Origin of the sequence: uncultured Parasphingorhabdus sp. (assembly GCF_963677535.2) — a bacterium.
Classification (GTDB): Bacteria; Pseudomonadota; Alphaproteobacteria; order Sphingomonadales; family Sphingomonadaceae; genus Parasphingorhabdus.
Map to the genome: position 1 here is coordinate 1,691,815 of NZ_CAXXUT010000003.1, position 57,671 is coordinate 1,749,485.

At 56.4% G+C, this 57,671-nt stretch carries 49 protein-coding genes, 1 tRNA gene and 2 pseudogenes (2 of these 52 only partly in view); 23 read left to right on the forward strand and 29 right to left on the reverse strand.

Annotation, left to right across the window (positions count from 1 at the left end):
• On the reverse strand, positions 1-780 hold the 5' portion of the coding sequence (locus ACHZCJ_RS15245) for an asparagine synthase-related protein (RefSeq protein WP_321327378.1). Its footprint begins 1,014 nt before the window's first position; 780 of the gene's 1,794 nt are visible here — the first part of the coding sequence; its start codon is at positions 778-780; the stop codon falls past the left edge of the window.
• On the opposite strand from ACHZCJ_RS15245, the gene ACHZCJ_RS15250 reads away from it, so the two are divergent.
• Positions 740-1,780 (forward strand): sulfotransferase, encoded by a 1,041-nt coding sequence (locus ACHZCJ_RS15250; RefSeq protein ID WP_394700142.1) that lies wholly within the window; start codon positions 740-742, stop codon positions 1,778-1,780. The genes ACHZCJ_RS15245 and ACHZCJ_RS15250 overlap by 41 nt on opposite strands.
• Before the next feature lie 360 nt (positions 1,781-2,140).
• Here the strand turns inward: ACHZCJ_RS15250 and ACHZCJ_RS15255 are convergent, their stop codons facing one another.
• The 17 genes and pseudogenes from ACHZCJ_RS15255 to ACHZCJ_RS15335 all read right to left on the reverse strand — a co-directional run bounded on the left by ACHZCJ_RS15255 (position 2,141) and on the right by ACHZCJ_RS15335 (position 19,968).
• Positions 2,141-2,455 carry a PqqD family protein gene (locus ACHZCJ_RS15255; RefSeq protein ID WP_394700143.1) on the reverse strand — a complete coding sequence of 105 codons (315 nt, stop codon included), beginning with the start codon at positions 2,453-2,455 and terminating at the stop codon, positions 2,141-2,143.
• The gene (locus ACHZCJ_RS15260) at positions 2,452-3,315 is read right to left on the reverse strand and encodes a sulfotransferase domain-containing protein (RefSeq protein ID WP_321327382.1); all 864 of its coding nucleotides are present in this window, start codon (positions 3,313-3,315) and stop codon (positions 2,452-2,454) included. The genes ACHZCJ_RS15255 and ACHZCJ_RS15260 overlap by 4 nt, the downstream gene beginning before the upstream one ends.
• Entirely contained in the window at positions 3,312-4,217 is a 906-nt protein-coding gene (locus ACHZCJ_RS15265) for a hypothetical protein (RefSeq protein ID WP_159645318.1), read from the reverse strand. The genes ACHZCJ_RS15260 and ACHZCJ_RS15265 overlap by 4 nt, the downstream gene beginning before the upstream one ends.
• Before the next feature lies 1 nt (position 4,218).
• Positions 4,219-4,866 (reverse strand): aspartyl/asparaginyl beta-hydroxylase domain-containing protein, encoded by a 648-nt coding sequence (locus ACHZCJ_RS15270; protein ID WP_321327383.1) that lies wholly within the window; start codon positions 4,864-4,866, stop codon positions 4,219-4,221.
• Entirely contained in the window at positions 4,866-6,407 is a 1,542-nt protein-coding gene (locus ACHZCJ_RS15275; RefSeq protein WP_321327384.1) for a tryptophan 7-halogenase, read from the reverse strand. Before ACHZCJ_RS15275 ends, ACHZCJ_RS15270 begins: the two co-directional genes overlap by 1 nt.
• Positions 6,408-6,498: 91 nt before the next feature.
• Positions 6,499-7,185: a DUF6445 family protein gene (locus tag ACHZCJ_RS15280; RefSeq protein WP_321327385.1), complete on the reverse strand. Its 687-nt coding sequence runs from the start codon at positions 7,183-7,185 to the stop codon at positions 6,499-6,501.
• Positions 7,182-7,370 (reverse strand): hypothetical protein, encoded by a 189-nt coding sequence (locus tag ACHZCJ_RS15285; protein WP_321327386.1) that lies wholly within the window; start codon positions 7,368-7,370, stop codon positions 7,182-7,184. Before ACHZCJ_RS15285 ends, ACHZCJ_RS15280 begins: the two co-directional genes overlap by 4 nt.
• A gap of 367 nt (positions 7,371-7,737) precedes the next feature.
• Positions 7,738-7,992: pseudogene (locus ACHZCJ_RS15290) on the reverse strand (hypothetical protein); the annotation flags it as partial.
• Between the two features lie 19 nt (positions 7,993-8,011).
• Positions 8,012-8,125, reverse strand: a pseudogene (locus ACHZCJ_RS15295) (ParB N-terminal domain-containing protein); the annotation flags it as partial.
• A 90-nt stretch (positions 8,126-8,215) separates the two neighbouring features.
• Entirely contained in the window at positions 8,216-10,666 is a 2,451-nt protein-coding gene (locus tag ACHZCJ_RS15300; protein ID WP_321327387.1) for a TonB-dependent receptor, read from the reverse strand.
• Between the two features lies 1 nt (position 10,667).
• Positions 10,668-11,588 carry a FecR domain-containing protein gene (locus tag ACHZCJ_RS15305; RefSeq protein ID WP_159645301.1) on the reverse strand — a complete coding sequence of 307 codons (921 nt, stop codon included), beginning with the start codon at positions 11,586-11,588 and terminating at the stop codon, positions 10,668-10,670.
• Entirely contained in the window at positions 11,578-12,102 is a 525-nt protein-coding gene (locus ACHZCJ_RS15310) for an RNA polymerase sigma factor (protein ID WP_159647990.1), read from the reverse strand. Before ACHZCJ_RS15310 ends, ACHZCJ_RS15305 begins: the two co-directional genes overlap by 11 nt.
• Positions 12,103-12,350: 248 nt before the next feature.
• Positions 12,351-15,557, reverse strand: coding sequence for an autotransporter domain-containing protein (locus tag ACHZCJ_RS15315; protein ID WP_321327391.1), 3,207 nt, complete (start codon positions 15,555-15,557; stop codon positions 12,351-12,353).
• Positions 15,558-15,724: 167 nt separating this feature from the next.
• The gene (locus tag ACHZCJ_RS15320) at positions 15,725-17,665 is read right to left on the reverse strand and encodes an AsmA family protein (protein WP_321327392.1); all 1,941 of its coding nucleotides are present in this window, start codon (positions 17,663-17,665) and stop codon (positions 15,725-15,727) included.
• 369 nt (positions 17,666-18,034) lie between these two features.
• Positions 18,035-18,631: an SDR family oxidoreductase gene (locus ACHZCJ_RS15325; protein WP_321327393.1), complete on the reverse strand. Its 597-nt coding sequence runs from the start codon at positions 18,629-18,631 to the stop codon at positions 18,035-18,037.
• A gap of 32 nt (positions 18,632-18,663) precedes the next feature.
• Positions 18,664-19,338: a type 1 glutamine amidotransferase domain-containing protein gene (locus ACHZCJ_RS15330; protein ID WP_321327394.1), complete on the reverse strand. Its 675-nt coding sequence runs from the start codon at positions 19,336-19,338 to the stop codon at positions 18,664-18,666.
• 132 nt (positions 19,339-19,470) lie between these two features.
• A complete protein-coding gene (locus tag ACHZCJ_RS15335; protein WP_159645286.1) occupies positions 19,471-19,968 on the reverse strand; it encodes a lactoylglutathione lyase family protein in 498 nt (165 codons plus the stop codon).
• Positions 19,969-20,070: 102 nt separating this feature from the next.
• On the opposite strand from ACHZCJ_RS15335, the gene ACHZCJ_RS15340 reads away from it, so the two are divergent.
• The 3 genes from ACHZCJ_RS15340 to ACHZCJ_RS15350 all read left to right on the forward strand — a co-directional run bounded on the left by ACHZCJ_RS15340 (position 20,071) and on the right by ACHZCJ_RS15350 (position 24,041).
• Positions 20,071-20,967: a LysR family transcriptional regulator gene (locus ACHZCJ_RS15340; RefSeq protein ID WP_321327397.1), complete on the forward strand. Its 897-nt coding sequence runs from the start codon at positions 20,071-20,073 to the stop codon at positions 20,965-20,967.
• A 55-nt stretch (positions 20,968-21,022) separates the two neighbouring features.
• On the forward strand, positions 21,023-22,105 hold the full coding sequence (locus ACHZCJ_RS15345) for a nucleotidyltransferase family protein (protein WP_321327399.1): 1,083 nt from the start codon (positions 21,023-21,025) through the stop codon (positions 22,103-22,105).
• A gap of 196 nt (positions 22,106-22,301) precedes the next feature.
• Positions 22,302-24,041 (forward strand): ABC transporter ATP-binding protein, encoded by a 1,740-nt coding sequence (locus ACHZCJ_RS15350; RefSeq protein ID WP_321327401.1) that lies wholly within the window; start codon positions 22,302-22,304, stop codon positions 24,039-24,041.
• A 44-nt stretch (positions 24,042-24,085) separates the two neighbouring features.
• Here ACHZCJ_RS15350 and ACHZCJ_RS15355 read toward each other — a convergent pair whose 3' ends face one another.
• The gene (locus ACHZCJ_RS15355) at positions 24,086-25,627 is read right to left on the reverse strand and encodes a carbon-nitrogen hydrolase family protein (RefSeq protein ID WP_159645274.1); all 1,542 of its coding nucleotides are present in this window, start codon (positions 25,625-25,627) and stop codon (positions 24,086-24,088) included.
• Between the two features lie 200 nt (positions 25,628-25,827).
• On the opposite strand from ACHZCJ_RS15355, the gene ACHZCJ_RS15360 reads away from it, so the two are divergent.
• Together ACHZCJ_RS15360 and ACHZCJ_RS15365 are read left to right on the forward strand one after the other, a co-directional pair.
• A complete protein-coding gene (locus tag ACHZCJ_RS15360; RefSeq protein WP_321327403.1) occupies positions 25,828-27,015 on the forward strand; it encodes a DUF3667 domain-containing protein in 1,188 nt (395 codons plus the stop codon).
• Between the two features lie 4 nt (positions 27,016-27,019).
• Positions 27,020-28,654: an alkaline phosphatase D family protein gene (locus tag ACHZCJ_RS15365; protein ID WP_321327405.1), complete on the forward strand. Its 1,635-nt coding sequence runs from the start codon at positions 27,020-27,022 to the stop codon at positions 28,652-28,654.
• Between the two features lie 51 nt (positions 28,655-28,705).
• On the opposite strand, the gene ACHZCJ_RS15370 is transcribed toward ACHZCJ_RS15365, so the two are convergent.
• The gene (locus ACHZCJ_RS15370; protein WP_321327407.1) at positions 28,706-30,670 is read right to left on the reverse strand and encodes a prolyl oligopeptidase family serine peptidase; all 1,965 of its coding nucleotides are present in this window, start codon (positions 30,668-30,670) and stop codon (positions 28,706-28,708) included.
• 287 nt (positions 30,671-30,957) lie between these two features.
• Between ACHZCJ_RS15370 and ACHZCJ_RS15375 the strand changes: the two genes are divergently transcribed.
• From ACHZCJ_RS15375 to ACHZCJ_RS15390, 4 genes are all read left to right on the forward strand, one after another.
• Positions 30,958-32,169, forward strand: a complete 1,212-nt coding sequence (locus ACHZCJ_RS15375; protein ID WP_159645263.1) for an LL-diaminopimelate aminotransferase — start codon at positions 30,958-30,960, stop codon at positions 32,167-32,169.
• A 43-nt stretch (positions 32,170-32,212) separates the two neighbouring features.
• A complete protein-coding gene (locus ACHZCJ_RS15380) occupies positions 32,213-32,902 on the forward strand; it encodes a glutathione binding-like protein (protein WP_321327410.1) in 690 nt (229 codons plus the stop codon).
• Between the two features lie 44 nt (positions 32,903-32,946).
• On the forward strand, positions 32,947-33,570 hold the full coding sequence (locus ACHZCJ_RS15385) for a 2-hydroxychromene-2-carboxylate isomerase (protein WP_321327412.1): 624 nt from the start codon (positions 32,947-32,949) through the stop codon (positions 33,568-33,570).
• A gap of 106 nt (positions 33,571-33,676) precedes the next feature.
• Positions 33,677-34,501: a crotonase/enoyl-CoA hydratase family protein gene (locus ACHZCJ_RS15390; RefSeq protein ID WP_321327415.1), complete on the forward strand. Its 825-nt coding sequence runs from the start codon at positions 33,677-33,679 to the stop codon at positions 34,499-34,501.
• A 109-nt stretch (positions 34,502-34,610) separates the two neighbouring features.
• Here ACHZCJ_RS15390 and ACHZCJ_RS15395 read toward each other — a convergent pair whose 3' ends face one another.
• Together ACHZCJ_RS15395 and ACHZCJ_RS15400 are read right to left on the reverse strand one after the other, a co-directional pair.
• On the reverse strand, positions 34,611-35,045 hold the full coding sequence (locus tag ACHZCJ_RS15395) for an acyl-CoA thioesterase (RefSeq protein ID WP_321327416.1): 435 nt from the start codon (positions 35,043-35,045) through the stop codon (positions 34,611-34,613).
• Positions 35,046-35,051: 6 nt separating this feature from the next.
• Positions 35,052-36,473, reverse strand: coding sequence for an MFS transporter (locus ACHZCJ_RS15400; RefSeq protein ID WP_321327418.1), 1,422 nt, complete (start codon positions 36,471-36,473; stop codon positions 35,052-35,054).
• A 320-nt stretch (positions 36,474-36,793) separates the two neighbouring features.
• Between ACHZCJ_RS15400 and ACHZCJ_RS15405 the strand changes: the two genes are divergently transcribed.
• Entirely contained in the window at positions 36,794-37,330 is a 537-nt protein-coding gene (locus ACHZCJ_RS15405) for a helix-turn-helix transcriptional regulator (protein ID WP_321327420.1), read from the forward strand.
• Positions 37,331-37,374: 44 nt separating this feature from the next.
• Positions 37,375-37,779, forward strand: a complete 405-nt coding sequence (locus tag ACHZCJ_RS15410; RefSeq protein ID WP_321327421.1) for a hypothetical protein — start codon at positions 37,375-37,377, stop codon at positions 37,777-37,779.
• A 94-nt stretch (positions 37,780-37,873) separates the two neighbouring features.
• Here ACHZCJ_RS15410 and ACHZCJ_RS15415 read toward each other — a convergent pair whose 3' ends face one another.
• Positions 37,874-38,107, reverse strand: coding sequence for a hypothetical protein (locus ACHZCJ_RS15415; RefSeq protein WP_159645243.1), 234 nt, complete (start codon positions 38,105-38,107; stop codon positions 37,874-37,876).
• 43 nt (positions 38,108-38,150) lie between these two features.
• On the opposite strand from ACHZCJ_RS15415, the gene ACHZCJ_RS15420 reads away from it, so the two are divergent.
• The 7 genes from ACHZCJ_RS15420 (at position 38,151) to ACHZCJ_RS15450 (ending at position 45,096) form a co-directional block, all read left to right on the forward strand.
• Positions 38,151-38,285 (forward strand): hypothetical protein, encoded by a 135-nt coding sequence (locus tag ACHZCJ_RS15420; RefSeq protein ID WP_321327423.1) that lies wholly within the window; start codon positions 38,151-38,153, stop codon positions 38,283-38,285.
• Positions 38,286-38,374: 89 nt separating this feature from the next.
• Positions 38,375-39,802 (forward strand): glycosyl transferase family protein, encoded by a 1,428-nt coding sequence (locus ACHZCJ_RS15425; protein WP_321327424.1) that lies wholly within the window; start codon positions 38,375-38,377, stop codon positions 39,800-39,802.
• Between the two features lie 7 nt (positions 39,803-39,809).
• Entirely contained in the window at positions 39,810-40,928 is a 1,119-nt protein-coding gene (locus ACHZCJ_RS15430) for a hypothetical protein (protein WP_394700144.1), read from the forward strand.
• 103 nt (positions 40,929-41,031) lie between these two features.
• Positions 41,032-41,946, forward strand: a complete 915-nt coding sequence (locus ACHZCJ_RS15435; RefSeq protein WP_321327427.1) for a sulfite exporter TauE/SafE family protein — start codon at positions 41,032-41,034, stop codon at positions 41,944-41,946.
• Between the two features lie 35 nt (positions 41,947-41,981).
• A complete protein-coding gene (locus ACHZCJ_RS15440) occupies positions 41,982-42,716 on the forward strand; it encodes a TIGR02186 family protein (RefSeq protein WP_394700170.1) in 735 nt (244 codons plus the stop codon).
• 112 nt (positions 42,717-42,828) lie between these two features.
• Entirely contained in the window at positions 42,829-44,532 is a 1,704-nt protein-coding gene (locus tag ACHZCJ_RS15445) for an ATP-binding protein (RefSeq protein ID WP_394700145.1), read from the forward strand.
• Between the two features lie 129 nt (positions 44,533-44,661).
• Positions 44,662-45,096 (forward strand): hypothetical protein, encoded by a 435-nt coding sequence (locus tag ACHZCJ_RS15450; RefSeq protein WP_321327429.1) that lies wholly within the window; start codon positions 44,662-44,664, stop codon positions 45,094-45,096.
• A gap of 82 nt (positions 45,097-45,178) precedes the next feature.
• Here ACHZCJ_RS15450 and ACHZCJ_RS15455 read toward each other — a convergent pair whose 3' ends face one another.
• The 6 genes from ACHZCJ_RS15455 to ACHZCJ_RS15480 all read right to left on the reverse strand — a co-directional run bounded on the left by ACHZCJ_RS15455 (position 45,179) and on the right by ACHZCJ_RS15480 (position 53,529).
• Positions 45,179-47,899: a valine--tRNA ligase gene (locus ACHZCJ_RS15455; RefSeq protein ID WP_321327431.1), complete on the reverse strand. Its 2,721-nt coding sequence runs from the start codon at positions 47,897-47,899 to the stop codon at positions 45,179-45,181.
• 135 nt (positions 47,900-48,034) lie between these two features.
• A complete protein-coding gene (locus ACHZCJ_RS15460) occupies positions 48,035-48,706 on the reverse strand; it encodes an enoyl-CoA hydratase/isomerase family protein (protein WP_321327433.1) in 672 nt (223 codons plus the stop codon).
• Entirely contained in the window at positions 48,703-50,796 is a 2,094-nt protein-coding gene (locus ACHZCJ_RS15465) for a S9 family peptidase (protein ID WP_321327434.1), read from the reverse strand. Before ACHZCJ_RS15465 ends, ACHZCJ_RS15460 begins: the two co-directional genes overlap by 4 nt.
• A gap of 55 nt (positions 50,797-50,851) precedes the next feature.
• Positions 50,852-51,337 (reverse strand): DUF2497 domain-containing protein, encoded by a 486-nt coding sequence (locus ACHZCJ_RS15470; protein WP_159645194.1) that lies wholly within the window; start codon positions 51,335-51,337, stop codon positions 50,852-50,854.
• 53 nt (positions 51,338-51,390) lie between these two features.
• The gene (locus tag ACHZCJ_RS15475; protein ID WP_159645185.1) at positions 51,391-52,854 is read right to left on the reverse strand and encodes a TolC family outer membrane protein; all 1,464 of its coding nucleotides are present in this window, start codon (positions 52,852-52,854) and stop codon (positions 51,391-51,393) included.
• Positions 52,855-52,875: 21 nt separating this feature from the next.
• On the reverse strand, positions 52,876-53,529 hold the full coding sequence (locus ACHZCJ_RS15480) for a protein-L-isoaspartate O-methyltransferase (RefSeq protein ID WP_321327438.1): 654 nt from the start codon (positions 53,527-53,529) through the stop codon (positions 52,876-52,878).
• A 251-nt stretch (positions 53,530-53,780) separates the two neighbouring features.
• Here ACHZCJ_RS15480 and ACHZCJ_RS15485 point away from each other — a divergent pair.
• The 4 genes from ACHZCJ_RS15485 to ACHZCJ_RS15500 form a co-directional block, all read left to right on the forward strand.
• Positions 53,781-53,854 (forward strand) — tRNA-Cys (locus ACHZCJ_RS15485).
• A gap of 234 nt (positions 53,855-54,088) precedes the next feature.
• Entirely contained in the window at positions 54,089-54,469 is a 381-nt protein-coding gene (locus tag ACHZCJ_RS15490) for a hypothetical protein (RefSeq protein ID WP_321327439.1), read from the forward strand.
• Positions 54,470-54,781: 312 nt separating this feature from the next.
• Positions 54,782-56,311: a hypothetical protein gene (locus ACHZCJ_RS15495; RefSeq protein WP_236553955.1), complete on the forward strand. Its 1,530-nt coding sequence runs from the start codon at positions 54,782-54,784 to the stop codon at positions 56,309-56,311.
• Between the two features lie 71 nt (positions 56,312-56,382).
• On the forward strand, positions 56,383-57,671 hold the beginning of the coding sequence (locus tag ACHZCJ_RS15500; RefSeq protein ID WP_321327440.1) for a TonB-dependent receptor domain-containing protein. 1,438 nt of this gene lie beyond the right edge of the window; 1,289 of the gene's 2,727 nt are visible here — the first part of the coding sequence; the start codon lies at positions 56,383-56,385; its stop codon lies beyond the right edge, outside the window.

A 57,671-nucleotide genomic window follows, 5' to 3' on the forward strand; every position in this document is an offset into this window, starting at 1 on the left:
CCTGCATTGCTCGGTCAGAATCGCGGTCACGGCTGACGAATCAAGGCCGCCGGTAACATGCGTGGCTACCGAGCCTTGGGCTGGCAACCGGTTCTTCACCGCGCGAGCAAGAATGGAATCGAGCGCTTCGACATAATCCCCGTCAGAATCAAAACGAACCTTGGGAATCCGTTCGAACCTCCACCAGCGCTCTTCCTTCAATCCGCTTTCCGAAAATTCGAGCCGGTGTCCCGGACGCAATCGTGATACTGACTTGAGCATTGTCCGGCCCGGCGGGAACAGCAGTTCCGTATCCAGAAAATCTGCAACCAGTCTGCTATCGATTTCCCCGGATATGTCCGGCGCCCCTGCGACCGCGGCAAGGTCGTTGCCAAATACCAATATGTCGCCGGCCCGTGCAAAATAAAATGGCACAATGCCGACATGGTCCCGTGCGCACAGTGCGCGGTGCCGGTTGGCATCCCACAGGGCAAAGGCAAAGTCGCCGTACAGACGCGCAATACAGTCAGCACCCCAGCGCCGATAGGCCGCTATAACAAGCGCCAGATCCTGTTCGCGGGTGACGTCACTACCCGACATTCCCAGTATTTCGGAGAGTTCGCGGCGATTGTCGATTCTCACGGATCCCGCGCAACTGATGCCTCCCGGCTGGTCGATCAGAGAATAGGTCGAGACATCCACCGGGCTATCGGCGGTCAGCCGCTTGGCAGCTGCTTGAAAGCCCCTTGCGGCGAAAGTCGTGATCGGGCCCACGCCTTTCTCCGTCAAGGAATGTGCCATATCGGATATCATTTCTGATTCCGAGAGAGGGGTGGCAGTAAGTTTGATCCTGCCACAAAACAGAGACATGTCGGTCCATTCCCAAGATCAGGCAGCGGCGTGCATTGTCGGCGTGCCGTATGTGCATATGATATCAACGCTTTATTCCGGCGGCGTTATCATGCAAAGCGCGCGCATGGCAAGCTTGCTCAAATTCGGTGCACAGCATGATCCGGCGCAAACGATCCGGACACATTTGTTCGTCATCAGCCCGAACAATTCCGGATCAACCTTTCTGCGACGCTCGTTCGAATTCAGTGACAAAGTCTGGTGGCTGCCGCGCGAGGGTCAACATGTCCCAGGCTATGTCGGGCCATTCACGCGTGATTCCCACGATTCCTTGACCTGGAACGCCTCTGCTGACAGTCGTGCACGCTATTGTGATCCGTCTGTCTATGACTGGCAGCGGACGAGGAAGGCATGGTATTTTCTGGCTCGATCATATGGGGTCGACGCCTCTGTATTCGTTACCTCGTCACCGCCTTTTCTGCTTAATATGGATGTTCTGGACCAGCAGTTCGACGATGCTCGGTTCATCCTTTTGACGCGAGATCCTTATGCGGTTGCCGAAGGTATATTGCGCAGGCCGATTGAACAGCGGCTGGCAGTGGGCGACAACAAATATCAATTGGTCGCCAGACATATCGGTCACTGCTTCCGCTGGCAGTTGCGGAACAGGGCTAATCGCCAAGTAAACTCTATTTGGCTGACATATGAAAGCATGACCGATGATCCCGTCGGCACGGCGGCTCGCATTCGGCAATTCATGCCAATGATCGACGATTATGCACTGGATCAACCGATTCCGGTAAAAAATCGCTATTTCGAAACAGCGCGGAATATGAATGGTGACGCTTTTTCAAGATTGCAACCCCATGCAATCGACGACCTGCGTGCCGGATTTGCTGATTTTTCTGACGAGATCGAGGCGCTGGGTTATGCTTGGCGCGGGCTGTTCTAGTTTTTACCTACAATATGGGTCAAAAATGAAACATTAGTCGGCACGAATAATCAGCCTATGGACGGCAGAACCAGTCAGAATATGGAAAACAGATTCAACTGGCATACCAGGCGTCATCGCCTGAACTCCTTGTACTCCAAGCGCCGCCTTCTGTTGCCCGTATCACATCGAACGTAAGGACGGTCGGCCGATCCCAAGCCAGACGTTCACAAGAATCTTGCTCGGACCCAGTTTCTTTTACCACTTTTTCAGCCATTATCGATTCCTCAAATTACCGTAATCCATGATCACGCGAGCAGCATTTCGTTTTTCATGCAGAAGTTTCTCGTTTGAATCAACAGATTTACGCATGATCACGGATTAATTTCCAGTCTGTTCTTTTCCGACCACGACCATCTGCAACGCAGACAGTTCCGTCAGAAAATCCGACATCTCGCTCAGACATTGCTCGGGTGATACATCGTAGCGGTTACAAAGCCTGTCCCGAAGCAAGTCGATCTGAACCGGCTGTTCAATTTCACGCCATATCGCTGAACCGATAGAATTGAGTTCGTGATAATTCCCGGTTTCAATGTTCATTGTCATTGTCTTGTCACCCAGTTCGGTGAACATTATTTCAGGGTTCCGGCAAATGGTGGTTGCGGGGTCCATAACGCTACTCTCGATCAAAGTCATTTTTGAAGTTTCCTAATTGGCAGTGGATCGTCCGTCAAGTAGCCCAGCAGGCGCATTCCTGCCTCCTGATCGCGCTCGATCTGACGCTGTTGTTCGGTGGTTAGCACCTCCCGCCATTCATCGCTTGTCCCGTTTCGGAAAAATCGATCTGTCGCGGTGGAACGCTGGTTGAACCCTTCCTCGCGTTCCAGATTCTGCAATCGGTCAAATCGCGTGGCCGCAATGGCGCTTTCGATGGTGTCGGCACAAAAATCAACACCGACAAAATCCAGAATTTTCCTGACCGCACGGTATGGATCGGCCTTGAGCGCTTCATATTGCACCACAAGGACCGGAATATGGTTTTGGCCTATCCAGCCGGTCACATGGTCGGTCCAGCGGCCTACACTTTCATGTATTTCTGGGTCGCCTAGAGAGGTCCGCCTGTTTGGATCGTTCATGATCTCCGCGGATTCTGCGATACCCGTTCCAAAGAAATGTGCGTGGGAAATGACGACCTGCCGCGGATCGCGGGCAATATAGACCGCGACCGCCCCCTCCCGACCATCAAACACAGGTCTCCCCGAAGGACTCCACTTAAACTCCATATGGGTCTTGTGATACTCTATCCCTCGAACGCCGCGTGCCAGTTCGGCCGTAAACTCGGGCAAAAGATCCTGCCGTTCGCGAATGCTTAGCTCGCTCCAGCACACGCCCATGATATCTTCAAACTCATTCGGACTGACCGGACCGCCTCGGCCCACCATTGCGTTGATATCGAACATATCTGCCGAATCGACGGACAACGCGGACAGGATCGCACGCACCCAGGTATTGCCTGACTTGGGATAGGAGGCCAGCCAGACCAACCGATTGGTCACGATTGCATATTCGCGAGATCCGACCGAACCCGGTTGACGATAGCGTCTGCCAGTTCCGTAAAGCGCGCGCCTTCGCGAGGACGGATCAGGCGATAGGACTGCACTTGCCGGGCGGTTGCGGCCAGGGACAGAAAAAATCCGGGCAGTGCGCCTTGCGCCAAAGCAGCCCGCTTGCGATGAATGTTCGCATTCAGCAGTTGATGAAGCTCTGACAGGTCAAGCGCCGTCAGCTCGAAATCGCCTTCGATGTGCGGCTCTATCTTGAAAAGATGCGACAATTGCACGGGTGAGGAGTGAAATTGCTTTGGCGTAACTAGATATTTTTCAACGCCGTTCATCCGCTGGTCGTCAGGGGTTACCGTCAGGTCCAGGGCAGTGGTTGCGCTGCGCCATAGCCCGATCTTGGGGAACGCGGGCACCGCCAACACGGTGTCGCCCTGCTCGATTTGCAATCCCAGAACATCATCGGCAACCAAGGGAAAACCGCGTTCGGCCAGCACAGCAGCGGTTGTCGACTTACCGGCACCGGAATTACCAAAAAAACCTACTGCATTGCCGTCAATCAACACGGCACTGGCGTGAAGTGGGACAATATTGCGTTGTTGCAAGAGGGCGGTCAAGGCAGATCCGGTCAGCAGCAATCTGACCATATCGGGTTCGGTGCCGCCGACAATCATTTCCCGTCCATCCCGAACCAACACGCCGCTGCCGTCACCATGGTGGATCAGGAAGCAACCCGGCTTTGCCCACCACAGCCCGCGACCACGTGTGCCTTCGCCCAGATCCTGCGGTATTTCGCCACGCACGACAGTCACATCCACTGCTGCCTCGTCAACCGGCTCGAACGGCAAGGCAATTTCCGACGCGAAAATCAGTCCATAAGCGCGATAATAGAGGGGCACTTCAGGAATTCATCTTTGTGGCTGCAGCGGCATCGAAGACTTCGAAAATCAGATGGACGCGGTGCTCGTCCCCGTCATTGTATCCGCCGTGCCGGGTTATATTATTGACTTCATAAGCTTCGCCGACATGAAGCTGGAATTGCGCATTGGCGAACTGGAATCGAACGGCGTCGTTTGTCTGTAGTGGCACGTGGATTTTATGGGTATGAAGATTGGCCCCCGCGCCGTCCCGGTGCAGATCAATATGCCGCTTGGCAAGTAGCCGGGCCAGCATGACCTTTGGAAAAACCGGCCGGGTAAAATTATACGGAACAATTGCCGACTGCATCACAGGAAGCAGCAGGGGCGCCCAAAGCGGCCAGCTGGGATAGGAAACGAAATTTGCTGCATTCCGGTTGTCCGGGATGAATCGAAACAGGATATGCTGGGTGTGATGGAAACAGGGAAACCTGTTGGGCTTTCCTTCATCCTCTTTGGCCCAAGCCATCTCCGACAGGCGGCTTACCTTGGCCTGCAGCAAATTAATATCGACCGGCGCAAGATGCCGAACCATCTCCGGTTTCGTCACCCGCGGCAACACGCCAAGCGTGCCCGGATCGGACCGTTCAAGTATGAGCCGTGTTACCGGGCTGGTGGAGGGGGCTTTCATCACGAGCTTGCCATGCCAGAATTGATTGCCGCGTTCTGCGGCTGTCTAGCCTGCGGTGCCCAGGCTTCGATCTGTGTCACAGCGGGGTCGCTCCCGCGTTCTGCCAGATTGGCGTTAACTTTTCGCACAAAAGCCATTCTTGCGGCTTCCTCGGCTGGCAGAGCCCGATTCCGGGCATAGGGCACTCCGCAGCCAAGCAGGATGGCGAGCCAGCCATCCACACCGAACAAGCAATGTTCGGCTAACATCATCCGCATTCCGGTTGGGTCGGGGCCGGCCTCGCGGTAATAATCAACGGCCGCCTCCGCCGTGTGCAAGGGGGTTGCGTCGCGCGCGTGCTGCCAGAAAGGCGTGTCCAGCAACGTGTTAAACTTGTAATGGCCAGCGAGAAAATCGCGCACCGAATGCCAGCTTCTTTCAGTATAGATATTAAACGCCTCAACCTGTGAGGGCACTATTCTCCGGCTGACGCTCAGAGCGATCGCCAATCGCAGTGCATAGTTGCATATAAGCTGGATATTCGTGGCTTCCAACGGCTCGACAAAACCGTTGGCATTGCCGATAGCGACAGTGTTGCCAACCCACGAGCGACGGATTCTGCGCGTTTCAAAAGGGACCGTTCGGGTTTCGACGACCTTCGGGTTCTTGCTTCTGAATTCGGCCTCGGCGGTCTCGTCATCTATGAAGGCGCTGCAGTAGACATATCCGCGATTTACGATATCGCGGTGCTCGATCTGCCAGCACCAGCCGGCGTTCATCGTTTCTGCAGTTGTATAGGGGCGCAACGGTTCGTCCGTGCGCGTCCATCCGCCGACGACAGCCTTGTCGCAAAAAAGGGAATCTCTCATGCTGAGATAGGGTTCGCCCAAGGCACCATGAATGAGCGCGCCGGAGAAGCCGGAACAATCAACGAACAGATCAGCGGCAAACGCGCGCCCATCTTTGGTCAGGACGTGTTTTACGCCCGATTCGTCCGTTTCGATGTTGGAGACTTCTGCGTCTACAAGCGAAATATTGCGCTGGGAGCATGTTTCCGAGAGGAAATCGACGAACAGCTGATTTTCCATATGATAGGCAGCCGGTGGCCGACCAACCGAAGCCATTGACTGCAGCGCCGCATCCGGAATCTTTCCGGCCTCCATGAACGCAGAACTTATGCAATATCCGGTAAACGGGCTATCAGGAGGGAAGCTATAGCCAAGCGGCAACTTGTGAAATTCATTGCCGCCTGTGCTTAGCGGTGCTTCAAACGTGTAATCAAAATTGCCATTTTTTCCCCAAAGAAATCGCGCTCCGAACTTAGGGGTAGGTTTTACTGCGGCGTAAAATGCACGCCGATCTAACCCCATGCTGTCATGAAGCAGGGCCGGGGTAGTGGCAAAAGTTCCTTCGCCGATCATGATATGCCCAATGCGAGCGGAATAGAGGACAGTAATCGGCAGGTCAGGATTCATCTGACGGATCATCAGTGCCGAAACCAGACCGGCAGTACCCGCTCCAACCACCAATACAGAATCTACCCGGCCATCCTTTGATTGCATGCTTCAGACCCCAATTTCACGGTGCTTAGGCTCATCCTCCAACCCTATGACTACCCAATCGTCAAGCACTATTCACCGGCAGGCCATCACTTTATAAAGCGGGCGTAAGAAAAGCGTTTATGGTAAGGCGGCCGTTTCGGGCATCAAGCGGAATTGGGGCAGTCCTGTCGATATCACCGCTATGCAGGATCGCTCCGGGATAGACGACCATGCTGTTGAAGACAGGCTTCGCAGTGGCGATCCTGGTATAACAGGGGTGATGCAAATCCGGCGCAATAGACGTTGAACGAACGAGCTGAGCCTGTTCTAACTTCACAACCGTATCATAGAATGGTTTGCGGTCATCAGTGATCCGTTCAAAGCCGGTGCCCCGATGACGAAAAAAGCCGGTGCCGCCATGCGGGCCACGATTGAGATATAGCACTGCAGCCATAAGGGCTCCTGTCGAGCCATCGGTATGCGGCATCCGCGCTATACCCCGTCTGTCGAACGGGGGTTGGGTCACTATCGAATAATGTAGACCGCCGGCCAGCTCCGAAATCTCGGCCGCCAACAATGCCCGTACCGCCGCCAAAATCGCTGATTTGACCAACATGGCGACGTCCTTATCCACCGGAGCGCGAACGCCGGGATAGGCTTTGCTCGCCGCCGCATATTTTGCCGCAGAGGCCAGAGCAATCACCCTCTCAGGCTCTTCAAACACGTCGCGTACGAATGCGATGCGGTTTTGCTCACGCCCTATGGTTTTAATTAAAATGCGATCTTCAATTGCCGTCATGCTTGTTTTTCTGCGCCGGTAAAGGCGAAGTTTGTCCCGTCACTGAAGCCTGCATTATCGGGGAACCAGTTATCCTTGCCTGGCAAATTCCCGTGGCCGGATACGATCCAAATATGCGCGCCAATCATGTCGATCGCCTCTCTGCTTTTAGACGACGCCAAGCCGAGACGTAGCGCGTAAGCCATGCGCAGAAGCCCCGCGAACCGCATCGCAGCCGGTGCCGGCAGATAGCATTCGGGCCGATACCGTGTAAATCTTGGCACGATCCCGAGGGTGGAATTGAAAGCCTTGGCGCAACGGTAGCTTGTCATACGGCTGCGGGTGGCAACGATACCAGGACCGACCAAGGGGGGCGACAGCTGTCCGGTGTTTCAGCCAAGGGGTTTGCACGTAAAGACCGACTGCTGAGTGGACTTGCATGGCTTTTATGGTCCTGTGTTCCTTGCGGAAACCGCGTGAATTAGGCGCTATCAAGACTGTCCGTCGTCAGAACATTTTGCACTGAAGGCTTCGTAATATAACGGGGCATTGGCTCGATCTGGTTGGTTGATATTAAGCGGCAGGCTTGCAGTGTTGCAAGCACGGATGTTCGATGTCGTGTTTTTTGGTTCTTTCTCGCTGCCTTGTGATCGCGGATGCTCAGCTGAAGTAGGCATCGGCAGGCGTTACATTGTTCGGGTTTGCGTGATAGCGCTGGTGGCTCGGCATCAGGCAGCGCTCCCGGCACTGCCGTCGCCTGCGCTAATGTTCGACGAACGTCTCGAACTGTGTTTCCAGATCGCCTGGCGGGAAGTAGTTTTCCAGTAGCTCCGGCCTTCATAGCTATCAGCTTTGCTGCCTCTACTCGCCCGTGCCCGGCGTTGATTTCGCCATCATCCGATACCAACACCGGATTGGGAAAGCCGAACCGCTGGATGCTGTCAGCAATTTGCCTCACTCTTTGTTGTCGCCGGACTTGTTATTTGCAGCAGCTTTGCCTGTTTGTGCAGCCGTGCGCCCCTCTGGCTAGTGTATAGGGCCTCCCGCAATCTTAATAGGCGACGTCGACGGCGATCCGGAGCGTTCGTGGACGAAGCGGGGTCAGATAGCCCTCGCTGCCTGGAACGAACGGCGTTCCCAGAGCAAAGCGATTGCCACGCGAATCCAGAAGATTGGTTATGGAAAGAGTGATCCCTCGTGAATCATCGCCGATCCGCGCGGCCAGGCCGCTGTCCAGATAGTCTCCTTGCCCTTCGCCCAGAAGCGGGCCGATACCGACACGGGAAGGACCGATATAGCTGGCCCATCCCTGCAGGTGGAAATCCTCGTCACCGATGGCCGTTTCAAAATTGGCCGAGCCGCGCACGGCGTGGCTGGCGACATTGGGTATGCGGCCAAGCCGCCCGGTAGCGGACACCGGGACCGACGAGAGGAAATCGGTGGGGGGACCGGCTAAGGTCGCCCCGGCCAGTTGCAGCCCGGTCGACAACTGGATCACGCGACTCTTGTTATAAACTGCTCCCATTTCCAGCGACAGTCCGGTGACAGGTCTGACGGCAATTGAACCCGATATGCTGGTGATTTTTCCATCGCCGATATTGGCGGTGGTCGGGAAGCCATTGGTGTCGATATAATCCGCCTGAATATCCCGCCAGCGGCTGTGCGAGATGGAAATCGTGGCGTCGAAGGGAGTCACGCCCTTGCGACCAAAGCGCATACCCGCGTCATAGGTGGACACATGGTCATTGCGAAAGCGCTGGACGAAGCTGCCGTCTATCGACAGCCCGCCGGGGCGAAATCCTTCCTGATAGCGGGCGTAAAATGTTACATTTTTCCCCAGATTCGCGAGCAGCGATGCTGATGGCAGCAGGTCCTGTTCATTGCGCTTTGCGGTTATGGCACGGCCGATTTGCGTCAGCGCGACGAGGGCATCGATATCCTCGCCATTACCGCCGAGACGGGCATGGGTATAGCGCAGGCCGCCGGTAGCGACGATATCGGGCAGCAGTTCAAGCGACATTTCGCCATAGGCCGTATATTCGGTGATCCGGTTGGTGACGCCGACAATCGCCGCACGCATGTTTTCTCCGCCAAAGTCCCTTGTTTGGCGTGTCCGATTGTCAAGGAAGCTGGCGCCGATCACCCAGCCCAGCCCGTCGCTATAGGGGCGGGACAGGCGCGTCTCGCTGGTCAGCATCCGGGTCGCATTCCGCTGTTCGAAAATACGGGGCGTGTCTCCGACCAGACTGGCGTCGAACCGTTCGTAGAGATTGTGGTCGACGTAGGCATTGGAGGACTGGAAATGGAGATTGTCCCAGTCCTTCATGATCACCACCATCGTGGAACCGTAGCGCGCCTTTGCACCCTGCTCGACAAGACTGCTGCGGGTTAAGGGTGGGGCATTTTTGTCAGCATATTGGGCGTCATCGGCCTTTATGGTCTGGTAGATGCCGCCGAAATCTATTGCCCAATTGTCACCAAGGTCGAGGTGCAGCGTGCCGCGTCCACCACGGATATCGGTACGGTTTACGTCATTCAGTCCGAGCAGCGGATTGTCGATATAGCCACCGTCGCTGATGGAATAGCCGACCAGCCGCAGCGCATGCCCCCTGGCACCGACAGGGATATTCGCTGTGGCTGAAACATCGCCACCCGGCGCGCCATGCTGCACCAGAGAAACGCCCGCTGAGGCGACCAGAGTCGTCTCGTCCGGGTCGGGTGCCTTGGGGATCATCCGGATAATGCCCCCCAGCGATCCCGCGCCATATAATGTGCCTTGCGGTCCTTCGAGAATTTCCACCCGGTCGATATCGTAAAGTCGCAAGTCGGGATCGGGCGCGTTATAGCTGAGACGGATATCGCCGAGATATTGCCCGACCGTCGCCTGCGTCGGTCCAGTAAAGCTTGAATCGGCGATGCCTCTTATGAACAGCTTGTTTCGGCCGCTGCCAAGATGAGTGGAGGATATGGTCGCCATGCGCGACAATATCGAATCCATGCCCCGCTCTCCGCCAAACTGCAGATCGGCACCATCCAATATGGTGACGGCGCCGGCATAGTTGACATAAGGCATGTCGATCTTGCTGGCGTTGACGACAATTTCTTCAACCGGACGTTGCTCCTCCGCTGATGGCGTCGCTTGCACGCTGACCTGGCGTGATTTGCGGGTTGATCCGGCCTGACGAGTGGCGTGTTGAGAGCGGGACGCCCGCCGTTCAATGCGCCAGCTGGTCGCACCGACCTTCACCGCATGCGCATCAGTACCGGAAAGCATGCGATCAAGGGCCTTTTGCACGCTCATCCGACCGCGAACCGGTTTTACCATCCTTCGCCAGAGTTTTGCATCGGCCACGCTGATGCTGATGCCCGCCTGTCGCCCGAGTAGCGGGAGGCTTTGCAACAATGTTCCGCTTGGCAATTCGATCAAGCGCGATTCATCACGTGCCGCGACGGGGGTCGCGCACAAAAGCAACAACAGGGCGGAGAACAGGCGGGTGTTCATTTCAGCGGGTCAGCAACCATCCTTCATTCTGTTTTTCTCCTCTAATGCCTGCCAGTGCCGTCAGGTCATCGATCACTCGCTGTTGGTCATCGCTGATCAAAAGGGCGCCGCGAAACGGCAGCGATGCAACGTCGGGCGAGACACTGATCTTCAGACCGGCCGTTCTGCCAAGATCTTCGGCGACCTGCGCAATGGACGTCCCATTATAGACAAGCTGGCCCTTCCGCCAGCTACCGACGCTGAGGGGGTCAATGGCCTGCACCCGGGGCGGTCCCAACGCATCCGAAGCCTCAATTCCGAATCCAGCATCCAGCGAGATATTCTCGCGTTCCGGATTGTACAGCACCAGGCCCTCCGACACGGCTACGGTCAGCGTATCAGACCGGCGAATGACGTTGAAGGCGGTCCCCATGTCGACAAGCTTCGCTTTGCCGGCCTCGACCAGGAACGGGTGGTCTTCGCGGTGAACGACGTGGAACATTGCCTCGCCACTTTCGAGCCGGGCGAAGCGGGGCCGGTCTTCGTCCAGTGCGATGATTGTTCCGCCATTGATCTCGATCCGGGAGCCGTCTGCCAACGCGACCGTCCGATGCTCTCCGGCGACGGTTTCAATACGGGTGACATTATTGTTGAACATGCTGGTGCCGATAATTCCAAGCAGCGCAGCAGCCAGAGCTCCACTCAGCCATGTCCGGCGATTGGCAAAGACCGGCTGCTTGGTGGCTACAATGTCGTCGGCCGGTTCAGGATATTCATCAAGTTCCGCGTCGCGGGCCGCCAGCCGGTCGTAGATGGCGGCATGATTTGGGGCCTGTTCCAGCCATTCGGTGAAGTTCTCCCAATCGTCGAAAGCAGGATCGCGTTGGCGGATTATCCAGTCCAGTGCCTGGGCTTCGACCGCAAAGGGTGTTTCATCGCTCATCGATTTGCCCTTTCATTGTGGCAAGCACTTTGTAGACTTTGCGTAAATCCGCCTCCACCGTGCTCAGACTGACACCCAGCCGGGCCGCGATGGCGCGCTGGCTTATACCCTCGATGCGAAAATAGCGGAAGGCGGCGGCTGGGCGTTCGCCGAGCTCGTTGATCGTAGCTTCGACGCGGGCCAGTTCCTCCCGCGAGATAAGCGATTGTTCGACCGATGGATGCCCACGTCCGCTTTCTTGCTCACCCCAGGCCTTCTCGCGCATTTCAGTCGCACGCGCGGAGCGGTAGCGGTCCAGCATCAGATTGTTGGCGGCGCGGTAAAGATAGGAAAGCGGGTTTGCCACGGGTCCGGGGCGTGACCTTGCAATCTGTACCCACAATTCCTGGAATAGATCTTCAGCACTGTCGCCGGCGCCGCGAGCCAGCAGAAAGCGGATCAGCTTTTCACGGTTGGTGAGCAGCACAGCTTCGATGCCGCGTGCGGATTCAACTTTTTTATCAACCATGCTCATGAACTGTTCGCTTCGGCTGTGGCGCTTGTCCGGTGCGATGCGCCTTTTGCTGATATGGCCGTCGCAAGCGTCTTCCGCTGGCGCGATATATAGCGAGCGCAATCTATCGCGCAACAGCAGCATGAGTGGGCGGGCGGTGTCCGAGGCGGGTGTAGCAAAAATGTCTGTCTCCATTTCCGTTTTAAAGGAAGGCAAGGGGGGGATTGGGATATATCCTGCCCCCTTGCGCTCTCGCCCGAGCGATTTTACTACAGACCGACTCGCAGGCTGGCGCGTACCGCTACAGCCGCATGACTCTGCTGTTCCTCGACAGAAACTTCGCCGCCGATCTGGAAGGCGGAATTGCCGGCGACTGCGCGCAATCGTCCGATCCATCCGCTTTTGCGTTCTTCCGGCACAAGGGTGAAGGGCGAACCGTTTTCGAACTGGGCAACGGTGACACCAAGAGATCCGCCGACGATTTCGCGTCGCCCCGCCTCGAGCTCAAAGCGATACCATCCATCATATTGGTCAACACCACCCAGATCGAGGCCCATCGAAATTGTGCCGGAAACCGCCAACTCGTCGCTTTCACGGTCGGCGACAGTCAGATCCAGCGCCTCGCCACCGCCGGATTCAGCATAGCCGTCTTCACTCAACTTGAAATATTCTACGGCAATTGTCGGGCGGATCGAGAAATTGCCCGAACGCATGTCACGGGCTACCGCACCGGAGGCTGACCACAAGGTGCCACCCCAATCCGATGTCATGGTCTTCGTGATATCCTCCCCGTCCAGTTCCCCAACAAAATAGCGGTTGCCGTCAAAGTTGATCTTCGCGCCGGATATGCGGGCATGGGCCAGCCAGTTGTCGGCGGCCAGACGCCAGTATCCGGCCAGTTCCCATTGTTCGGACCAGACTTCATTGCCATTGCTTGCGTTATCGTTCTTGCCGTGAATATATCCGACAGAGGCGCCGAAATTGCCGATGCCGGTCTTGTGTTCTGCACCCGCGGATATACCCCAGCCACCGACGTCATAGCCGGCGGTGTCGCCCACACTTTTCGAACTGCCCCAGCCGACCTGCGCAACCCAGTAGCCCCATTTGCCTTCATCCTTGAACGGAGCGCTCGGATCTGCAAGGAACCGTGCCATTGCCCGGGATCCCAGAGTGACATTTTCGAAAATTCCGCCTTCATGCTCGGGCAACATCTGCTGCAACTGGTTGCGAAACTGTTGCTGATCGGCAATTGCCAGGAACAGGCCTTCGACATCCTCATCGGTTTGCAGTGCCGCATAGGCTGCGGCAAATCCGCTTGCCTCGGACCGGTTGAGGCCGAGTTCCGTCGCATCCTTGCGGGCCACGCTGACAACGACCTGATTGGCGTTCGAGCTGAGGGATCCTTTGTAGAGGAAAGGCAGGAGCGCGGTTGAGGCGGTCAAATTTGTCGCGCCGGTGATGGTTCCAGCCTGCACGACCACATGGTCCCCCTCGGCGCTCTGGACATTGGACAATTTGATCGCGAGTTTCGATCCGGCACCAAAGCTTGCATCGCCTGATACCTGTAAAGCCGTATCGTTGGTGCCGCCCAGTGTGACGCCGAGCACAGCATCGTCCGTGATGGCAAGCGATGCAATCTGAGCAGCGCCGGTGACATCGAACGTGCCGCCAGACGCTGTCACCGCAAGGCCTTGTGCATTGGTCAGCGAGCCGGAGTATCGTGAGGTGCCGGACAAATCCAGCATGTCTGCTCCGCCGCCAAAATCAACATTGCCGTCAAACACCGCTGTGCCCGAGAGTGCCAGAATATCTGTGTCTGCGCCAAATTCCGCTTTGCCGGCGTAAACTGCGTCGCCGGACAGGTTGAGCTGATTGTCGCCGGCGCCGAAGCTGCTGCTTCCCCTCATGCTGCCATCGGCTATTTCGAATATGTCGTTGCCGTTGCCGAAGCGAACGTCGCCGATGATCGAAGGAGCCTTAGCCGACGCCGCTACTGCGGTCTGGCGGACGGTGGCACCCGAGTCATTTGCCGAAAGATCGATCGCGACATTGCGGCCCGATGATGCGAGCGCACCGGTGGCAGCGATCGTACCGCTGTTTTCAATCAGCTCGACGGTGCCGGACGAGTCCATGAGCGCAATCGCGGTGCCCTCATTGCCGCCCGCTTTAGCGCCAATCGTGCCACTGTTGCGGATGGTTGCGAGATTTGCGCCGGCGCTGATCGAAATCGCGGTGCTGATCGAAGTTGTGATGCTTCCACCGGTCGCTTCGATGGTGCCGGCATTGCGGATTTCTGGTGTCGTGGCGCCGGATCCCAATTGCACCGCTGTTGCCGATCCACCGTTGGAGACCGCTTTTATCGAGCCGGTTGCACTTATGCCAATGCCGCCGTCTATGGTGACGGTGCCGCCGAGTCCGCCGATTTGCAGGCCGCCGGCGTTGATGCCGCTGTAAACACCGCTGCCCAGGACGCCGCCGTCGATGACCAATCCAAAACCTGTTCCCGTGCCGGCGATCGCGCCGATGGTTACGGCGTTGCCGGCATCGCCAATACGCATTGCGGGCGCCGCGCCATAAGAACGGACGAGCGCAGAACCTTCTTTGGAATCCTCAATGCCGTCATCATCCTCGTCATTGTCTGTGGCGCTGTTATCCTTCGGCGGCACGGCGAGAATGATACCGCCCGAAACATTGCCAGCAATCGACAGGGTTGGGCCGCCTTGCAGCAGGTCGTCGGCGTCCAGCTTGGAACTGTCGGCGGGCGCTGTCGCATATCGATAGCCGGTGGACTGCAGAGATCCCTGGACCACAAGCGCGCCATCGACATTACCGTCGACACGCGCCGCTACAGCGTCAAGACCTTGCACGGTGATGGTTCCGGCAATCCGAACATCGCCGGTAATATCTTGCAAACTAACGCCTAGCGCGTTGTCGCCGAGCACGGTGGTCGTGCCGTCATGCACAAAATTGCCGGCCAATGGACCGCCCAGACGGATCCCGGCTGAGTCATTGCCTTCGATCGTGATCGTTCCGCTATTCGTAATATTGCCGTTGAAAGCGCCGGCGGTCGCGATGCCTGTCCGGCCTGTTCCGGTGGCAAATGGGCCATCTATGTCCCCGTCATTGTCGGCATCTGTTGGCGCATAGGGCTCGTCAAGAATGATCTTTCCCGTCGCGCTATTGGTGATTGTACCGGTGACGCCTGACTCTGCGAGAATAGCGGTCGCGTTGTCGGCATTGCCGATCTCTATCGTACCGTCGTTGATTAGAATGTTGTCGCTGTCGACGGTAACCGCAATACCCGCTGTCGGTTGGACCGAGCCCGCTGAAGTAATCCTGATATCATCGGCTCCCCCTCCATCGATGGTGGATGTGCGGATCGGGTCGGTGGTGGCTGTCGCTATGCTTGTTTCCGCCCGTGCGGGGAGGGCAATGACAGCGACCAGACAGGTCGACGCGAGTAGATATTTGCGCATGTAAATCCTCTTGTGAATATGGGGACATATTTCCCTGAATATTCACAAGACGGAGCCATTTGGTCGCAGCCTTGACCGGAGTGAATTTTTTTTGGGGTTCAGCCTGATTGTTCTAGGTTTTTCAGGTGGCTGCAAGTGGTAGAAGGTGCAGGGCGGTTCCCGCAATATTAGCGCATCGCGTCGGCAACAATTGCATCGCAGTCCAGCGACTTCGGCTTTTGCATGAAAGCCTCTTTCTGTTCGTCGCTGTCGCCTATACCCAGCGCGCTGCCGATAGATTTTGTCGCAACTTTCAAAACATCTCCGAGGGAAGGCTTTTCTGCATCCCGGGCTTTGCCGAGCCCGGCCACGGACACATCCGGAGCGTTCAGCGTTCCGGAAATTTTGATCGGATCGACAATGCGCAAAGCGCTTTTCCCCTTGGCGCCGCCGCGCAATATCAGAGAGACTGTTTCGCCTTTCAAGGCGATCCGTCCCTGGCCACGTCCGACCGAGACACTGGTATCTATGGCAAGCGGTGCGGGTGTCAAGATACCGTTTCGAGCCGTAAAGCTGGCTACCAGACAGCGCAGTGGCACCCGCGCTTCCGGATTGTCGATTATTTCCTGGACCGCGCCCCCGAGATTCTGGCCAAGAACATGTGCAGCTGTAGCGCGAACGCTGCCGCCCGAAGCGACCATCGCGGCTCTGCCGTTTGCCTTTTCCAAGGCGGACCGGACCGTGTCGCCGGTGCCGGACAATAAAATCCGGCCCCGCATCTTTGCCGTCACGATATCGTCATTGCCGATCAGATCGGAAAGGGAAGCGCCTCTCAGTGTCAGGTCCGTTGAAAATTTCGGTGCGCCACTTCGGTGATCGACCCGCACGGTGCCAACCATTCGGCCACTCTTCAGCACGATGACCAGATCTGTCATGTTGATCAACTTGTGATCCAGCGACAATTTGCCCCGCACGCTCCGGAATATCGTATCCCGCCGCGAAAGCAGGCGGTCAACGGTGAAAGTCATCTGGCCATCGGTCGGCCCCATTTTGGAGAGATTGATACGGGTGTTGGGAATGACCCGGGGGCCAATGCGTCGAGTGAGAGCCGCCGCTTTGGCCAAGCCTTCATCGTCTGCCAGATCGTCAAAGTCCAGCGTAGCGAATTTTATGCTGGCGTCTATTTTGGTCCGGCCATCCCGTTTCAGGACGTCCGCCTTGCCCGTCAGGCTGGACCGGCCTATCGATCCGTTCAGCTTCTCGATATACCAGTCCTTTCCCTGGTGACGGATATCTGCCTGCAAATCGATCTTTTGCGTCCCGAACAGACCAGCTTCGACAATGCGGTCGAGATTTTTTAGAGTCGGCGCGCGTGCAGAGAGCGTCGCGACGAAACGATCGGTGTTCAATACGCCCTGCATTTCGCCTTTGGCCTTCAGTTCCAAAGCCGGAGACTGCAAGGAAAGCTGAAAAGGATAGCCGGCTTCGGGATCAATCCCCGTAATGGGGCCTCCGGTGAACGCCATGACGGCGCTGGACTTTAAAAATGTACCGCGTCCCTCCGCGCGAAGACCGTTTCGCGAATTGACCGAAATGGGACCCGCAAGCGAGAGGCCCCTCTTATGGTCGACATAGCTGAAACGGGAGTGGGCGACATCCAGATCGGTCAGGACTGGGGTGCTGGCTTCTGCATCATCCTTGCGATCATCTTGGTCATTCCAGTTGCTCCGGCCATCCTCGTCGCGGACAAGGGCGATTTCCAGCCCCTCGACAGTGACCCGATCTGGCTGAGTGTTGCCGGTCAGGACTTCAAACACGGACAGCCGTGCCGAAACTGATTTCAGTCGGAGGAAATCGCCTTCACCCGCCCAGGCCGGTTGCGCAACGCGAAGATTATGGATGGTGATAACCGGAGCGTAGGAAAAAAAGCTGTCCCGGGTGACGGTGCCGATTGTTACTTCGCGTTCGGCGGTTCCTTGCAACTTCTCCTTGATCACGCTTTTGAAGATACCCGCGGGAACCGCCCCCAGCAGCAAAATAGCCGACAGCAGAACGACGAGACAGGTGGCAATGATGATCCTCAGCTTCCGATAGGGGCTTTCGCGAGTGATTTCAGCGATATCGTCCATCTACGAATGATCCGCCGACGTTGCGCGGGTGCGGAATTTGGCAATGATTGCATATTGAACCGGTTCGTCCCGCTTTGCCCTTGCCAATTTCATCTGTTGCGCATCCTGCTGGTTGGTGCCGGTATTTTCCACCCTTGGCGGTCGAATGATCCTGCATCGCCGGATCTACGTCCGGGCGGGACAAAGGTTGCAGCAATACAGAGCGCCCCGACTGCGCCGGCGGACGAATGGCAGCGCTTACCGCTTTGGTGGACTACAACATATTGGTCATCGCATTTTCGCGGAGCCGTGTAGGGCGCTTGGCCGTCCGGGCAGGCGGTTGGCGTGGCTGATCTGAAGTCGTTCAGCACCGGGGTCGCCAGCCCGGCACTAGACTGATTGCATCAGCAGAGCCTTGCCTGTCCAGTCACTGTCTTCCACCGCGTTGGCCAGCACTGCAGCGACATCGCCGCGCGCCGCTTTTCCCTTGGGGTCAACATCGCCGCCGAACCGCATGTTACGATTGCCATCCTCATCGGTCAGGCTGACGGGCCGGACGATTGCGTAGTTCAGGCCCGAAGCTTTCAAATGTTCATCGGCGTCATGTTTCGCTTGCAGATAATGCGCAAGATCGCTTTCCGGGTCGGGATCATCCGCGCCAGCGCTGCTCAACATCACGAAGCGTGATACGCCCGCCTCGCTGGCCAGATCAATCAGCCGTTTGGCACCGTCGCGATCAACCTTGTCGGTCATTTCGGGACCGGTGGATCCGCCTGATCCGGCCGCGAAAATTACGGCATCGCAACCATCGCAAACGCCGCTTTGCAGATCGGTCAAGTCCGCCTGGCGTTGCTCTACCCCTTGCGGCAATGAGCTTGTATTCGAGGATCCACGAACCAGCGCGACGGGGGAATGGCCGCTGTTCTTCAGTTGATTCACGAGCCGCAATCCGGTTTTGCCGGTCGCGCCGGCGATCAGAATATTCATAGGTCGCTCCGTTCACTTCACTTGTTGGGGGATTAAAGCAGATCGAGCAGCTTGCTCGCGGCTTCTGCTGACGATGCGGGGTTCTGGCCAGTGACCAGCATGCTGTCGACGACAACGAAAGGGGCCCAGTCATGAGTCTTGCGATAGATGCCACCATTTTCTTTCAGCATATCTTCGACAAGAAAAGGCACGACATTGGTCAGGCCAACCCCTTCTTCTTCCGAATTGGTAAAGCCGGTTACTGCCTTGCCTTTGACCAGCGGTTCGCCAACCGCGTTTTTCGCATGTTTGAAGATGGCGGGAGCGTGGCAGACTGCGCCGACAGGGCGGCCGCTGGCGGAAAATGTTTCGATCAGGGCCTTGCTGTCATCATTTTCGGCCAGATCCCAGAGCGGACCGTGGCCACCGGGATAGAAGATTGCGTCAAAGCCGTCGGCCGAAACGGCTGACAATGGCTTGGTGTTAGCAAGTGCCGCCTGCGCGGCTTTGTCAGACTTGAATCGTTTCGTATCTTCGGTCTGGGCGTCGTCTGCGTCGCTGGATGGATCCAGCGGCGGCTGTCCGCCTTCGGGGGAAGCCAGCGTGATATCCGATCCGGCATCCTTGAAAATATAATAAGGCGCTGCGAATTCTTCGAGCCAGAAACCGGTCTTTTTGCCGGTGTCGCCAAGTTCGTCGTGTGAGGTGAGAACCATCAGGATTTTCATATTTCTTGCCATCTTGTACTGTTATATTTGCTATTTCCTCCAACAACGTTCCGGTGGTGCATTGGTTGCGCGGCCGGGTCTCAAATTCGGTGAATGCAAGCTCAAGACCGCGCGTCCAATCCATTCATTCTGCTATGAATAGGCGCCTTCGGAATAGGTCAGTTCATAGCTGTGGCTGTATATCTCGAACACGATTCCGAACGGGTCCTCGACGTAGCACATGCGATAGGGCTTCTCGCCGGGATAATATTCGCGTACCGGCATGCGCTGCTTGCCGCCGGCCGCAACAATCTTTTCGATCAGCCCTTCTACGTCCGGATCCTGGACACAGAAATGGAATGTTCCCAAACGCTTGTGGTCCAGATTATTATCAGGCGCATAGTTGTCCGGAAACTCGAACAATTCGATGCCGACGCGATCAGCGGTGGCGAGGTGGGCGATACGCAGGCTGTCCCATCCGGGGCCAAAAACATCCGTACACATGATTCCGACCGCACTATCGTCTTCGATGACACTCGTCGGTTCCATTATCGTGTAGAGTCCGAGAACCCCGGTATAGAATTTCACCGCGGCATCGAGGTCGGGAACGGATAGTCCAATATGGGAGAAAGCGCGTGGTGCAGTTTGCATTTTAGATTTCCTTTCATCTTCTGATCAGAAGGAAATAGAGCAGCAACAACATTTAAAAAAATAATCATTCAAAAATATAATCATAACATATAGTAATGATTCATGCTGAATTCCCAATGGCTGGAAAGCTTCGTTGTGCTTTGCGAAACCGGTCACTTTACCAAGGCAGCCAGCCTGCTGAATATGACACAGCCAGGGGTTTCGCAGCATCTGCGAAAGCTCGAGACTCAAGTTGGTCAATCGCTGATCTCTCGCCAGGGCAAAGGTTTTAGCCTGACATCTGCGGGTGAAGCGGTTCTGGCAGTCGGACTGGCAAGGCGGGCTCAAGAACAGGCGCTGCAGGAAACCATATCGCACGATGATCCTGCGGTTGGCGAAGTGGCTATGGCCTGTTCCGGTAGTTTTGCAACGCTGCTATATCCTGAAATGCTATCTGCGATGCAAACCTCGCCGAGCCTGAGTATAAGGCTCGAGGCGGTCCCGCAGGACAAGGTGCTGGCCGGTGTACTGGAGGGACGATTTGATCTCGGTGTTGCCGATCATGATCCGCAACACCCACGGCTTCAGGCAGAACATCTGGGGCAGGAGGAATTGTGCCTGGTGATTCCCGAAAGCGCGTCGGTTTCGCCGATCAGCTTTCAACGGCTGGAAGAGCTCGGCTTCATCGCGCATCCAGACGGTTTCGCCTATGCTGACGATCTGTTCGCGATGAACTTTCCCGATGAGTTCCGCGGATCGGATCGCCTGCGAATCCGGAGCTTTGTAAACCAGATCAGCCAGATTCCCGCACCCGTGGCGCGCGGTATCGGTTATACGCTGCTGCCACGCAGCGGTGTCGACAGCTATCCTGATAACGACAGATTGCGCATCGCACCGCTTTCCAAGCAGCTGCGCCACGATCTGTGGATGATCTCCCGGAGGGGGCGAGTCTTGCCAGCACGTGTTTCGCGAATTGCGGCGCTGATACAGGCGGTATCTGATAGGCTGGAGAAAAAATGAGTGCCTTTGGCATTCAGGCCTCGCCTAAGCGGAAGTAAAATTCTAGGTGCTATTCATGGACAGCGATAGCAAGGCCCTTCTATTATCATTGAGCAGATATCTGCGTCCAGCCATATCCTTGCCGCCAAGAGGTGTTGGGGAACCGATCAGCGAGACGCTCGCAACTTTTGCAGACAATCGGCATCGCGTCGGCCCGCTCTTGCACATGGCGATGCAAAATTGTGCTGATATTACAGCAACAGGCCCTGCCGCAACGCTGTTGGAATCGGCCTGTCAGAAAAATTTGATTGCAAGTCTGAAACAAAAGGCTGCCGAACAAAGAATATCGAAATTGCTAAAAGACCATTCCATTCCATTCACCGTTCTGAAAGGGCGAGGACTGGCACAACAGCTTCATGATAATTCTGCTGTCCGACGATCGAAAGATATCGATATTCTCATTTCCCCGGACCGGTCCCGTCAAGCTATCGCAATGATGAATCAGCAGGGTTATATCTACAAGTCAGCGACGTTGAAACGTACTGAGATACCTCAGTCTATACGCCAGAAGATGGAGTTGAAGCGGTTCAAGGATATTACCTTTATTGACCCTGCTGTTTCGGTCCCAATCGAACTGCATCAGAGATTGTTCAAGTTCGAACCGAGAGATCTCACAGGAGATTTTAACAATTCCGTGCAATTCGATGCCCAGCCATCGCTGTCTAACAGCTTCTACTGCCTGTACCTCGTCCTGCATGGATCGCTCGCCATGTGGCCGAGATTGAAATGGGTCGTCGATTTGTCGATTGTTGCGCGAAACATGCCCGCGGATAATCGACTGGAGATGCTGAGTATCGCGGCAACCTACGGTTGCGATACAGCGGTCGCGGCAAGTCTGCTGATGACCGAACAAGTCTTTCCTGACAGCCTGGATGACGGATGGCAGCAAATACTCAAGCCATATATGAAAGCTCGGAATACCGCAGAATTGAAGGACCTGTTCTTCGAAACATTGACGGCCGACACCAACGGCCGACCGAATTTGCCTTGGAAAAGCTCGCTCCTCTCTGGCTCTGCCGATATTATCTTTTCGGGGAAAATCGGTCTGATGGACAGCACGCGCGCCCGCGTTTTGAATTCTGTATTTGCCCGGATATAACCATGCATATCAGGCGGCCATATACGGCGATCATGGCGATGACTTTGTGGAGAAGGCGCTGACGCATTCGCTGCTTCATCCTTGTGACGATATTTCTTCTGTTTTTGTGGACCATCAAATGGCGTGGTGATTGCTGTCGCCCGCGATACGGCCGACGCCTTTCGATTGATTAGTTGAGCGCTTTAACTAAACGACTATGATGCTGATTCTGACTTATCTGAAAATGATGTGGCGTTTTTCGCCGGCCCGCTCGTTGCTGTTTGCCACATTATTGCTGCTGTCCAGTGTGACACAAGGCATCGGACTGGTGCTCCTGGTTCCCCTGTTGGCGGCGTTGCAGAAATCGCAGACGGAGGCCTCAGGTGTCGTCGGAATGATCGTGGATGGCCTGGTATTTCTGGGGATCCCGATCACGCTGACTGGTCTTCTCGCCACATTTCTGGCTCTGAATATTTTACGCGCTTGTATAAGCTATAGCCAGACAATCGTATCCGAGCGTTTCCGGCTCGAATTGCTGGACGATCTTCGTACAAAAAGTTTCAATGCGATGCTGGAGGCACGCTGGGAATGGCTGACAACGCAGAAAAAGTCGGACATGTCCAATCTGCTGGTTACCGAAATCAGCCGGATGGGCACAGCGCTGATGTTCTCCGTCCGTTTCATTGTCTCGGCTTTTTCGATCCTGGCTTACATCACAGTAGCGCTCAGCCTGTCCCTGCCACTGACGCTTGCAGCCATGATCTTGGGCGGCGGGCTGTTCTTCACCATGCGCAGACAGCACAAGCTAGCCCATGAGCAGGGAAAGCTGCTGAGCGTTGCCAATCGGCAGGTGCAGCAAACGATTGAAGAAGGTCTGGCCGGCATCAAGCTTATCAAGATTCTCAGAAGCGAAAACCGCCAAAGCCGCTTGATGCTGGAAATACGCAGCCTTTTGCGCACACGGACTTTGCAATTTACCCATCTGAATGCCGCGATGAGCGTCATATTCCAGATCCTGGTCGCGTTGTTCATGGTGATGCTTCTCTATATCGGTGTCACGACATTCGAGCTCTCATTGCCCACCCTGCTTATTCTGGTTTTGATTTTTTCAAGACTTTCCCCGCAGATCCGGGAGATCCAGACCCAGATCAACAATATTCTCCATTCTGATTCCGTCTTGTCAAATTACACGAATCTGATGCGCGAAGCCGGTGCGGCACGGGAAGCAACATTGTCTGAAAATCTGGGTGACAAAATCCGGTTCGACAAGTCCATAAAGCTTTCGGGCGTTTCGTTCAGCTACAGGACCCGGGGGACCCCGTCACTTTATGATGTCGATATCGAGATTCCGCACCGAAAAACCACTGCGATCATGGGGGCCTCGGGATCGGGGAAATCGACGCTGGCGGATCTCATCATGGGCCTGCTTACTCCTGCCACTGGGAGTATCGAAATCGATGGGGTACCGCTCGATGAGAAAAACCGGCTGCGCTGGCGCAAATCCATCGCCTATATGCCGCAGGATGTTTTTCTTTTCCACGATACGATCCGCAACAATTTGTTGTGGGCTGATGATAGAGCCACAGACCAGGAGCTGGAAAAGGCATTGCAATTTGCTTCCGCGGATTTTGTCTTCAGCCTTCCCGAAAAGCTGGATACCGTTGTCGGCGATGCGGGACAGCGCCTGTCGGGTGGTGAAAAGCAGAGAATTGCCTTGGCCAGGGCGATCATCCAGAAGCCGGAACTGATCATTCTGGACGAGGCCACAAGCGCACTCGACCTGGCGAATGAAGCGCGGATCCGCGATACGATTGACCGGTTACACGACAACATCACTGTTATTGTCATCGGTCACCGACTGCCCACGCTGGAAAATTCGGATCAGTTGATCGTGCTCGAGGATGGGCGCGTGAAGGAGACCGGTAAATGGGCGGATATCATGGAAAACGGTGACTAGAAACCGGACCAGAACCGATCCGGCAGACGTCGTCTCGAACGTATCTATCCCTTCCACAATACCCGGTACAGATCGAAACGCCGGTCCTTGAGATTTTGCACTGCTCCTGATTGGCGGCTGGTCAGGAGGCTCGACATCGACAGGTCGGCAATCGCAATTGTCTCCGTGTTGGGAGCGGTGTCGGCTGCCACGCCGTCCCGAGCAAACGGGAAATCCGAAGGGGTCAGGATCGCGCTTTCGGCATAATGAATGTCCATATTCTCGACATTGGGCAGATTGCCGACGACCCCGGACATCACGACGTAGCACTGGTTTTCAACCGCGCGCGCCTGACAGCAGTAACGCACCCGCAAATAGCCGCGCCGTTCGTCGGTGCAGAAGGGCACGAACAAAATCATCGCGCCCTGGTCGACCAGATGGCGTGCCAGTTCCGGAAATTCGCTGTCATAGCAGATCATCACGCCGATCGGGCCGCAGTCGGTCGGAATCGCTTCCGCGCCATAGCCGCCCTTGATATTCCACCAGCGCACTTCGCTGGGCGTCGGATGGAGCTTGTCCTGCGTGTAGACCGCGCCGTTGCGCAGAAACACGTAAGAGATATTGCGGATATCGCCATTTTCCATGCGGGTGGGGTGCGAGCCGCCGATGATGTTGATATGATAGGAAACCGCCAGCTTCTCCATCACTTCCTTGAACCGGTCGGTATATTCGGCGATTTTTTCGATCGCCTGGGCCGGTTCCAGTTTCTCTCCTTCGAGGGACAGCAATTGCAGCGTGAACAGTTCGGGGAACGTGACAAAGTCTGCGCCATAATCAGCGGCGACATCGACAAAATATTCAACCTGTTCCTCGAAGTCGGTTTGCGAAATAATTTTGCGCATCTGGAATTGTACCGTTGCCACGCGCACCGACTGGGGTAGCCGGTCATGCGGTGTCTGGGTCAGCAGCTTGGCTTCGGCAGCCAGCGGGTTTTCCCAGAACATATGCACTGCATTGCCGCCGGATGCCTTGTCGCTCGGCATATAGTCCTTCAGAATCCCCAGCGGGACAAAGCCCTGATTGAGCTGGAAATTGATCACCGGATCGCGGAACTGCTTGTCGACCACTGCGGCCAGATAATCGGCCGGATCGGGATATTTGCGCTTGCGCCGTGCATAGCCGGGCAGGCGCCCGCCGAAGATGATGCCCTTCAGCCCGAGATGCTGGCAGAGTTCCCGGCGCACCTTGTAGAAGCGCAGGCCGATGCGCAGCCGCCGGTAATCCGGATCGACGCTGACTTCCATACCATAGAGAATCTCGCCGTTCGGGTCGTGCCGCGCGGCAAAGCCGCCGCCGGTAATTTCCGCCCAGCTATGCGCTGCACGCGCTGTCTTTTCGGAAATCTGGAATGTCGCGCAATGGCCTACAATTTTGCCTTCATATTCGGCAACCAGCTGGCCATCGGCGAAATTGTTGATCTGGCCCCGCACTTCCTCGGCCGAATAGCCTTCGCCCTTGCCATAGACCTTGCGCGACAAGGCGGATATCTTGCGGGCATCTTCCAGTTCCGCCTTGCGGATGATGAGCTTCGGTTTTTCTGCAGTCATCTGCGCCCATTAGCGGTCTTTTGTATCGCGGGAAACAATTGTTGTGCAACCGGTGTGCATTTCCCGGTCTATCTATCGGCTGCAGAAAAGCTTTGCGGCGCGGCCGCGAATCTCGATTGCGTTACTGTTCATCTTTCTGGCCGCTCCCGATCCCAAAAAGCCGCTTGCCTTATCGATCGAATGGGCCAAAACTAATGGCTATGTCGGAAGAACTGGAAGCAATGGGAACGGCCGTGGAAGGCGGCTTGATAGCCAAAGCGGTGGATGCCGAAAACATGGGCGCATCGGACGGCGAGGGGCACATATGCCTGAATTGCTCATCGAAAGTTACGGGCCGTTATTGTACGGAATGCGGCCAGCCATTGCACATTCACCGGTCGATCGGTGCGTTCTGGCACGATATTTTGCACGGTGTATTGCATTTTGAGGGAAAATTCTGGCGCACTTTGCCCTTGTTGTTTTGGAAACCGGGCCATCTGACACGCCGCTATGTGCGCGGGGAGCGCGCCAAGTTCATTTCTCCGATGGCATTGTTCCTGTTCTCGGTATTCATGATGTTTGCGGTATTTTCATTTATAGAAAGTCCGTTTTCCGCTGATGGCAATGATAGCGAAACTGTCGGCTTCAACGGTGCGGTCACTGCAGAATCTCAAGAAATTGAGGCACGTCTGCAGGACAAGATCAAAGAACTGGAAGCGGCGTCCGAGGCAGACAAGGCCGAGGTCCGCGCACAAATCCTGGACATGAAGCAAAACCGCAATGTCCTTGCCACCATGACGATGAGCGAGCTTCCCTATCCGGAAGTCGGCCTGGGGGAGGATTTTGCGGCGATTGACGATTCAGGACAGGTGGATGAGTCTTCCCGGACTGCGAATGTCGGGGCAGAAGAACAGAATGCAAGCCGCGGGAATGGAAATAGGCTGGGAATATGGTCGGATCTGGAGAATAGCGGGTTTGGCAAAATGCTTAAAAGCGGACTGGAACGCGCCAACAAGAATCCCTCCCTGCTGTTTTATAAGCTGAAAGCCAACGGCTATAAATTTGCCTGGTTGCTGATCCCGATCTCCATCCCTTTCGTGTGGCTCGCATTGATCGGTCGTCGCGGTTACCATTTCTATGATCACGCGGTTTTCGCCACTTATTCCATCGCATTCATGTCGTTGTTATTCGTGGTCTGCGCGATACTGGCTGCAATCGGCGCTCCGGATGAAATCTGGGGGGCTTTGCTGCTGTTTTATCCGCCGTTCCATATCTACCGGCAACTCAGACATGCCTATAAGTTGTCCCGCCCCGAAGCGCTGGTCCGGCTATCGTTCCTGCTCATATTCACTGTCATCAGTCTGACGTTATTCTTCGTTATTTTGCTCGCTCTAGGCATTTTGGGATAAAGTCATGACCATGAATATCGATCGCCGCCAATTGATGGCGCTGGGAACTTTCGGCCTTGGTGCGCTCGGTGTGCCGGCGTCGGCCTCGCTAATGAGAGGGAAGGGGTTTACTCACGGCGTGGCGAGCGGCGAACCTGCGCAAGACTCGGTGCTCTTATGGACCCGTTATGTCGGCAGCGGCGATGCCAGATTGACCGCGGAAATATCGGATAATGCCGATTTTACCAGTGCCAGAATGGTTGGAGAAGTGCAGGCAACAACCGAGCGGGATTTTACGGCCAAGATCACCGTTGACGGTCTCAGCCCTGACCGGTGGTATTTCTTTCGCTTTGTCGGGCCGGACGGCTCCAAATCGGTCATTGGCCGGACCCGCACCCTGCCGCAAGGACCGGTCCAGAATTTCAACATCGGCGTTGTCGGATGTTCCAACATGCCGTTCGGCTATTTCAACGCCTATGCCCATGCCGCGCAAAATAAAGAACTCGACCTGATCATTCACACCGGCGATTATCTCTACGAATATCCGATCGGCACCTATCCTTCCAAGGAGGAGGCGCTGGCGGGCCGGAAAATCGATCCCGCCCACGAGATGGTCCAGCTTGCCGATTACCGGCTGCGCTATGCCGCCTATCGCAGCGATCCCGACCTGCAGCGCATCCATCAGGTTTTGCCGATGATACCGTCATGGGATGACCATGAATTTGCCAATGACGCTTACAAGGATGGCGCGCAGAATCACGATCCGAGCGAAGGGGACTGGGAAGTGCGCAAACGCGTCGCCGAACGCGTCTACCGCGAATGGATGCCGGTTCGCGACATGGAATTCGGCAGCCCGCGCTGGCGCGAATATCAGATCGGTGATCTGGCGACGCTGTTCTTTACCGAGAGTCGGATTGGCGGGCGCGACAAGCCGGTGGACCTGGCCGAAGCGATCGAGGGGCAGAAAGATGTCGCCGCGGCGCTCAAGGCGTTTCGCGACGATGTCTGGCAGGACCCGGACCGCTCGATGCTGGGTGCGGTCCAGGAACAATGGTTCGCGAATGCCATGCGGAAATCCAGAGCCTCTGGTACGAAGTGGCAAGTCTGGTCGCAGCAATGCGTCATGGGCGAACTGGTGCTGCCGCAAGACGCCAAAAACTGGGTGCCGGAAGATGCGCCGCCGATCGCGCAGGCACGTGTCGCGGTGGGCGCACTGGCCGCCCAGATTGGACTGCCGATCAATTTCGACAGCTGGGACGGCTATCCGCAGGCCCGCGCCCGCTCGCTGGCCGCCGCGCAGCAAGCCGATGCCGACTTGATCGCCCTGTCGGGCGACAGTCACAATGCCTGGGCTTTTGAGCTGGGGACACAAGATGGCGCTGCCGGTGTGGAATTTGCCGGACATAGTGTCAGCTCGCCAGGCTTCGAAGCCTATACCAAAGGCGTGAATCCTGATCTGGTGGCCAAGGCTGTGGTTGGTACCAACGAGCAGCTGCAATGGGCCGACACCGAACATCGCGGCTATATGAGCGTGGCGCTCACCCCCGAAAAAGCGACTTCGACCTGGCATTTCCTCGATACGATCCGGAAGAAGTCCATCGCGCTGAGGGGAAGCCAAAGCCAGACGGTGCTCCGCGGGGCTCGCACGATAGCGTCATGAAGCCCGGACTGTCCGTTCTAGTAGGCGGGCCGTTCTAAAACCCCGGCCGTTCTAGTAGGCCGGATTGTGCCGGTTCAGAAAGGCCTCCAGCTTATCCAGCCAGTCCTTCTCGTTTTCGGAATCCGAAAAGCCGTGTCCTTCGCTTTCGTAAACAATATAATCTGCGTCTTTCCCGGCTTTCTCGAGTTCTGACCGGTAAAATTTGAACTGGCTGAAAGGGACGGTACTGTCTTTCTTTCCGTGGGCGAGCAGGATCGGGCGCTCCAGTTGCGCAACGAGCCGGGCAGGGGAAACCGTGTCGAGATCAAATTCCTCATCGCCCCTTATTTCCTCTTGCCATTCCCTTTTATACCGGCTTCTCAAAAAGCGACCGTCATAACTGAGCTGTTTGTCCCAGTCAGTAACCCCGGCGAAACTGGCGGCACAGCGATAGCGTTCGGGATTTCGCGTGACGCCCCATAGGGCCGCGTAACCGCCATAAGAGCCCCCGACGATGCAGACCCGGTTCGAATCAACAATGCCGCGGCCAACCAGCCAATCCATCCCGTCGTCGAGATCGTCCTGCATCGCGCGGCCGATTTCTCCCGAGCCTTTTTTGTAGAAAGCCTCCCCATAGCTGTCGGAACCCCGATAATTGGGTTGCAACACGGCATATCCGCGGTTGGCAAGAAACTGTGCTTCGGTGTTGTAATCCAGCGTGTCCCGAACGCCAAAAGGGCCACCGTGCGGGAGGATGACAAGCGGCAAATTCTCGGCGGGACGGTTTTTGGGCAGCGTGAGATAGGCCGGAATCGTGGTGCCGTCACGGGCATCATATTTCACATATTCCGTTCTGGACAGTTTCCCGGTGTCCAGCTTGTCGTTCAGGCTGGCAAACCACGCGAGTTTCTTGATCTCGGGTTCGTAGAGATAATAGCTGCCCGGATCGGTAGATGATGTCACATAGACGATCATGCGTTTCCCGTCGCGGCTTTTGGACTGGATCCACGCTTCCTGTCCCGGCAGGGCGGCATCCAGCTTCCGCTGATGTTCTGCAAGTTCGTCGTCAAACCATTTTACCCGGTCCCGGGAGTCGGTAAAATAGACCGATTCCAATGCGGTCCCGCTATCGTTGAGCTTGAACCCGGTAATGTCATTCTCGTCATGGCCAAATACCATTTCTCCGACTTCGCGAGTCAGATAGTTGAACTTGTAAAGCGCGAAGCGTCCTGTTTTCTCGTTGGACAGGATGTAACCTTCATCGGCCTCGGAAACGATATCTGTGATATCCAGCAGGGCTTCTTCCAGATCGTCCTTTTCCCTTATTTTCCCGATTTGTCTGAATTTCTCTCCCGCCGTCTTTCGATAGTAGATTTTCAAGGTGCCGCCAATCTGGCTCAGCCCCATTCTCACAACGCCACTATTGTCGGCAATCCAGGTCCAAATCTGTGATTGCCTGCGGACCACGCGCGTGGTTTCATTATTGGCGAGTTCGACACGATATACGGCGGGATAATCAAAAATGGACCGCTGCATGGAAAGCAGGATATATGTACCGGTGGGATCGACATAGAGGACATTGTCCCCGTCATATCCCTGCGTTTTCCGGCCCAGTGTAATGGAAACGCCGCTGCTCACATCCGTGACATACAGCCCCGTGTGCCTGCGCTGGCCACGCGACGTGTCGACGATGGCGGACACGCCGAACAATATCTTGTTGTTGCCCGCCCACCGATACCAGCGAAGATCCACATTTTCGGGAATGGTTATGCGTTTCTTGGCATCACCATATAATACCGCAACGGTGAGATAGGATTTGCCGCCCAGTTGCTGCCGGTATACGACGCGCTCGCCGTCAGGAGATATTTTTGGATTACCGAAATGGCCCGGTTTCGCGAAAATTTTTGTCTCGATAATATCGGCGGATTGGGGCTTATTATTCGCCTGGTCTACAGTGGCAGTATCGTCCCGAGCCTGGGCCGCTGTAGTAAAAAGGCTGAAAATTACGATTGCTCTGACCACCTTAACAATAGGCAATCCAGTTACACCCATTCTATTCATTCATCCCCCGCCCCGCAATATTCTCTGGATCTCTGGAATAATCACCGGGGGCGCAGAAATAAACCCGCAAACTGAAAGTCTTGATGGATAAACATTTCTTGGGAATCTGGGTGGGGAGGGAGGCTCCATTCCCGTGACGCGATTTTGTCTTTATCCAACGCCATGTCCGTTGCGCACAATTCCCACCGACTAGCACTCGACATTCGCGTGAAAATTACGCAAAGCGGGGGCCCTGTAATATTTAACGCAAGAAACGATCAATAATGTCCGAAGAGTTTTACCGCATCAAGCGACTGCCACCCTATGTGATTGCCGAAGTCAATAACATGCGGGCAGCGGCGCGAGCGGCCGGTGAGGATATTATCGATCTCGGCATGGGCAATCCCGACCTGCCGCCACCGCAGCATGTCATCGACAAGCTTTGCGAAGTGGCGCAAAAGCCGGACGCGCACGGCTATTCCGCATCCAAGGGAATTCCTGGTCTGCGCAAGGCACAGGCCAATTATTACGGCCGCCGTTTCGGCGTGGATCTGGATCCCGAAACGGAAGTCGTGGTGACGCTTGGCTCGAAAGAGGGACTGGCCAGTCTGGCTACCGCCATCACGGCACCGGGTGACTGTATCCTGGCACCGAATCCGAGCTATCCGATCCATACTTTCGGTTTCATCATCGCCGGTGCGACCATTCGCAGCGTACCGACCACGCCCGACGAACATTATTGGGAGTCGCTGGAACGGGCGATGGCTTTTACCGTCCCGCGTCCGACATTGCTGGTGGTCAACTATCCTTCCAATCCGACCGCGGAAGTCGTCGATCTCGCCTTCTACGAGCGGCTGGTGGCCTGGGCCAAGGAAAACAAGGTCTGGCTTCTCTCCGATCTGGCCTATTCCGAACTTTATTATGACGGCAATCCGACACCTTCAATATTACAGGTGCCGGGCGCGAAAGATGTCGCGGTGGAATTCACCTCGCTCAGCAAGACCTATTCGATGGCCGGTTGGCGAGTCGGCTTTGCGGTTGGTAACCAGACGCTGATCAGTGCGCTAAGCCGGGTAAAAAGCTATATCGACTATGGCAGTTTCACGCCGATCCAGGCGGCGGCTTGCGCGGCGCTCAATGGCCCGCAGGATCAGGTCGCGAAGAACCGCGAACTCTATCACAAGCGTCGCGACGTGCTGGTGGAAAGCTTTGGCCGGGCGGGCTGGGACGTTCCGCCCCCCGCGGCTTCGATGTTCGCATGGGCTCCGTTGCCACCGCAACTGGCCCATATGGGCAGCCTCGAATTTTCCAAGCAATTGCTGACCCAGGCCGGTGTCGCGGTCGCTCCGGGCGTCGGCTATGGCGAGGACGGCGAGGGCTTTGTCCGCATCGCCATGGTCGAGAACGAGCAACGCATCCGCCAGGCGGCACGCAATGTGAAGAAATATCTGCAGAAAATGGGTGTCAATACGCCGGGCCAGAACGAAGCGATTTGATGACGCGTGACGGAGGCTGAGATTTACAACAGGTGATATCCCCGTGATCGATCTTTATTTTGCGCCAACACCCAATGGCTGGAAGATTTCGGTCATGCTCGAGGAGGCCGGACTCGACTATAATCTCAAATGGGTGAATATCGGGGCAGGCGAGCAATTCGAACCGGATTTTCTCGCGATCAGTCCGAACAACCGGATTCCCGCGATCGTCGATCATGAACCGGTGGATGGCGGCGAACCTGTGAGTATTTTTGAAACCGGTGCGATCCTGCTTTATCTGGCGGACAAGGCGGCGCAGTTTCTGCCGCACGATCTGCGCGGACAGATTGCCGCGACGGAATGGCTGATGTGGCAAATGGGCGGGCTGGGGCCAATGATGGGGCAGCATGGTCATTTCAAGCTCTACGCGCCCGACCGGATCGAATATGCCACCGAACGCTATCGCAAGGAAGTGCTGCGCTTGTTTGGCGTGATGGACCGGCGTCTGGCGGATCATGACTTTCTGGCGGGTGAAGAGTATAGCATTGCCGACATGGCCTGCTTTCCGTGGGTGCAGACCTACAAGCGGCAGGAAATCGCGCTTGAGCATTTTCGCCATGTGAAGCGCTGGTACGAGACGCTCAAGCAGCGCGAAGGTCTGCGGCGCGGGATGGCGGTCGGCCGCGACAAAATCAATCGCAACCCACAGGATGACGCGCAGGCGCGCAGGACATTGTTCGGGTTGAAGGAATAGAGCGCGCGATGCGCGGAACAGGGTAAAGTTAAGGGAACCGGTATATGACCACAGTGGAATTCTATTTCGATCTCTCTTCCCCCTGGACGTGCCTTGCCTTCCACAACATCCAGCCGATCATCGAAGATAATGGCGCAGAAATCATCTGGAAGCCGTTTCTCGTTGGCGGCGTTTTCAATGCGGTCAATCAGGATGTCTATGCCGCGCGGGAAAACCCCGACAACCGCAAATTCGTCCACAGTTTTCGCGTGTTGAAGGACTGGGCCACGCTGGCCGGATTGCCGATGAATTTCCCGAGCGAGCATCATCCGGTCAAGTCGGTGCATGCGATGCGCCTGTGCTGCGCGCTGGAAGAGGACCAGGTCGCGCTGCACAAGTTCGCAACCGCTGCCTTCAACGCTTATTATGGTGATCAGCGCAATCTGGATGATCCGGACGTGCTGATCGCGATTGCCAATGAAGTCGGTCTCGACGGTGCCGCTCTTGCTGCGCAGATGCAGGAGCAGGCCATCAAGAACCGGCTGCGCGCCAATACCGAAGAAGCGATTGCTCGCGGAGCCTATGGCTCGCCAAGTATGTTCGTGCCATTCGGAAAGGGTGAAAGAATGTATTTTGGCAATGACCAGTTGCCGCTGGTTAACTGGGCGATTAAACAGGCGGCCGGATAGCAACGAATCTTCATTCCCCTTCGTGTCAAGCCCAGGCGAGGCACAGTGGGAATATCATATTTCTCGATGTCGCTCGCAGCGAACGGGGAAGAGCAAAGGATGAACAATGTCAGAGCGCGTCACCATCACCGTCAAGGATCATATCGCCGATGTCCGGTTCAACCGACCCGACAAGATGAACGCGCTCGACGCGGCACAGATTGAAGCCATCGTGGAAGCCGGCGAAAAGTTGACAGCGATGGAGGGTATTCGTGCCATCGTCCTGTCGGGTGAAGGCAGGGCTTTTTGCGCCGGTCTCGATATGGGCAATTTTGCTGCCTCGGCTGCTGCCGCTTCGGACGAGAAAGAAGGCGGTGAAAAATCACCCCTTTCCAGCACGCTGGCCGAGCGGACCTTTGGCAATGCCAATAAATATCAGCATATCGTGTTGCTCTGGCGCCGCCTGAAAGCTCCGGTCATCGCCGCGATCCACGGTCCATGTATCGGTGGGGGGCTGCAATTTGCCAGCGCTGCCGACATCCGTGTGGTTGCGCCGGATGCCAAAATGTCGATTATGGAAATGCGCTGGGGCCTGATCCCGGACATGGGCAGCTACACGACCTGGCGCAGCTTTGTGCGCGATGATATCCTGCGCGAGTTGACCTATACCAACCGCATCTTTACCGGCGAAGAAGGCAAGGAGCTGGGCTTCGTCACCCATCTGGCCGATGACCCGCATGCCAGGGCCATGGAAATCGCGGCCGAGATCGCCAGCAAGCATCCGCAGGCCGTGCAGATCGCAAAGGATCTGATCAACAAATTGCCGGACATGAACGAAGACGAGATTTTAATGATGGAATCGGTGGGCCAGGACAAGGTTGCCCGCACGCCGAACCAGATCGAAGCAGTGATGGCCTTCATGCAGAAACGGGAAGCGAATTTCGTCGACTGATTTGCTGACTGCCGACCAGCGCCGTTCGTCCTGAGTCTGTCTAAGCACCTTATTCTTGCGTGCCGCCAGTTTGGTTAGATCGTGGCTGGGGGGAGCTTTCCTAAAGCCGTCAGCCGGTGGTGCGCATTTTCTCCAGTTCATCGACCACCTCCTGCCGCAGCGGTCTGCCTTCGCCGTCGGTGCGGCAGACGATGACAGACTCGCAAGTGGCAATACACTGGCCATTCTGGAACATTGCCTGTGCGATGACATAGCTTGAACGGCCGATCTTGCTGACGCCCGAACTCACCTCCACGTCATCAGGATAATGGCCTTCACGAAGATAGTTGATCGCAACCGAGGCAACCATACTCCGCTCGTTTTTCGGTCGGTCCGCCCATGGCCGCAGGCTGCGGTTCAACCGCACCCGCGCATTCTCGAACATCGCCGCGAAGGCGACATTGTTGAGATGCCGGTTGGGATCAATATCCTGAAAGCGCGTTTGCATCACGACAGACACGGGATAATTTGCAGCGATCAGCTGCCAGGTTTTGGGGCGGGCCATATGGGTCTAGCTCATCTTTGCTACGAGGTCTTGCTGGAGCGTCTTGCAGACATAGATATAAAGACCGCCTGCGACGAAGAACAGGCCGACAATATAGATCATCGACCAGCGCAAACCTTCCGCGCTGGCCGTGAGGCAGGCATTGGTCTTGGCTGCGCCCAGTGCTGCAATCAGCTCTTCCGGTTTGCCTTTGCAAATCTGGCCGGTCAGCTCCGCGGCATATTGCGAGGCAGCGAGATCGGCATTCATCAGCAGGTCGCTGGCAATTCCCATGACGAGTGGACCGCAGCCGTAACCGATAAGGTTTACGATGAACAGGAACAGGGCGACGGCGGTGGCGCGCGACTGCGGGCTCGCGACGCCCTGGCAGATCGTATATTGCGCTCCGAGATAGCCATAATGAAGGACAGCGGCGAACAGCAAAGCCGTCAACGCGATGGCTACGCTATCCGTGGTCAAGCCGATCCAGTATAAGGGAACGCAAATGATCAGCATGATCCCCGGCAGCCATGCCACCACATTGGGATAGCGTCCGCTCATTTTCTCGGTCAGATAGCCGGTAATGAACGCGCCGAATGAAGCGGCCAGGCCGAGGGGGACCGCAATCTGCAGGGTCACTTCCGAAATGGACATTTCATGCGCGCGCTGAAAAAAAGCGACCTGGAAATTGCTGACGCCATAGCCGACAAAGGCGACCAGTGCGGCAGCGATCATATTGATCCAGAAGCTGCGTTTGCCGGAAACTTCCCTGATTGTCTCCGTGATACCCATTTTCTCGGGTTTGGTCGCGGTTGGCGGATCAGCATAGCCGCGTGGCGGTTCCTCGACTGTAAACAGGAAAATCAGACCGAAAATGACCCCAGGGACGCCCAGAGCGAGAAAAGCCTCGCGCCAGGAAAATAATTCGGTGATCGGACCGCCAAAAGCATTGGCCAGCACGCCCCCCAAGGTAATGCCCATTGTGTAGATCGCGATAGCCCGTGCGCGGCTGCGCGGTGGAAAATAGTCTGAAATAATCGAATTGGCGGCGGGTGTCAGGCCAGCTTCCCCGATGCCGACGCCGATACGGAAAACAAGTAACGCGATGAAACTGCCGGCAATCCCGCATAATGCGGTCATCAGTGACCAGAGGATCACGCTGGCGGCGATAATCTTGACGCGGTTCATTCGCTCGGCAAGCCGGGCGATCGGAATGCCCATTACGGTATACATCAGGGCGAAGCCGAAGCCGGACAACAGGCCAAACTGCCAGTCCTGCAACCTGAATTCTTCGATGATCGGCTGGGCGACGACACCGATCAATATGCGATCGATGAAATTCAGGGTGTAGAGGAGCATCAGCGAGATGATCACGTAGTTGCGATATCCGTCCGATCGATATGCCAGTCCCGTATTGGTCAGGGGCGCTGCAGCCTGCGTAGCGTTCATGCTCTCTCCATCTTTTTCTTTGGTAGATGGCCTGAAGCTGCAGGCAAGTCCAGCATACTTTGCGTTCCAGAGCCGTTTCACCGGCTGGGAAATGTCTCGGCGGTCCGGCTGTCGTTCAGCTTGCCAATAATATTTCAAAATTTTCGAACTATCTGGTAATGGTCGTGCAGAATACCATGGAGCTAATTGAAAAATTAGGGGGCCTCAATGGCAATAGGGCGGTTAATTCCGATCTTGTTTGAACAGGATCGACCAGGCTTTCCTTTCTGTTCGTCATCTTTCATATTTTTCTGCTGTCGATTCGACCGGCTTTCCTTGCAATGCCGGTAAGCAATATTGACCAGCTGAATGACGGACAGCGCGATTGCTTGCGGCTTGTGCTGGCGCATCTCAATTCGAAGGAAATTGCACGCGAACTTGGTGTGTCCCCGCACACGGTGGATCAGCGGTTGCGCACGGCTATCCGCATTTTGAACGTCCAGTCGCGTTTCGAAGCGGCGCGAAAATTCGCCGCCGAAGATCAGCAAAAAACGTATCAACCATTGATATATCAAACGTCGCGGGTTGAGCCTGTCCCTGAAACAAGGGAACAGGAGCCGTCATCCGGGAGAACCAGCGAAAGACTAGCCGGCAAAACGGATGATCGAGCGAATGCGGTTCGTGGCAGGGCTGCTGCGGCTTTGGGTCAGGCGGAAGTTGCACGACGGCCGCTGCCCTTTCCACGCTTTCGCGGCGAGAAAAACCGTCTTGCTGCTGTAGAGCGTTTGGGATGGATATTGGCCATTGCGATCGGGTCTGCCTTGTCTTTCGGCGGCTTGGTTGCGGGACTGGAAGCGCTTTCCCGACTGAAGGGTTAAGCAACACGCCCTTCCGGCTTCGTCATTCGCCCGTTGACGATTCCATGCGTGAGTTCGCGTGGATTCCCAGCCTAAGGAAAGGAACGAAGGTGCTTAAACAACGACGAGACGCAGCCGAGAATCTGGCGAAACGGCTATTTGCGGCGGAACAGGCCATCGACGATGCTATATGTAGAGTGTCAGATCTGGCCGGATATATGCCCGTTGCGCGGGCGAACGCCAAACTCTCGGCTGTAGTCGGGCAGAAGGCGATTGATCAGGCGGCAGCAACGCTGACTGCATTGGTTGCGGCCAGGGGATGTCTGGTTTCGACGCACAACCATCTCGCAGAAACCCGTGATCAGATTGGATTGCAGGCGATGGCGATGGGGAGTACCGGAGTAAAGCCGTCCGAAATGGCTCAGACCTTGGATGAGAATATCGTAAATATGGCTGATCATGCTGCCTAGATGGTCAAAACGATGCTGGTCCGGTTTCACGATGCAGCGCGTCCAAAGTTAGAAACGACGCAGTGATCTTTCACACCATCTGGGGCTATCTCTATTATATTTTTTTGTTCGCTTGTTGCGGATATGCAATTTTGCGGGGCGCACGTTGGGAATATTGCGGAGCGACGATTATGATATTGGGATCACTATCGACCTTGGCGGTTGCACGTTCGTTCGGAACATCGTGGGCAACATTGGAAGTAGGAATATTTGCAATTGATATCGTTGCTTTTTTTGCGTTGATTTGGCTGTCGCTTAAATCCAATCGGTTCTGGCCGATGTGGGCCACGGCTTTTCATTTGCTAGCCTTAACTACGCATATGACAACGATCGTGGCACCGCAGATAACCGCTTGGGCGCTAGGTACGGGAGCAGTCTTCTGGGCCTATCCGATGTTGCTGGCGCTGGCGATCGGGGCCAGGGAAAATCAACTGGCACCGTCGCAGCAGCAACTGGAGTCCGGCTAGCGTCTGCACGCAGCAAACCGTTTGTTCTTTGTTCATCCCAGAAAACCACTCGCAGAGGCACAGCTTTTGCGAACAGCCGGAGAATGTCCATGGCAGGCGACCAATATTTGCCGTTTCTCGACTTTCTGCAGAAGGAACTGCTGCTGTTTGCCAGCCTGTCTTTCCTGATCGGTTCCGTCGACGATCTGATGTTCGACGGTTTGTGGCTTTTTCATCGCATGAAACGGCGGCTTTTCGTCTACTCACGCTACGAACGGGTGACGGTGGAAAAGCTTGCGGACCCTTCACCCGGATGCCGGATGGCGATATTCGTGCCGGCCTGGCAGGAGGCGGCGGTGATCGGGGCAATGCTGCGGCGCTGTTTGCAGCAATGGGCCGGCAATGAATATCGAATATACGTGGGCTGCTATCCCAATGATAGCGACACGGTTGCGGCGGTGGCTGCCGCTGCCGCGGGCGATAGCAAGATCAGGCTGGTCATGTGTCAGCATGACGGCCCGACCACCAAGGCAGATTGTCTCAACCATCTCTGGGACGCCCTCTGTCGCGACGAGATCGAGGAAAACAGAAATTATGCCGCGATCATATTGCACGATGCGGAAGATATCGTGCATCCTGAAGCATTGCGGCTTTTCAGACATCTGATTGGACGCGCTGCATTGGTCCAGTTGCCGGTCATCCCCCGACGGGCAAAAGGATCGCGCTGGGTCGCCGGCCATTATGGCGATGAGTTTGCCGAATTGCACGGCAAGCAAATGGTGCTGCGGGAAGCGCTCGGCGCGTCCATACCTTCTGCTGGTGTCGGCTGTGCTTTCGCCAGAGAAAGCCTGCAGAAACTGGCGGCCAGAACCCGCGGAAAGCCCTTTGATGCGCGGAGCCTGACCGAAGATTATGAATTGGGACTTCATCTGACGGGCGGAGAATCGCGCGGCATTTTTGCCCGGTTGCGGGATCGGAACGGACAGCTGGTCGCCACGCAGGAGTTTTTTCCTGATAAACTGGAAGACGCCATACGGCAGAAAAGTCGCTGGATGGCAGGCATTTCCCTGTCCGGATGGGATCGTCTGGGCTGGAAGAATAGCTGGCGGGAAAACTGGATGCGTCTGCGTGATCGCAAGGCCAGTTTCGCGGCCATTATCGTCGCTATTGCCTATGTGGCCGTCATATTGATGGGAATATTGGCGTTCGCTGATCTGATCGGCATGTATCGCCCCCGGCCCGTTTCCGGTTTCCTGGAAATATTGCTCATTCTCAATCTGGGTTTTCTGCTGTGGCGGCTGGCGATGAAATTCTATTTTGTCTTTTCCTTATACGGTCTGCGCGAAGCCTTTTTGTCGATTCCCCGGACAGTGGTGGCCAATCTGATCAATATCATGGCCGTTTGGCGCGCGCTCAGCCAATATATCGGTCAGCTGACCGGTCAGCCCGCCCGGTGGGAAAAGACCAGCCATTTTTATCCCGATGCGAAGGATGTTCAGCAACTCCGACCGCAGGCCAGCACAGGCGGTAGAGGCTGATCCGTTGTTGACGACAACAGCAGGTGCGCCACTGCGTGCAATGGTCACTCTGGCCGCGATCTGGATAGTGGTGCGTGTGATCTCCTGGCATGGAACGGCGAATATCGTTTCAAACCCACCACAGCCAGTTTCGACAAGCGCTGCCTATCGGGCCGGAGACAGCAATCGGCTCTCCTTTTCTAACCGATCATTGGCCGTCCCGATTGAAATCCGCCGTGAACAGGCAAATACGTCCGATCATCATTCATCCAATATGACAGGAGAAGGCGCGCTAAAAGTACCGGTGGAAGATAGGAAAACCGCCCATGTGCCGGACCGTCCATCTTGGCGATGGCAGGATTCTGAAGAAGCCAGCAGTTTTCTTCTGCAGACTTTATCCAATTCGACCGGTTCGACTGCACCGGTAGGTGCCGGTGCCCGCCAGCCTTTTCCGGTTCCACCCACTCGTCACGCGCGCAACCGGTTCTCTGCCTATTTTTGGATATTTGCACGGCATGATCCCGGTCCGGATCGGGGGGTGCAGGGCAACGGGCGGCAATTGATCTCCAACGGGCAATATGGCGGTAGTCAGGCTGGCGCTATATTGTCCTATCAACTGCTGGACAGGCGGGCACCGGATATATCCCTATATGGCCGCGTTTCGACAGCGCTGGATCCCTGGAGCCAAGAGGAGGTTGCTCTGGGGGCCCGCATCCAGCCGGTTCGGACCTTTCCCGTCGCCTTGCACGCGGAGCAGCGTTTTGATGCCGCGAGGGGACGGGAATCGGGAACCGCTTTCTTTGTAACCGGTGGCACCGGTCCAGAGCCGATTGCAGAACGTTGGACGCTCGAGACCTATGCACAGGCCGGCTATGTGCTTGGTCCGAATGAGACCTATTTCTTTGACGGCGCAGCAACTGTACAGCGACCGATAGCGGGGCTAGGCTCAGCAAGAATATCCGTGGGGCCGGGCGCCTGGGCTGGCGGTCAACGCAATATCCGCCGCGTCGATGTCGGACCGCGGATCGATGTGACCGTCCCCGTCATCGGGCATTCGGCGCGGATTGCCCTTGACTGGCGAATCCGCGTTGGCGGCAATGCGCGGCCTGGAAACGGAGCAGCGCTAACCGTTTCGACAGGCTTCTGAACAAGCGTATTTCCGGTCCTGTCGGCGGATCGGATCGATTTCCTGCCCGCGAGGCAGCAACGCCCTTTATCCCGACAGCAAAAGAGATTAGTCCAACATCTATATGGACATATATCTGCCAATCGCCAATCTATCGGTAAATGCGTTCGTCATCGTCCTTCTCGGCGGACTGGTTGGTATTTTGTCCGGAATGTTCGGTGTGGGCGGCGGGTTTCTTACCACGCCGCTGCTGATTTTTTACGGAATACCGCCAACCGTGGCCGCTGCATCGGCCTCCACTCAGGTCACGGGGGCCAGCATTTCCGGTGTCGCCGCCCATATGCGCCGCAAAGGCGTCGATTTTCGTATGGGTGCGATACTGGTGGTCGGTGGCATCGTCGGTACAATCGTTGGCACCGGGCTGTTCCAGATCCTCCAGACCTGGGGCCAGATTGATACCGTAATCAATGTTCTCTATGTCCTGATGCTGTCCAGCATTGGTGGGCTGATGTTCAAGGAATCCCTGCAGAGCGTCCGCGCGCTGCGCGCCGGCAAGCCGATGCCCGCCCGTAAGCGACGCCATCATCCGCTGGTTGCCAATCTGCCTTTCCGATGGCGCTTCTACCGGTCCGGTCTGTATATATCGCCTATCGCGCCGTTCGTGCTTGGTCTGCTTACCGGCATTCTGACGATGTTATTGGGTGTCGGTGGCGGTTTCATCATGGTACCGGCGATGCTCTACCTGCTGGGTATGGGCGCGCAGGTGGTGGTGGGAACCTCGCTTTTCCAGATATTATTTGTCACTATCGCGTCGACGATGATGCACAGCATGACCACGCGGGCGGTCGATATTGTTCTGGCCTCCCTGCTGCTGCTTGGCAGCGTGACCGGTGCGCAGCTTGGCGCAAAGTTCGCGCAACGGATGCGACCGGAATATCTGCGGTTGGCGTTGGCATCCATGGTGCTGCTGGTTGCGATACGCATGGCTCTCGGCTTGGGGTTCCAGCCGGATGAAATTTATACGGTGCAATTGCTGTGAAGCGGGAGCCTCGCCTTCTTGGTCGCTTGCTGGCAATGTTCGGTATTGCCATGCTGACAATTGCCGCAACGCCGGTCCTGGTTCCCGAAGTCTCGCAGGACCGGATCAGTATCAAGGGCGATTTCAATGGTGCGCAGCTACTGCTTTTTGGTGCCATCACCTATCCCCCGGGCACCCGCAATACCGATCAGGCCGATATCGTGGTGGTGCTCAAGGGACCGGTCAAATCTATTGTCGTGCGCGAAAAGCAGCAGATCGCCGGAATCTGGGTTAACGCGGCGAGCAGCGAGTTTCGGTCGGCTCCCGGTTTCTACGCGATTGCATCCTCCAAGCCGATCGACGAAATTGTCGACGGCAAGACCGCTGATATTTACGAACTGGGACTGCACCATTTGCAGCTTTCTCCGGCCGGGGCGATTGACAGTCGTGAACTGGATCGTTTTGTTGACGGCCTGGTTGATCTGAACGCGCGGGGAAATTTGTTCAAGAATCTGCCGAATAGCGTGAAGATCACCGATAGCGTACTCTATCAGGCGCGGATCAACCTGCCGGCCAGCGTACCGGTTGGAGATTATACCGCAGAAACCTTTCTTGTTATCGATGGTCGGGTGGAGGCTGCCGAAGTAAAAGAAATCACCATTGAAAAGACCGGAATGGGCCGCTTCATCACCAATCTTGCCCAGAATTACGGCTTTCTCTATGGGTTGATCGCGGTACTTATTTCAGTTTTTCTCGGCTGGTCTGCGGGTTATCTGTTCCGCAAGATGTAATGCTTGCCGGACCGCTTATACCTTTGGCCTGTCTTTCTGTTGCCCGAGTAAATCTTCCTTAACCATGTTCGACTAGTTCGGTGTCCTGACCAGTAAAACAGGAAAATAACCGATGTCCGATATGGGTTCTCATAATTTCCCCGCCGCCACGCCTCTCGCGGAGGCCGAAATTGCAACGCTGGAGGAGGAGAACCAGGGGGCCCCTTCGCAGCGTAGTGAAGGCTATAAAATCGGCGAGGTGATCGAAATTGCCGGCTCCGGATCAAAAATCCTTATGGATACCGCAGTGCTTGCGCAACTTCAGGACCATGTGGACCCGACCATCAAAACCGCGGGGCAGGTTGGTAGCCAGGTTAAGATACGCGTTGGCCAAACCTGGTTGCTAGCCAATATCCGGACCCAGCGCCTTTTCGAAGGCCAGTCCGGACTGGTGATCGCCGAGATCGATTTTCTCGGCGAAGGTGACGAAGAAAAACTGACCGGCCAGATCTACAATTTCCGCCGCGGTGTCACCCGCTATCCGACACCAGCTTCAGAGGTCTTTGCCGTCACGACGGCCGACCTCAAACAGATATATGCCTCCGACGGTCGCGCCAACGTCGAGGTAGGTACCGTCTATCCGACCGATGATATCCGCGGTGCGCTTTATGTCGACGCCATGCTCGGCAAGCATTTTGCGCTTCTAGGATCGACCGGTACCGGTAAGTCGACAGCGGCAGCTCTGATCCTTCACAAAATATGCGATCTTGCACCCGAAGGCCATATTCTGATGATTGACCCGCACGGTGAATATTCAGCCGCCTTCAAGGGTAACGGTAAATTATTCGATGTGAACAATCTCAATCTGCCCTACTGGTTGATGAACTTCCGCGAGCATTGTGAAGTATTTGTCCAGTCCAAGGGCGATGCCAAGCAGATGGACTGTGATATTCTGGCCAAATGTCTGCTGGCGGCAAAAGCCAAGAGTCAAGGAGCAACCGGCGGCACCAAGCTGACGGTGGACTCACCGGTCCCCTATCTGCTGTCCGATCTGACAACGATCCTGCAGAATGAAATGGGCAAGCTCGACAAGGCGACAAACAGTGCGCCTTACCAGCGACTGAAATCGAAAATCGATGAAATCAAGGCCGATCCGCGCTATAGTTTCATGTTTTCCGGCATGCTCGTCGGGGACACTATGGCGGCGTTTCTTTCCAAGATTTTTAGACTGCCATCCGAAGGCAAGCCAATATCGATCATCGATGTTTCGGCGATGCCGTCCGAAATCACACCGACCGTGGTTTCCGTGCTCAGCCGGCTGGTATTCGACTATGCAATATGGGCGCGCAACGAGCCCCAACGACCAATGCTCCTCGTTTGCGAAGAAGCGCATCGCTACATTCCCAATGACGATGTTTCCGAGGAAAGCAGCGTTCGCGATATCCTCAGCCGGATTGCCAAGGAAGGCCGTAAATATGGCGTGTCTCTGGGGCTGATCACACAGCGCCCGTCGGATCTCGCCGAAGGGGTGCTCTCGCAATGCGGTACGATCCTGTCGATGCGTCTGAATAACGATCGTGACCAGGCTTTCGTGAAAGCCGCGATGCCCGAGGGCGCGCGCGGTTTTCTCGATTCCATCCCCGCCTTGCGCAATCGCGAAGTCATCTGCTGTGGCGAAGGTGTCGCGATTCCGATCCGCGTTTCGCTGGATACGCTTGCCGAGGAACGTCGCCCTGCTTCGGAAGACCCGATATTCTCCGATCTCTGGCGCGAACATGGCGGCGAGGAAGAGATTGTCCAGCGTGTGATCAAGCGCTGGAGAGCTCAGGGCCGCTAACCGGCACCGGAGCGTTTGTCCATTCTCCTCGGTTGTTGATCGATAGCGACTTTCAAATCTCCAAGCATCGATTACGTCTGTAGTCAACGGACCAGGCATTGGGCTTGGCTGACTGATATGGAGAATCCGATGGTCGAGAAACGTTATTTCCCGTTGCTTGCGGGACTGGGGCTGGTTGCGGCGTCGCTAGTGCCGACTATGGTGGTGCATGCACAAGATACGGATCATCAGCAAGAAAAGGAAGGGAGCGAAACGCTCGCTCGGGTAATCAAGGCGCAGGTCGAGGCCGGTATGGCTGAAGGCGCCGTCGGCATGGAAAAAGGCGCAGAAGAAATGCTGCGGGGAGCCGAGAAGATGGAAGCCTATGCGGATCGGCTGGAGAGCGATGCGGAGTTTCGTGAACGTGAAGTGGCCAGTCAAAATGGTCGCGGACATACGCATTTCACAGCATCGCAATTGCTGAACGGTGCACCAGAAATACGCCGGGCCGCCGAAAAAATGCGCGCGGGTGCCGAACGTATGCGGATTGCGGCAGAAAAGATGCGTCGTGGCAAATCTAGCTAGACGCTATTCCGGATACTGAACCCGGGCTTTTTCGCAATCCGGGCAAACACTGGACGATTGGTCCCTGCATGAGCAGGACCAATCACCCCAACCGGTCGATAGCGGCCTGCAATCGTTCGGATTCTGCCTCTTTCTCGGCCAGATCGGCGCGCGCTTTTTCTACTGCTTCTGGCTTGGCTTTCTCCACGAAATTTGGATTGCCCAATCGTCCGCTCAGGGATTTGGCTTCTTTTTGAGCGGTTTCCAAAGCCTTGTTCAGTCGACCCTTCTCCGCGTCAATGTCAATCGCACCGGCGAGTGGCAATATGTAGGTCGCGTTGTCGACAATGATCTGAGCCGAGGGACCTTCCGGGGCAGGGTCAAAGGAAACAGCCTCGAGACGTCCAACCCGGTCAAGCGCGGAATGCTGGCGCGCCACCTTGGCCTGCAGACTGTCGTCTCCATCGCGGACATGGGCGGTCATTTTGGTCCCTGGGGTGATGTTAAGCTCGACCTTGGTAGAACGTACTTCGGAAATCAGCTTGATCAGCCAGTCCACTTCTGCCTTGGCATCCGCATCGACGGCAGCTTTCGGCGCCGGCCATTTTGCAATGATCAGATCATATTCCCTGTCGCCCATTGCGTGCCAAAGTTCTTCGGTAATGAACGGCATGAACGGGTGGAGCATGACGATGATCTGGTCGAGCACCCAGCCGGCCACCATCCGGGTTTCGTCGGCAGCGCTGGCATCTTCACCCTGCAGAACCGGCTTGATCAGTTCGAGATACCAGTCGCAGAACCGGTCCCAGGTGAAGTGGTAGATGGTGTTGGCCGCCGCATCGAAACGCAGGTCGGTCAGCGCCTTGTCGAGCGCCTGTTGCGTCTCGACCACTTCGCTGATGATCCAGCGGTTGACGGGCAGGGCGGCTTCCGGGGCAGCAAGCGTCTTGCTCGCGCCGATCCCTTTGGCCTCGCAGAAGCGCGAGGCATTCCACAATTTGGTCGCGAAATTGCGATAGCCCTCGACCCTTTTGTCATCCATCTTGATGTCACGGCCCTGGCTTTCCATGGCCGCCATGAAGAAACGCAATGCGTCGGCGCCATATTGGTCAATCAGGCCGAGCGGATCGACGACATTGCCCTTGGACTTGGACATTTTGGAGCCATCTTCGGCTCGGACCAGCCCGTGCAGATAGAGCCGCTTCCACGGCACTTCCTTCATGAACTGGATGCCCTGCATCGCCATCCGCGCATCCCAGAAGAACAGGATGTCAAAGCCGGAAATCAGCAGGTCATTGGGGTAATGGCGTTCGAGGTCTTTGGTCTGTTCCGGCCAGCCAAGCGTGCCAAAGGGCCAGAGAGCGGAAGAGAACCATGTGTCGAGAACATCGGGGTCGCGAGCGAGCGTGACGTCCGGGCCTGCCTGCGATTGTGCCTCCTCTTCGCTCATCGCGACATAGATTTTGCCATTTTCGTCAAACCATGCCGGAATCTGATGCCCCCACCATAATTGCCGCGAGACGCACCAGGGCTGGATATTTTCCATCCAGTTGAAATAGGTCTTTTCCCAACTTTTCGGCACGATTTCGATATCGCCATCGCGCACGGCCTTGATCGCCGGCTGGGCCAGCGTTTCCGCATCGACATACCATTGGTCGGTCAGCCATGGCTCGATCACCACGCCGCCGCGGTCCCCGAAAGGTGTCGCGATGGTGCGCGGTTCGGCGTCATGTTCGACTGGTTCGCCGTCCTTGTTTTTCGAAACATGCGGGATCAGGAAGCCCTGTTCCTTCAGCTGCTGCACGACCAGTTCGCGGGCGCCGTCGACGCCGTCTTTGCGGAACCGATGCAGCCCGATATATTCGTCCGGCACCAGTCCGTCGGCGGTCTGGCAGACATTGGCTTCGCCATCGAGCATATTGAGCATCTCGCTGGCGGCAAAGCCCGCCCGCTTGCCAACCTCGAAATCGTTGAAGTCATGGCCCGGCGTTATTTTCACCGCGCCCGAACCCAGTTCCGGATCGGCATGTTCGTCGGCAACGATTCTGAAACGGCGCCCGGTGATCGGCTGCTCGATTTCCTTGCCGATCACGCTCTTGTAGCGCTCGTCCGATGGATGCACCGCAACCGCCATATCGGCGAGCATCGTTTCCGGCCGGGTCGTCGCGACCTCGATATAATCCTGCCCGTTGTCCAGCGTGACGCCATCGGCCAACGGATATTTGAAATGCCAGAAGCTGCCTTTGGTATCGACTGTTTCGACTTCCAGATCGGAAATCGCGGTCTTCAGCGCCGGGTCCCAGTTGACCAGGCGCTTGTCGCGATAGATCAGGCCGTCATTATAAAGATTGACAAAGACCTTGAGCACAGCCTCGTTCATGCCCTCGTCCATGGTGAAACGCTCGTTGGACCAGTCCATCGAACAGCCTAGCCGGCGCAGCTGCTTGGTGATCGCGCCGCCGCTTTCCTCTTTCCACTCCCAGACTTTCTCGACAAATTCCTCGCGGGTGAAGTCGGTGCGTTTCTGCTGGCGTTCGTTCATCTGGCGCTCGACCACCATCTGGGTGGCGATGCCGGCGTGATCCATGCCGACGACCCAGAGCGCATCCTTGCCCTTCAACCGCTCGTGCCGGATGATGATGTCCTGCAGCGTATTGTCCAGCGCATGACCGATATGCAGTGACCCGGTGACATTCGGGGGCGGGTTCACAATCGTAAACGGTTCGCGATCATCGCGTTCCGGGCGGAACAGGCCCTTGTTTTCCCAATGTTCATACCAGCGGGCTTCGATGGCGGCGGGGTCGAAATTTTTGTCTAAGGTCATGGCTGGGTCTTTGGCATTGCTTTTGGCGGGAGACAACAGTGTTGTGATCCGCACTTGATGCGGAGGCCTAAAAAGGGACGTGCGATCTTGGCCTCCTGGAACTCCGCATCAGGTGCGAAGCACCGGGGCCGGCACTCAACCCTTCAAAATCGCATCAATCTCGGCATTAGCCTTGGCGCGCAATTGCCGTTTGCAGGCCTTGAATCCTGGCTGAGCCGCCAGTTCCCGTGCGGTGGCAACGGCCTGTTCGAGCAGTTGCCCGGGGCTTGCCAGCTCGTCAGCCAGCCCAGCGCTAAGGGCTTCGACAGGGTTTAGCAAATGCGAAGACAGAGCCAGCCGGCGCCGCCAGACAGGATCCAGCCAGTGATCCAGTATCGCCTGCGGAACGGACGGAAAGGGCAGGCCGGCCTTTGCCTCCGGCAGGCCGATTTTATAATCGCCCTGTGCCGCGACAATCCAGTCCGCTGCCAGCGCCATGATCCCGCCCGCGCCGATCGTGTTGCCGTTGAGAGCCACCACGAAAGCGCAGGGCAGGCGATGAAGTGAGGCCGCAAAAGCATCAATGGCGGCAGCGGCCTGTTTCTGGCCAGTCTTGTCCAGCGCCGCCGCGATTTTGGTGTCCATTCCGCAAGTAAAATGCTCGCCCGCCCCGGTCAGGACAACGCCATGTGGGGGAGGGTTGTCGGCCAGTGCCTGAAAGGCCGCAATGCCTTCTTCCAGCAGTGCCGGGTGGAGCGTGTTGCGTTCGCCGTTGGTCAGCGTGACAATCGTGGTGCCGTCACGGTCCTCCGTGGGGAAAAAGCTCATTGGCCTTCGCTGTCCTGCCCATCGGTAGCGGTCCATTTGTCCATCCAGTCAAACACCGTCCGGTACCATTGCACGCTGTTCTTGCCCTTGAGCACCCAGTGGTTCTCATCGGGGTAGATCAGTAATTTGGAAGGGATTTCCATTTCCTGGGCAACGGTGAACGGCATGATGCTCTGGGTGTAGGGAATGCGGAAATCCTTCTCCCCATGGATGAACAGCGTCGGTGTTTTCCAGTTTCCGATGTGGTTCACCGGATTCCATTTTTCCGGATTGGGGCGTGTCCACCAGTTGCCACCGTGTTCCCATTGGTCAAACCACAATTCTTCGGTGCTTAACGCCATCGAGCGCAGGTCAAATACACCCGCGTGGTTGATCAGGCAGTCAAACCGGTCAGGCCAGTTGCCCGCGATCCAGTTCATCATATAACCGCCGTAAGAGCCGCCGAGTGCGCAAGCGCGATCGCCATTGATTTGCGGATCGGTCTCGAGAGCGGCGGCATAACCCAGTTTCAGGTCTTCCAGCGGCTTGCCGCCCCAGTCCTGATTGATGCTGTCGGTAAATTCCTGTCCGTAGCCAACTGAACCATGGAAATCGATGGTGACTGCGGCATATCCCTGCGCAGCCATCACCTTGGGGTTCCAGCGTGTGGACCAGCTGTTGCCGAAACTGCCCTGTGGCCCGCCATGGACCAGAAAGGCCATCGGCAGTTTGCCGGGCACGCCTTCCGGCTTGATGATCTGTCCCCAGACGGTGTCACCATTGGCACCAGCGAAACTGAACCGCTCGATTTCTACCTTATCTATCTCGGCCAGCTCGGCGCCATTGATATTGGTCAGCTGCCTGACACTACCATCCGCTGCGCGCCGATACAGGTCTGTCGGTGCTTGCAGGCTGTTCATCGTGTAAAGCAACGAACCATCCTGCAGGGGAATTGTTGTGCCAACATTGCCGCTTCCAGTCAGGCGGGTAACCTTGCCGGTCGCGACCTCCACTGCAAAGGCGGGGTGATCGAGCACATCCTGTGCGGTTACGACGAGATATTTGTCGTCGGGCGTCCAGGTGATCGAGCCGACCGAACGGTCCCAATTCTCGGTCAAGGCAATCGCATCGCTTTCATCGCTGCCTTGCTTGCGCAATTTTACGACAAGCCTGTCTGACTCATAGCCGGGCCGTTCCATTGCCGCCCAAGCGAGCCATTCCCCGTCCGAAGAAAATGCGGGAAGCGTATCGGTGGCTTCGTTGCCATCGGTATAGTTGACGGTTCCCGAGCCATTGGTCTTGGCGCCATAAATATCGATATTCGTCGACTTCGGTTCATTGCGGTCCGCGATCCTGAGCGCGAAGAACACGCCGTCTTCTCCTGGCACCCAGGCAATTTCCTCGCCGCCGCCAAAGGGTTTGGAGGGGCTGTCGCCGACCAGATCACCATCCAGCGCCGCGCCGTCACCAGTGACTTTCCCGTTTTTCAGGTCAAAGGCGAATATCCGGCTGTAATTGCCCGGTGTTTCCCAGCTGGACCAGTGGCGGATGAAAAGTTCGTCATATTCGCGGCCTGTTCCGGGGCCAAGTTCGGCCCGGTTTCCGTCTTTTTCGCATCCGAAGGTGGGGCAGTCTTTGGCAATATCACCCCAAAGCACAATTTTTTCGCCGGTTGGTGACAGCTTGAAGCCAGCGATGTCGGCTTTCAGGTCGCTCGCCTGGACCGGATTGCCCACTTGCTCGCCTGCTGTGATACGCGCATGCCAGAGCTGTTCCGAACCGCTGGCGTCGCTAAGATAATAAAGGCGGCCGTCGGGGGCGAAAGCCGGGCTATGTTCGCTTTTGCCGGCGGTGTCGGCAATTGGTACGGGAACAGCATTGTCAGTCTCAATGTCCAACAGATAAAGCGCGCTGGATCGTTCGTAACTGTCCGCATCGGTTTCGGTGACGTCAAAGACGGCCCATTTCTCATCGGGAGAAACCGAAACCGATCCCATGCGTTTTAAAGTCGCAAGATCTTGCGCTGTCATTGGTCTTGCCCCAGCCATCGCAGGGGCCATCATGCCGGTTGCGAGCAGGGCGGCGGTGAATGTTTGGAAAAATTTGGTCATGAGCAACAGTTTAGCACGGCTGCTCGACAAGGCAATTGCGATTAGATCGGCGTGCCTATTTCTCGCTCAGTCGCTGGATTTCGCGTGCCACCAGCTCTTCAACCAGATCGGGCAAATTGGCATCCAGCCATTGCTTGATCATCGGCCGCATCAGGTCACGGGTCAGCTCTTCCAGCGATGTGCTGCCAGCGGGTAGCGCTGCCGGTTTGCGTTCCATGGCTTCCTTCTCCACCAGCGCCGAAAGCGACTGGCGCATGCTGTCCAGCTTGTTGTCGTCGATCAAGCGTTCTTCCTTGCGGCGGTCGCCGAAGACGCCGCTCGCGGATGAACTATGATGGCCCGGCAATTCGTCGGTCAGCTCCAGTATTTCTTCATTGCGATCGGCCGGAGTGATGTCGGGGACGGCCTGCAGCGCCGGTTTTGTTGCCGTTTTGCGATGCGGCTGGGGGGTGTCCGCGTCGATCGCCTTGTCCTCAGCGATGATGCGTTTGATCGACGAGAGAATTTCCTCCATCGACGATTCCCTGTTCTGTTCGGCCATTTGCGAAACCCCCAAGCTTATACTGTGTTGCCGCTACTATCGGCGCCATGCATCTATTGGCGCTTCGGTGTCTCGGGCAATGGTTCTATCTCCGCTTTTTGCGCCTGCGTGTCAACGGTCCTGGTCGCCTGCGGTTCGGGATTGGGGTCACTCTGGAAGTCGTAGAACATATCGTCGACCCGGTCATAATTGACATCGGGATCATAAAGTGGTCCGCCTTCCAGTCCCAGATCGCGCGCTTCTGCGCGGCCCATTGCGGCGAGCAGGGAGAATCCCGCGACATAGCTGTTGCGGCGGGCAGTCACCAGCTGGACCTGCGCGTTGAGCAGTTCCTGCTCGGCGTTCAATATATCCAATATGGTCCGGTTGCCGACGGAATTTTCCGCACGCACGCCTTCCAGTGAGAGGCTTGCTGCCGCCACGGCCCGCTCGGAAGACTGGATCACCCGCTCTGCCGCGCGCCAGCTGGAATAGGCCGCACGGGTTTGCGAAATGACATCGCGCTCAATGGCGATCAGCTGTTCGTAGGCCTGACCGGAGAGCGCTTGTGCCCGACGAATCTGGGCGGCCGGCCGGCCGCCTTGATAAATCGGTACGCTGGCACGAACTCCCACCTCGGCGGTAGACTGTTCCTGAATGAACACACTGCCGGCGACATTTCCGCCAAGCGAGCCATGATAATTGAGATAGCGTCCCTGCGCGTAGGTGCTGACCGTCGGCTTGTTGCCCGCCCGGGCCGTCTTGATATCAAATTCGGCGGCCTCGCTGCGCTCCTTGGCGGCGAGCAGATCCGGATTATAGGTCAGTGCCACATCCACAGCCTGATCCGGAGTCTCCGGCATGTCCGGCAAAGGCGGAGGCGGTTCCAGCTCGCCCGGCTCGCGACCGACCAGAGCAATATAATTTTCCTTGCTGCCGATCAGGCTGGCGCGGGCGGTTTCCAGGTCACCCTTCGCCACTTCCAGCCGGGATTCCGATTGCGCCACGTCGGTCCGCGTCAAATCTCCGATTTCGAATCGGTCGCTCGTCGCTTCAAGATTGACCGTGAGAACGCCCACGTTGGCCCGGTTCAGCTTGACGATCGCAGTGTCGCGGATCACATCCATATAAGTAGCAACCACATTGCTGAACACGCTCGCTTCTGTCGCACGAAGGTCATATTGTCCGGCTTCCACTCGGGTACGAGCGGCGCGAATGGCATTTTTTACGGCACCCCCGGAATAGATCGGTACGTCGATAGAGCCGCCTGCCGTGGATTGGCGCAGCGGAGCCGTGAAACTATTGGCACTGCGGAGGAAATTCTCCTGAAATCCGAAATCTGTTGTGGCGCTGGGTCGGCCATCGGCTTTGGCGATGGCAACCGTTTCATCTGTTGCCCGTTGCGCTGCCCGCGCGCCGGACAGCGTCGGGTTGGTTTGATAGGCAGCTTCCAGCGCGTCGCGCAACGTATCCGCTTGCACGGGTGCAGACAGCAACGCCACAATAGCTGTTCCCAGGAAAAGGCGGCGTCTACTCATGTCGTCACTCTCCCGAACGCCTTAAAATGTAAAGCTTTTTTCTTTTTCAAAGCCGGGCAGGGGGCTTGCTCCGCAATCGGCAAAATATTGATAGCCGATATGGCCATCTGCCGTCCGGCCCAGAGCAAGACGCGACACGCCGTCTTTCATCACGGCTGCAACCATGCGGCCATCCGGCGCGAGTTGATCGACCAATAGCTGGGGAATCTCTTCTACCAACCCGTCGATGACAATCACAGAATAGGGTGCAGCCTGATTCCAGCCATCAGCATGTTTTCCGGATTCGACACGAATATTGTCAAATTCAGCCAGATTTTTAGCCGCTATGGCAGCCAGTTTGGCGTCTTGCTCAACCGCGACGACATTCCCCGCGAGTTGCGCCAGCACCGCTGCCGTATAACCGGTGGCAGCGCCAACCACGAGAACCGTGTCGTCTTTGGTTGCATGCGCCATATTCAGCAAGCGTCCCGTGGCGAGCGGCGGGTTCAATGTTCGACCCTGGCTGATATGCACACCTCGGTCTGCATAAGCAAAGCTGCGCTGGGCAGCCGGGACGAAATCTTCGCGAGCGACATGGCTCATCGCCGCGATAACCCGCGGATCACTGACATCAGTTGTGCGCAGCTGGCTTACAACCATGGCTTTGCGCATCTGTTTGAAATTTTCCTGGCCCAAGCGTCGATCCTCGCAATGAATGTTGTGCGTTCATGCCATTTCCGTATTATGAATACAATACACTATGGCGGAATGTTGTCGCTTCTAGCTCGCCTTGCCCTTTGCGCCAAGATGGATTTCGGTGATTTTCTGCTAACTGCGTCTTTTGCACGACATAGGGCCTTTTTTGACCTGTCGAAGGCAATGTGGTTTGCGGACGTAACTTTGGGTTGACTTTCGCAGCAAAGCGACGCAATTCGCGCCCTCTCTCTGGCCCGATGGCGGAGTGGTGACGCAGCGGATTGCAAATCCGTGTACGCCGGTTCGATTCCGGCTCGGGCCTCCAGAGACGCTTCCCATACCTGTAAATAGCTTGACCGCCAAGCCGGCCTCGCGCTTCCGAGAGTGGTTTGCTGCGCGCGCGGTTGCCCGCGATCCTGTCGCCGGTTTTGTTATTGCCGCGCTTTGTCCACCATTTTGGCCAACGGCCTCCTTGCCAAATATTACACTTTTATTGCACTTATGTTGCATCGCTGTCATATTTGTGTAACAAAGAGCTATCGGTAGAGGAGAAGATGTCATGAAGTCCGCAAAAATTCTGGGTTCTGCAACTGCTATGCTGTTGATGGGAAGTGCCGCCGTGGCGCAACCGTCTGGCGAGATTGGTTATGAAAGAGGCGCGCTCGGCTATGACGCGCTGGTGGCGGGGAACAATGAACTGGCCCTGAAACAGCTGAAGGCTTCCGAGAAGGATCACGCCAGGGATCCGGCTCGCTTGATCAATCTGGGACAGGCCTACGCCCGTTTGGGACGTATGGGCGATGCCGCACGGTTGTTCATGGCTGCCAAAAACAGTAGCCGCAATTACGATCTCGTGCTGGCCAGTGGCGAGGTGGTCAAATCCCGCGTGGCAGCAGAACTGGCTTTGCAGAATCTGAACGAGCGGCTTGCCCGCCGCTAACGGGTGCCAAGTCGGGCAAACCGATCACTTAAATTTGAAATTCGGGAGGATGGCCGCTTTTGCGGTCATCTTTTTTTATAACAGAAACTCTGTCGACCGGGATTGTTCCTCGGGCAAACCGTTCAATTCCGCAGTTGCGGTCATGTTGAAAAATAACCGTCATAATTGAGTCTCCAAACCGTCACGCAAACAGCATCGCCGGGTCATTTCCGGTCCCTAGTGCCCATTCCCGAGGGCGATGGGGGCCGGTTGATTCGAACCGCATCGTTTGATTCGAAAGTATCAAATCAGTTTTTTGCGGAGACCAAACCCATGTTGAATAAGCAATTTCGTTCTGTCCTGTTTGCAGGTGCGGCAGCTGTCGCAGTGACGGCCTGCGGTGCCGACGATGTCGCATCACCGGGTGAAGGCAATATCGTTGTTCTGCCTTCGCCAACACCGACACCGACCCCGACCCCAACCCCGACGCCGACACCGGGCACTGCGGCCGATGACTGTCCGACAGGCTTTACCAATGCCGGTGTTCTGGCAAACAACCGGGTCTGCCAGATTCCGAACAGCATTCAGTCGGCCCTGACGGTCCCGCAGCGCGACGGAACAATTTATTCGATGAGCGGACGCGTAGAAGTCGGTACCGACGTTGGCGGTGATGGCGCTGCTGCCGGTGGCGTATCCAGCAGCCTGACCGTCGAGCCGGGCGTTGTTGTTTTTGCCCAGAGCGCCACGACCTTCCTGATCGTCAACCGCGGATCGACCTTTAACGCTCCCGGTACCGCAACCGAACCGGTGATTTTCACCTCGCGCCAGAATATCGAAGGCACGACCACCGACGCCGACTCGAACCAATGGGGTGGAATTCTGGTTCTTGGTCGCGCACCGATCAGTAACTGCATCGGCGCCGTTGCTGGCGGTACTGCCGGATGTCAGCAATTGGCAGAGGGTGCAGGCCCGTCCGATTTCTACGGCGGAGACCAGGCGGCCGACAATAGCGGCACTATCAGTTACCTGCAGGTTCGTTATACCGGTCGGGCTGCATCGGCCAACCAGGAACTTCAGGGCTTGACCTTGGGTGGCGTCGGTTCGGGTACCGATATCTCCTACGTCCAGATCCATAATAGTGGTGATGACGGTGTCGAAATCTTTGGTGGCACGGTCAATCTGGACCACCTGATTATCACCGGAGCGGACGATGACTCGCTAGACACCGATGTCGGCTACAAGGGGGCCATCCAGTTTGTTATCGGCGTTCAGAACACCACCGGTGGCGACACATTGTGGGAAGTCGACTCCGATGATGACAGCGGCTTCGATTTCACCCCGCGTCAGGATGTCAAGCTGGCCAATTTCACCTTCATCCAACGCAAGACAGGCGACAAGGTCATTCACCTTCGCGGCGGACCGGATGCCGCGATCCTGAACGGCATTCTGGTCGGACCGGGAACCTGCCTGGATATCGATCAGGCCGAAACGGTTCAGGCAGCCAATGCCGCGCTTGACGAGCTCGGCCCCCCACGGATCCAGTCGGTGGTTGGCAGCTGTGCCACGGGCGACTTTGATGCGGATGCCGATACGTTTGAAGCCACTGCGGTGAATGCTGCGGGCAATGCGAATAACGACTTCAACTTCGTATCCAGCCTGGTTTCCCTGTTCATCAATGGCTCGAACGAAACGGCTGTGACACCGGTCGCCAATATCACCAGCTTCAGCCCGGATTTCGTTCAGGTAGATTATATCGGTGCCGTCCGCGACATCAACGATCTCTGGTACCAGAGCTGGTCTTGCAATGCGAGCTACGCTGATTTCGGTTCTCTCCAGACTTGCGCAGCTTCGCCGGTCTCTTGATCGCCACAGCCCGTTCAGGAGGTGGCGGCCCGTGTCGCCACCTCCCTTTCTTTTTATCCGAGGGATCATCAATGTCGAAACCTGCCCCACTCGCGAGCATACTCCTTTTTTCCACAGCACTCAGCCCTCTGCCGGCGCTGGCGCAAGCGAGCCCGGCTGAAGTCGTTGAGCCTTCTGAAGCTGAACCAACTGAAGAAACGCAATCCGGCGATGATGTCGACATTTCTGCTCCTGGCGGTGGCTTCAGTGGCGAGATTATCGTTCGCGGCCGCTATATCCCCAATTCCATACGCAATAATTCGAGCGTGATTTCCGTCCTTTCGACGGAAGATATTGCCCGATCGGGCGATGGCGATATCGCCGGTGCTCTGGAGCGGGTTACCGGGCTTTCTGTTGATAGCGGCGGTTTTGTCTATGTTCGTGGCCTCGGCGACCGTTATTCGCAGGCATTGCTGAACGGCACGCTTATCCCCTCGCCGGAGCCGCTAAAGCGGGTTGTGCCGCTTGATATTTTTCCTGCCTCGGTGCTTGCCAGTGCCACGGTTCAGAAGAGCTATTCGGTCAATTATCCCGGCGAGTTTGGCGGCGGTCTGATCAATCTGACCACGGCTGCCATTCCCGATGAAAGCTATTTCGAATTCGGAATGGGCATGGGTATGAATAGCGAAACGACCGGGAAACTTGGCTATACCCATTTCGGCAGCGACAGTGACTGGACTGGTTTTGACGACGGTACCCGCGACGTGCCGGCCGGTCTGGCTGCGGCATTTAACGCCGGGTCCCGCATCGAACTGGGCCCTGATTTCACCCAGGAGCAATTGCAGGATTTTACCGCCAGCCTGGTTAACGCGCCGACCACATTGGTTCAGCGCAATGACGATATCCCGGTCAACTGGAGCGCCGATATGAGCGCTGGTCTGGTCGAGGATATTGGCGCCAGCCGTCTCGGCGTGATCTTCAATGCCTCGTACAGCAACAAGTTCTTCACCCGCGATTCGATCGAACAGGGCGGCACCACCAGCATCATTGCCGATGACGGTCGTAACGTGCGTACCGATCACAATATCGTGGTTAGCGGACTTCTCGGCCTGGGTCTCGAAGTGGACGAGCATGTAATCCGCTGGACCAATCTCTACATTCGGGATTCCCTGAAACAGACAAGCCTGAAAGCCGCGGACAATATCAATACCGGCGACATCGACCCCAGCACACCGGCGGATGAAATGCGCCAGCAGACCAACTGGATCGAACGTCAGTTGATAGACACGGTTTTGGTTGGCGAATTCAAATTCGGCGATATATCGCTTGATGTTCGCGGTGGTTATGCGAATTCGCAACGCGAAGCTCCCTATGAGCGCTC

Bases quoted from the DNA above. Each gene is read 5' to 3' on its own strand.
- ACHZCJ_RS15400 (WP_321327418.1), bottom strand. From the start codon at position 36,473: ATGAACGCTACGCAGGCTGCAGCGCCCCTGACCAATACGGGACTGGCA.
- ACHZCJ_RS15275 (WP_321327384.1), bottom strand. From the start codon at position 6,407: ATGCAATCAAAGGATGGCCGGGTAGATTCTGTATTGGTGGTTGGAGCG.
- ACHZCJ_RS15460 (WP_321327433.1), bottom strand. From the start codon at position 48,706: ATGAGCTTTTTCCCCACGGAGGACCGTGACGGCACCACGATTGTCACG.
- ACHZCJ_RS15330 (WP_321327394.1), bottom strand. From the start codon at position 19,338: ATGAAAATCCTGATGGTTCTCACCTCACACGACGAACTTGGCGACACC.
- ACHZCJ_RS15405 (WP_321327420.1), top strand. From the start codon at position 36,794: ATGCCGGTAAGCAATATTGACCAGCTGAATGACGGACAGCGCGATTGC.
- ACHZCJ_RS15350 (WP_321327401.1), top strand. From the start codon at position 22,302: ATGATGCTGATTCTGACTTATCTGAAAATGATGTGGCGTTTTTCGCCG.
- ACHZCJ_RS15450 (WP_321327429.1), top strand. From the start codon at position 44,662: ATGGTCGAGAAACGTTATTTCCCGTTGCTTGCGGGACTGGGGCTGGTT.
- ACHZCJ_RS15425 (WP_321327424.1), top strand. From the start codon at position 38,375: ATGGCAGGCGACCAATATTTGCCGTTTCTCGACTTTCTGCAGAAGGAA.
- ACHZCJ_RS15360 (WP_321327403.1), top strand. From the start codon at position 25,828: ATGTCGGAAGAACTGGAAGCAATGGGAACGGCCGTGGAAGGCGGCTTG.
- ACHZCJ_RS15395 (WP_321327416.1), bottom strand. From the start codon at position 35,045: ATGGCCCGCCCCAAAACCTGGCAGCTGATCGCTGCAAATTATCCCGTG.
- ACHZCJ_RS15490 (WP_321327439.1), top strand. From the start codon at position 54,089: ATGAAGTCCGCAAAAATTCTGGGTTCTGCAACTGCTATGCTGTTGATG.
- ACHZCJ_RS15475 (WP_159645185.1), bottom strand. From the start codon at position 52,854: ATGAGTAGACGCCGCCTTTTCCTGGGAACAGCTATTGTGGCGTTGCTG.
- ACHZCJ_RS15470 (WP_159645194.1), bottom strand. From the start codon at position 51,337: ATGGCCGAACAGAACAGGGAATCGTCGATGGAGGAAATTCTCTCGTCG.
- ACHZCJ_RS15300 (WP_321327387.1), bottom strand. From the start codon at position 10,666: ATGAACACCCGCCTGTTCTCCGCCCTGTTGTTGCTTTTGTGCGCGACC.
- ACHZCJ_RS15495 (WP_236553955.1), top strand. From the start codon at position 54,782: ATGTTGAATAAGCAATTTCGTTCTGTCCTGTTTGCAGGTGCGGCAGCT.
- ACHZCJ_RS15365 (WP_321327405.1), top strand. From the start codon at position 27,020: ATGACCATGAATATCGATCGCCGCCAATTGATGGCGCTGGGAACTTTC.
- ACHZCJ_RS15335 (WP_159645286.1), bottom strand. From the start codon at position 19,968: ATGCAAACTGCACCACGCGCTTTCTCCCATATTGGACTATCCGTTCCC.
- ACHZCJ_RS15375 (WP_159645263.1), top strand. From the start codon at position 30,958: ATGTCCGAAGAGTTTTACCGCATCAAGCGACTGCCACCCTATGTGATT.
- ACHZCJ_RS15325 (WP_321327393.1), bottom strand. From the start codon at position 18,631: ATGAATATTCTGATCGCCGGCGCGACCGGCAAAACCGGATTGCGGCTC.
- ACHZCJ_RS15410 (WP_321327421.1), top strand. From the start codon at position 37,375: ATGCGTGAGTTCGCGTGGATTCCCAGCCTAAGGAAAGGAACGAAGGTG.
- ACHZCJ_RS15390 (WP_321327415.1), top strand. From the start codon at position 33,677: ATGTCAGAGCGCGTCACCATCACCGTCAAGGATCATATCGCCGATGTC.
- ACHZCJ_RS15315 (WP_321327391.1), bottom strand. From the start codon at position 15,557: ATGCGCAAATATCTACTCGCGTCGACCTGTCTGGTCGCTGTCATTGCC.
- ACHZCJ_RS15445 (WP_394700145.1), top strand. From the start codon at position 42,829: ATGTCCGATATGGGTTCTCATAATTTCCCCGCCGCCACGCCTCTCGCG.
- ACHZCJ_RS15385 (WP_321327412.1), top strand. From the start codon at position 32,947: ATGACCACAGTGGAATTCTATTTCGATCTCTCTTCCCCCTGGACGTGC.
- ACHZCJ_RS15440 (WP_394700170.1), top strand. From the start codon at position 41,982: ATGTTCGGTATTGCCATGCTGACAATTGCCGCAACGCCGGTCCTGGTT.
- ACHZCJ_RS15305 (WP_159645301.1), bottom strand. From the start codon at position 11,588: ATGAGCGATGAAACACCCTTTGCGGTCGAAGCCCAGGCACTGGACTGG.
- ACHZCJ_RS15320 (WP_321327392.1), bottom strand. From the start codon at position 17,665: ATGGACGATATCGCTGAAATCACTCGCGAAAGCCCCTATCGGAAGCTG.
- ACHZCJ_RS15285 (WP_321327386.1), bottom strand. From the start codon at position 7,370: ATGGCTTACGCGCTACGTCTCGGCTTGGCGTCGTCTAAAAGCAGAGAG.
- ACHZCJ_RS15340 (WP_321327397.1), top strand. From the start codon at position 20,071: ATGCTGAATTCCCAATGGCTGGAAAGCTTCGTTGTGCTTTGCGAAACC.
- ACHZCJ_RS15270 (WP_321327383.1), bottom strand. From the start codon at position 4,866: ATGAAAGCCCCCTCCACCAGCCCGGTAACACGGCTCATACTTGAACGG.
- ACHZCJ_RS15355 (WP_159645274.1), bottom strand. From the start codon at position 25,627: ATGACTGCAGAAAAACCGAAGCTCATCATCCGCAAGGCGGAACTGGAA.
- ACHZCJ_RS15465 (WP_321327434.1), bottom strand. From the start codon at position 50,796: ATGACCAAATTTTTCCAAACATTCACCGCCGCCCTGCTCGCAACCGGC.
- ACHZCJ_RS15455 (WP_321327431.1), bottom strand. From the start codon at position 47,899: ATGACCTTAGACAAAAATTTCGACCCCGCCGCCATCGAAGCCCGCTGG.
- ACHZCJ_RS15255 (WP_394700143.1), bottom strand. From the start codon at position 2,455: ATGACTTTGATCGAGAGTAGCGTTATGGACCCCGCAACCACCATTTGC.
- ACHZCJ_RS15310 (WP_159647990.1), bottom strand. From the start codon at position 12,102: ATGAGCATGGTTGATAAAAAAGTTGAATCCGCACGCGGCATCGAAGCT.
- ACHZCJ_RS15280 (WP_321327385.1), bottom strand. From the start codon at position 7,185: ATGACGGCAATTGAAGATCGCATTTTAATTAAAACCATAGGGCGTGAG.
- ACHZCJ_RS15435 (WP_321327427.1), top strand. From the start codon at position 41,032: ATGGACATATATCTGCCAATCGCCAATCTATCGGTAAATGCGTTCGTC.
- ACHZCJ_RS15345 (WP_321327399.1), top strand. From the start codon at position 21,023: ATGGACAGCGATAGCAAGGCCCTTCTATTATCATTGAGCAGATATCTG.